The sequence below is a fragment of the Bacillus sp. cl95 genome (assembly GCF_900115925.1).
Classification (GTDB): Bacteria; Bacillota; Bacilli; order Bacillales; family Cytobacillaceae; genus Neobacillus_A.
Genome location: NZ_FOYF01000006.1, coordinates 1 through 57,671, shown reverse-complemented (window position 1 = coordinate 57,671; position 57,671 = coordinate 1). Strand labels below are relative to the sequence as shown.

At 38.2% G+C, this 57,671-nt stretch carries 54 protein-coding genes, 1 tRNA gene, 5 pseudogenes and 1 riboswitch (1 of these 61 running past the window's edge); of the genes and pseudogenes, 35 read left to right on the top strand and 25 right to left on the bottom strand.

Annotated features, from left to right (window positions below; all coding sequences use genetic code 11):
• Window positions 1–1,128 carry the 3' portion of a methyl-accepting chemotaxis protein gene (locus BMZ31_RS15975; RefSeq protein WP_175478146.1) on the top strand. Its footprint begins 570 nt before the window's first position, so 1,128 of the gene's 1,698 nt are visible here — the last part of the coding sequence; the start codon falls outside the window, past its left edge; the stop codon is at window positions 1,126–1,128.
• Between the two features lie 346 nt (window positions 1,129–1,474).
• Here BMZ31_RS15975 and BMZ31_RS15970 read toward each other — a convergent pair whose 3' ends face one another.
• Window positions 1,475–2,848 (bottom strand): amino acid permease, encoded by a 1,374-nt coding sequence (locus BMZ31_RS15970; RefSeq protein WP_090832931.1) that lies wholly within the window; start codon window positions 2,846–2,848, stop codon window positions 1,475–1,477.
• Between the two features lie 864 nt (window positions 2,849–3,712).
• On the opposite strand from BMZ31_RS15970, the gene zupT reads away from it, so the two are divergent.
• From zupT to BMZ31_RS15930, 8 genes are all read left to right on the top strand, one after another.
• The gene (gene zupT / locus BMZ31_RS15965; RefSeq protein ID WP_090832930.1) at window positions 3,713–4,522 is read left to right on the top strand and encodes a zinc transporter ZupT; all 810 of its coding nucleotides are present in this window, start codon (window positions 3,713–3,715) and stop codon (window positions 4,520–4,522) included.
• 159 nt (window positions 4,523–4,681) lie between these two features.
• A complete protein-coding gene (gene kynU, locus BMZ31_RS15960; RefSeq protein WP_090832929.1) occupies window positions 4,682–5,968 on the top strand; it encodes a kynureninase in 1,287 nt (428 codons plus the stop codon).
• Window positions 5,969–5,985: 17 nt separating this feature from the next.
• Entirely contained in the window at window positions 5,986–6,822 is an 837-nt protein-coding gene (gene kynA, locus BMZ31_RS15955; protein WP_090832928.1) for a tryptophan 2,3-dioxygenase, read from the top strand.
• A 34-nt stretch (window positions 6,823–6,856) separates the two neighbouring features.
• Window positions 6,857–7,483, top strand: coding sequence for an arylformamidase (gene kynB / locus BMZ31_RS15950; protein WP_090832927.1), 627 nt, complete (start codon window positions 6,857–6,859; stop codon window positions 7,481–7,483).
• Window positions 7,484–7,819: 336 nt separating this feature from the next.
• Window positions 7,820–9,103, top strand: a complete 1,284-nt coding sequence (locus BMZ31_RS15945; RefSeq protein WP_090832926.1) for an alkaline phosphatase — start codon at window positions 7,820–7,822, stop codon at window positions 9,101–9,103.
• 248 nt (window positions 9,104–9,351) lie between these two features.
• Window positions 9,352–9,960: a cell wall hydrolase gene (locus BMZ31_RS15940; RefSeq protein WP_090832925.1), complete on the top strand. Its 609-nt coding sequence runs from the start codon at window positions 9,352–9,354 to the stop codon at window positions 9,958–9,960.
• Window positions 9,961–10,120: 160 nt separating this feature from the next.
• Complete coding sequence (locus BMZ31_RS15935; protein ID WP_090832924.1) at window positions 10,121–11,503, top strand: alkaline phosphatase; 1,383 nt, start codon at window positions 10,121–10,123, stop codon at window positions 11,501–11,503.
• Between the two features lie 87 nt (window positions 11,504–11,590).
• Window positions 11,591–12,244, top strand: coding sequence for a DUF4352 domain-containing protein (locus BMZ31_RS15930; protein ID WP_090832923.1), 654 nt, complete (start codon window positions 11,591–11,593; stop codon window positions 12,242–12,244).
• A 74-nt stretch (window positions 12,245–12,318) separates the two neighbouring features.
• Here the strand turns inward: BMZ31_RS15930 and BMZ31_RS15925 are convergent, their stop codons facing one another.
• Complete coding sequence (locus BMZ31_RS15925) at window positions 12,319–13,443, bottom strand: CAP domain-containing protein (protein WP_254778880.1); 1,125 nt, start codon at window positions 13,441–13,443, stop codon at window positions 12,319–12,321.
• A 204-nt stretch (window positions 13,444–13,647) separates the two neighbouring features.
• Between BMZ31_RS15925 and BMZ31_RS20430 the strand changes: the two are divergent.
• From BMZ31_RS20430 to BMZ31_RS15915, 3 genes and pseudogenes are all read left to right on the top strand, one after another.
• A pseudogene (locus tag BMZ31_RS20430) lies at window positions 13,648–14,604 on the top strand (glycosyltransferase); the annotation flags it as partial.
• 54 nt (window positions 14,605–14,658) lie between these two features.
• Complete coding sequence (gene selD, locus BMZ31_RS20425) at window positions 14,659–15,708, top strand: selenide, water dikinase SelD (protein ID WP_254778894.1); 1,050 nt, start codon at window positions 14,659–14,661, stop codon at window positions 15,706–15,708.
• 294 nt (window positions 15,709–16,002) lie between these two features.
• Window positions 16,003–16,572 (top strand): polysaccharide deacetylase family protein, encoded by a 570-nt coding sequence (locus BMZ31_RS15915; RefSeq protein WP_090833158.1) that lies wholly within the window; start codon window positions 16,003–16,005, stop codon window positions 16,570–16,572.
• A gap of 53 nt (window positions 16,573–16,625) precedes the next feature.
• On the opposite strand, the gene BMZ31_RS15910 is transcribed toward BMZ31_RS15915, so the two are convergent.
• On the bottom strand, window positions 16,626–16,949 hold the full coding sequence (locus BMZ31_RS15910; RefSeq protein WP_090832921.1) for a hypothetical protein: 324 nt from the start codon (window positions 16,947–16,949) through the stop codon (window positions 16,626–16,628).
• Between the two features lie 83 nt (window positions 16,950–17,032).
• Here BMZ31_RS15910 and BMZ31_RS15905 point away from each other — a divergent pair, with 83 nt between their 5' ends.
• On the top strand, window positions 17,033–17,506 hold the full coding sequence (locus BMZ31_RS15905; RefSeq protein ID WP_090832920.1) for a hypothetical protein: 474 nt from the start codon (window positions 17,033–17,035) through the stop codon (window positions 17,504–17,506).
• Between the two features lie 3 nt (window positions 17,507–17,509).
• On the opposite strand, the gene bacA is transcribed toward BMZ31_RS15905, so the two are convergent.
• From bacA to BMZ31_RS15860, 9 genes and pseudogenes are all read right to left on the bottom strand, one after another.
• Window positions 17,510–18,313, bottom strand: a complete 804-nt coding sequence (gene bacA, locus BMZ31_RS15900) for an undecaprenyl-diphosphate phosphatase (protein WP_090832919.1) — start codon at window positions 18,311–18,313, stop codon at window positions 17,510–17,512.
• 13 nt (window positions 18,314–18,326) lie between these two features.
• Window positions 18,327–19,064, bottom strand: a complete 738-nt coding sequence (locus BMZ31_RS15895; RefSeq protein ID WP_090832918.1) for an ABC transporter permease — start codon at window positions 19,062–19,064, stop codon at window positions 18,327–18,329.
• Window positions 19,057–19,977 carry an ABC transporter ATP-binding protein gene (locus tag BMZ31_RS15890; RefSeq protein ID WP_090832917.1) on the bottom strand — a complete coding sequence of 307 codons (921 nt, stop codon included), beginning with the start codon at window positions 19,975–19,977 and terminating at the stop codon, window positions 19,057–19,059. The genes BMZ31_RS15895 and BMZ31_RS15890 overlap by 8 nt, the downstream gene beginning before the upstream one ends.
• A gap of 86 nt (window positions 19,978–20,063) precedes the next feature.
• Complete coding sequence (locus tag BMZ31_RS15885; RefSeq protein ID WP_090832916.1) at window positions 20,064–21,080, bottom strand: sensor histidine kinase; 1,017 nt, start codon at window positions 21,078–21,080, stop codon at window positions 20,064–20,066.
• On the bottom strand, window positions 21,070–21,783 hold the full coding sequence (locus tag BMZ31_RS15880; RefSeq protein ID WP_090833157.1) for a response regulator transcription factor: 714 nt from the start codon (window positions 21,781–21,783) through the stop codon (window positions 21,070–21,072). Before BMZ31_RS15880 ends, BMZ31_RS15885 begins: the two co-directional genes overlap by 11 nt.
• A gap of 194 nt (window positions 21,784–21,977) precedes the next feature.
• Window positions 21,978–22,547, bottom strand: a complete 570-nt coding sequence (locus BMZ31_RS15875) for a cysteine hydrolase family protein (protein WP_090832915.1) — start codon at window positions 22,545–22,547, stop codon at window positions 21,978–21,980.
• 224 nt (window positions 22,548–22,771) lie between these two features.
• Window positions 22,772–23,370, bottom strand: a pseudogene (locus tag BMZ31_RS15870) (short chain dehydrogenase).
• Between the two features lie 165 nt (window positions 23,371–23,535).
• Window positions 23,536–24,498, bottom strand: coding sequence for a cation diffusion facilitator family transporter (locus tag BMZ31_RS15865; protein ID WP_090832914.1), 963 nt, complete (start codon window positions 24,496–24,498; stop codon window positions 23,536–23,538).
• Window positions 24,499–24,679: 181 nt separating this feature from the next.
• Entirely contained in the window at window positions 24,680–24,943 is a 264-nt protein-coding gene (locus BMZ31_RS15860) for a hypothetical protein (protein ID WP_090832913.1), read from the bottom strand.
• 258 nt (window positions 24,944–25,201) lie between these two features.
• Window positions 25,202–25,399, top strand: a riboswitch (cobalamin riboswitch).
• A 159-nt stretch (window positions 25,400–25,558) separates the two neighbouring features.
• Between BMZ31_RS15860 and BMZ31_RS15855 the strand changes: the two genes are divergently transcribed.
• The 13 genes from BMZ31_RS15855 (at window position 25,559) to BMZ31_RS15795 (ending at window position 41,817) form a co-directional block, all read left to right on the top strand.
• Entirely contained in the window at window positions 25,559–27,847 is a 2,289-nt protein-coding gene (locus BMZ31_RS15855; RefSeq protein WP_090832912.1) for a ribonucleoside-diphosphate reductase subunit alpha, read from the top strand.
• A 19-nt stretch (window positions 27,848–27,866) separates the two neighbouring features.
• Entirely contained in the window at window positions 27,867–28,913 is a 1,047-nt protein-coding gene (locus tag BMZ31_RS15850) for a ribonucleotide-diphosphate reductase subunit beta (RefSeq protein WP_090832911.1), read from the top strand.
• Window positions 28,903–29,349, top strand: coding sequence for a flavodoxin domain-containing protein (locus BMZ31_RS15845; protein ID WP_368086654.1), 447 nt, complete (start codon window positions 28,903–28,905; stop codon window positions 29,347–29,349). The genes BMZ31_RS15850 and BMZ31_RS15845 overlap by 11 nt, the downstream gene beginning before the upstream one ends.
• Before the next feature lie 267 nt (window positions 29,350–29,616).
• Window positions 29,617–30,843: a GGDEF domain-containing protein gene (locus tag BMZ31_RS15840; protein ID WP_090832909.1), complete on the top strand. Its 1,227-nt coding sequence runs from the start codon at window positions 29,617–29,619 to the stop codon at window positions 30,841–30,843.
• Between the two features lie 303 nt (window positions 30,844–31,146).
• Window positions 31,147–32,247 carry a sugar ABC transporter substrate-binding protein gene (locus tag BMZ31_RS15835; protein WP_090832908.1) on the top strand — a complete coding sequence of 367 codons (1,101 nt, stop codon included), beginning with the start codon at window positions 31,147–31,149 and terminating at the stop codon, window positions 32,245–32,247.
• Window positions 32,248–32,339: 92 nt separating this feature from the next.
• Entirely contained in the window at window positions 32,340–33,860 is a 1,521-nt protein-coding gene (locus BMZ31_RS15830) for a sugar ABC transporter ATP-binding protein (RefSeq protein WP_090832907.1), read from the top strand.
• Between the two features lie 12 nt (window positions 33,861–33,872).
• Window positions 33,873–35,048, top strand: a complete 1,176-nt coding sequence (locus BMZ31_RS15825) for a sugar ABC transporter permease (protein ID WP_090832906.1) — start codon at window positions 33,873–33,875, stop codon at window positions 35,046–35,048.
• A 207-nt stretch (window positions 35,049–35,255) separates the two neighbouring features.
• The gene (locus BMZ31_RS15820) at window positions 35,256–36,236 is read left to right on the top strand and encodes a sugar ABC transporter substrate-binding protein (RefSeq protein WP_090832905.1); all 981 of its coding nucleotides are present in this window, start codon (window positions 35,256–35,258) and stop codon (window positions 36,234–36,236) included.
• Window positions 36,233–37,696, top strand: coding sequence for a sensor histidine kinase (locus BMZ31_RS15815; RefSeq protein ID WP_090832904.1), 1,464 nt, complete (start codon window positions 36,233–36,235; stop codon window positions 37,694–37,696). The genes BMZ31_RS15820 and BMZ31_RS15815 overlap by 4 nt, the downstream gene beginning before the upstream one ends.
• Window positions 37,674–39,215, top strand: a complete 1,542-nt coding sequence (locus BMZ31_RS15810) for a response regulator (protein ID WP_090832903.1) — start codon at window positions 37,674–37,676, stop codon at window positions 39,213–39,215. The genes BMZ31_RS15815 and BMZ31_RS15810 overlap by 23 nt, the downstream gene beginning before the upstream one ends.
• A 33-nt stretch (window positions 39,216–39,248) precedes the next feature.
• Complete coding sequence (xylF, locus tag BMZ31_RS15805) at window positions 39,249–40,352, top strand: D-xylose ABC transporter substrate-binding protein (protein WP_090832902.1); 1,104 nt, start codon at window positions 39,249–39,251, stop codon at window positions 40,350–40,352.
• Window positions 40,353–40,814: 462 nt separating this feature from the next.
• A complete protein-coding gene (locus BMZ31_RS15800; RefSeq protein ID WP_090832901.1) occupies window positions 40,815–41,315 on the top strand; it encodes a hypothetical protein in 501 nt (166 codons plus the stop codon).
• Window positions 41,296–41,817 carry a hypothetical protein gene (locus tag BMZ31_RS15795; protein ID WP_090832900.1) on the top strand — a complete coding sequence of 174 codons (522 nt, stop codon included), beginning with the start codon at window positions 41,296–41,298 and terminating at the stop codon, window positions 41,815–41,817. Before BMZ31_RS15800 ends, BMZ31_RS15795 begins: the two co-directional genes overlap by 20 nt.
• Before the next feature lie 434 nt (window positions 41,818–42,251).
• Here BMZ31_RS15795 and BMZ31_RS15785 read toward each other — a convergent pair whose 3' ends face one another.
• The 5 genes from BMZ31_RS15785 to hxlA form a co-directional block, all read right to left on the bottom strand.
• On the bottom strand, window positions 42,252–42,698 hold the full coding sequence (locus BMZ31_RS15785; RefSeq protein WP_090832898.1) for a hypothetical protein: 447 nt from the start codon (window positions 42,696–42,698) through the stop codon (window positions 42,252–42,254).
• 110 nt (window positions 42,699–42,808) lie between these two features.
• On the bottom strand, window positions 42,809–43,786 hold the full coding sequence (locus tag BMZ31_RS15780) for a spermine/spermidine synthase domain-containing protein (protein ID WP_090832897.1): 978 nt from the start codon (window positions 43,784–43,786) through the stop codon (window positions 42,809–42,811).
• Window positions 43,783–44,187, bottom strand: coding sequence for an adenosylmethionine decarboxylase (gene speD / locus BMZ31_RS15775; protein ID WP_254778878.1), 405 nt, complete (start codon window positions 44,185–44,187; stop codon window positions 43,783–43,785). The genes BMZ31_RS15780 and speD overlap by 4 nt, the downstream gene beginning before the upstream one ends.
• A gap of 295 nt (window positions 44,188–44,482) precedes the next feature.
• Entirely contained in the window at window positions 44,483–45,040 is a 558-nt protein-coding gene (gene hxlB / locus BMZ31_RS15770; protein ID WP_090832895.1) for a 6-phospho-3-hexuloisomerase, read from the bottom strand.
• Between the two features lie 8 nt (window positions 45,041–45,048).
• A complete protein-coding gene (gene hxlA / locus BMZ31_RS15765) occupies window positions 45,049–45,681 on the bottom strand; it encodes a 3-hexulose-6-phosphate synthase (protein ID WP_090832894.1) in 633 nt (210 codons plus the stop codon).
• A 252-nt stretch (window positions 45,682–45,933) separates the two neighbouring features.
• On the opposite strand from hxlA, the pseudogene BMZ31_RS15760 reads away from it, so the two are divergent.
• A pseudogene (locus BMZ31_RS15760) lies at window positions 45,934–46,292 on the top strand (winged helix-turn-helix transcriptional regulator).
• Window positions 46,293–46,461: 169 nt separating this feature from the next.
• Here the strand turns inward: BMZ31_RS15760 and BMZ31_RS15755 are convergent.
• Window positions 46,462–46,896, bottom strand: a complete 435-nt coding sequence (locus BMZ31_RS15755) for an Rrf2 family transcriptional regulator (protein ID WP_090832893.1) — start codon at window positions 46,894–46,896, stop codon at window positions 46,462–46,464.
• Window positions 46,897–47,118: 222 nt separating this feature from the next.
• Here BMZ31_RS15755 and BMZ31_RS15750 point away from each other — a divergent pair, with 222 nt between their 5' ends.
• From BMZ31_RS15750 to BMZ31_RS15745, 3 genes are all read left to right on the top strand, one after another.
• Entirely contained in the window at window positions 47,119–47,982 is an 864-nt protein-coding gene (locus BMZ31_RS15750) for an SDR family oxidoreductase (RefSeq protein WP_090832892.1), read from the top strand.
• A gap of 237 nt (window positions 47,983–48,219) precedes the next feature.
• Window positions 48,220–48,366 carry a hypothetical protein gene (locus tag BMZ31_RS20420; protein WP_175478145.1) on the top strand — a complete coding sequence of 49 codons (147 nt, stop codon included), beginning with the start codon at window positions 48,220–48,222 and terminating at the stop codon, window positions 48,364–48,366.
• A gap of 121 nt (window positions 48,367–48,487) precedes the next feature.
• A complete protein-coding gene (locus BMZ31_RS15745; protein ID WP_090832891.1) occupies window positions 48,488–49,582 on the top strand; it encodes an L-dopachrome tautomerase-related protein in 1,095 nt (364 codons plus the stop codon).
• Window positions 49,583–50,080: 498 nt separating this feature from the next.
• Here BMZ31_RS15745 and BMZ31_RS20795 read toward each other — a convergent pair.
• The 4 genes and pseudogenes from BMZ31_RS20795 to BMZ31_RS15730 all read right to left on the bottom strand — a co-directional run.
• Window positions 50,081–50,231 (bottom strand): annotated as a pseudogene (locus BMZ31_RS20795) (IS110 family transposase); the annotation flags it as partial.
• The gene (locus BMZ31_RS20565) at window positions 50,195–50,455 is read right to left on the bottom strand and encodes a hypothetical protein (RefSeq protein ID WP_139206624.1); all 261 of its coding nucleotides are present in this window, start codon (window positions 50,453–50,455) and stop codon (window positions 50,195–50,197) included. The gene BMZ31_RS20565 and the pseudogene BMZ31_RS20795, both read right to left, overlap by 37 nt.
• Window positions 50,456–50,914: 459 nt before the next feature.
• Window positions 50,915–51,214: a spore coat protein gene (locus tag BMZ31_RS15735; protein ID WP_090832889.1), complete on the bottom strand. Its 300-nt coding sequence runs from the start codon at window positions 51,212–51,214 to the stop codon at window positions 50,915–50,917.
• A complete protein-coding gene (locus BMZ31_RS15730; protein ID WP_090832888.1) occupies window positions 51,207–51,419 on the bottom strand; it encodes a hypothetical protein in 213 nt (70 codons plus the stop codon). The genes BMZ31_RS15735 and BMZ31_RS15730 overlap by 8 nt, the downstream gene beginning before the upstream one ends.
• 144 nt (window positions 51,420–51,563) lie before the next feature.
• Here BMZ31_RS15730 and BMZ31_RS15725 point away from each other — a divergent pair, with 144 nt between their 5' ends.
• The 4 genes and pseudogenes from BMZ31_RS15725 to BMZ31_RS20790 all read left to right on the top strand — a co-directional run.
• Window positions 51,564–51,779, top strand: coding sequence for a spore coat protein (locus BMZ31_RS15725; RefSeq protein WP_090832887.1), 216 nt, complete (start codon window positions 51,564–51,566; stop codon window positions 51,777–51,779).
• Between the two features lie 10 nt (window positions 51,780–51,789).
• Entirely contained in the window at window positions 51,790–52,152 is a 363-nt protein-coding gene (locus BMZ31_RS15720) for a spore coat protein (protein WP_090832886.1), read from the top strand.
• Window positions 52,153–52,168: 16 nt separating this feature from the next.
• A complete protein-coding gene (locus BMZ31_RS15715) occupies window positions 52,169–53,305 on the top strand; it encodes a zinc-dependent alcohol dehydrogenase (protein WP_090832885.1) in 1,137 nt (378 codons plus the stop codon).
• A gap of 469 nt (window positions 53,306–53,774) precedes the next feature.
• Window positions 53,775–53,855 (top strand): annotated as a pseudogene (locus tag BMZ31_RS20790) (site-specific integrase); the annotation flags it as partial.
• 140 nt (window positions 53,856–53,995) lie between these two features.
• On the opposite strand, the gene BMZ31_RS15710 reads toward BMZ31_RS20790, so the two are convergent.
• Window positions 53,996–54,068 (bottom strand) — tRNA-Ala (locus BMZ31_RS15710).
• A gap of 86 nt (window positions 54,069–54,154) precedes the next feature.
• Complete coding sequence (locus tag BMZ31_RS15705; RefSeq protein ID WP_090832884.1) at window positions 54,155–54,847, bottom strand: MgtC/SapB family protein; 693 nt, start codon at window positions 54,845–54,847, stop codon at window positions 54,155–54,157.
• A gap of 100 nt (window positions 54,848–54,947) precedes the next feature.
• Between BMZ31_RS15705 and BMZ31_RS15700 the strand changes: the two genes are divergently transcribed.
• The gene (locus BMZ31_RS15700; RefSeq protein WP_090832883.1) at window positions 54,948–55,847 is read left to right on the top strand and encodes a DMT family transporter; all 900 of its coding nucleotides are present in this window, start codon (window positions 54,948–54,950) and stop codon (window positions 55,845–55,847) included.
• 46 nt (window positions 55,848–55,893) lie between these two features.
• On the opposite strand, the gene BMZ31_RS15695 is transcribed toward BMZ31_RS15700, so the two are convergent.
• Window positions 55,894–57,243, bottom strand: coding sequence for a S8 family peptidase (locus tag BMZ31_RS15695; protein WP_090832882.1), 1,350 nt, complete (start codon window positions 57,241–57,243; stop codon window positions 55,894–55,896).
• Between the last annotated feature and the right edge of the window lie 428 nt (window positions 57,244–57,671).

The following is a 57,671-nucleotide window of genomic DNA, read 5'->3' as shown; positions in this document are numbered from 1 at the left end:
ATAACAGGATTAATTTTGCTTGTCAGCATTTTGATTGTATTCTCTTTCTCTGTTTACTTAATTAGACCATTGAAGCGATTGGCTACAGGGGTAAAGCTTGTAGGAGAAGGGAATTTATCAACGAATTTTCAATTAAACCGACATGATGAAATAGGTGCATTATCAGTTGAATTTCAGAAAATGACGGAAAATATTAAAACAATGATTCATGGAATTCAAGTCCATTCGAGTCAGTTGAATGACACAGCAGGGAATCTTACAGACAGAACAAATGAAACGATTTTTGCTAGCAAGCAAATTGCGTCGTCTATTCAGGAGATAGCTAGTGGTTCTGAATTGCAAAGCAAATCGAGTGAAGAAAGTGCAAACGCAATGGAGAGTATGGCTGATGGGATTCAGTCAATTGCAACGGCATCTTCAAATGTATCGGATTTGTCTGCTCTTACATTGCAAGAGACTGAATTAGGAAATGCAAAAGTAATAAGTGTTGTAAGACAAATGAATGAAATTGATAAATCTGTTGAAGAGACAGCTGAAACGATTGCTGAATTGCAAAGAAGATCAGATGAAATTGCCGAAATTACGACCGTCATTCAGGCAATCAGTGCACAAACTAATTTGCTAGCTTTAAATGCAGCCATTGAGGCGGCTCATGCTGGTGAAAATGGAAAAGGATTTGCGGTGGTAGCTGATGAAGTAAAGAAACTTGCTGAACAATCAGCGATATCTGCAAATCATATATCTGATATTATCAAGGGCATTCATACGGACACAAACCGTTCCGTTAGAGCTATGAGTAATGTAACTAGTGATGTAAAAGATGGAATTGTAGCAGCGGAAGAAGCCGGTGAAACATTTGGTAAAATCTTAAATTCTATTCAGAAAGTAGTTCAACAAATTCATGAAGTTTCTTCTATATCAGAAGAAATGTCAGCTGTAACAGAGCAAGTAAGTGCTTCTGTCTTGGAAAATGCTAAGATAGCAGATTATACCGCAAACAACACAAAAGAAGTGGCAACTGCTACACAAGAACAAGAATCTCATATGTCTTCCATGGCTAGTTCTATTAAAGAGTTGTCTGAAATGGCGAATGGCTTAGAAGGCCTTATTAAAAAATTTAAACTTTGAAATGAGAAAGAGCTTGCGTTCACTTTTGCGCAGGCTCTTGTTTATTTATTTGACTCTGTTAAACTTGGTTGTTGATTTTCGCTCCAGGGCACTCGCTTTCCGCTGACGAATTATGAAAAAGCCCTAATGCCGGCTTTTTCAAGGGCAAATTCTTCTTGGGCGGTTCGGGAGCCTCCTCGTCGCTTCACTCCTGCGGGGTCTCCCCTGAACCGCTTTTCCCGCAGGAGTCTCGCACCCTTACGCTACAATCAACAAAGCTAATAAATCAACATTGGTCTTTAACAGAGCCATTTATTTAAAGACTAACAAAGTTTAGCATGAGTAATGACGAGAATCTTCAATAGTTTTATGCTGTATTTTTAGCTTCTTTATTCCACTTTAGTTTCTTCATTAATAATGCGGCAACAGCAATGATCGCAACGAAAGCTATACTGATAAAAAATCCGAAGCGGATGCTCTTATCCATGAACGTCCCACTTACAGCTGCTGCGATAAGAATGATTCCTGCAATGGCCAAGACTTTATCCCATATCTTAAATTCTAAAATGCGTAGCGAAGAAACGATGATAAACGTCCAATTTAACAAGAGTAGAATACCAGCTGCCGTCGTTACGTATTCGTAGATTTTTCCAGGAAGCAAAAGGGCCGTTACGATTGATAAAATGAGTCCGACGGCTCCAAGTCCAAGTGATGGGAGAGGCAAATCCTTAAACTTCTTTATTTTTTTTGCAAAAAGGGAAGGCGCGTCTCCATCTTCTGCTAGTGTAACGAGCAGGGTAGTAACCCCGAAAAGTGCGGCAGTCATTGCAGAAAAGCCGGCAACGATAATCGCAGCATTGAATACATGCGGGAAAAAGGCTAGTTTGTAGTCTGCTAAGGCTGTTACAAATGGACTTTCATCAGCTTTAAAACCGTCAAGTGGCACCATTGTTACTGCGAAGCCGAGTGAAACGACATAGATAATCGTTAAGACCAGGAGCATGATTTTCCCTGCTTTGGGAGCATCCTCTTTGTCTTGAAGTTGCATGGCCATTAGTCCGATTACTTCGATGCCACCATATGCATAAAAAGCATAGATAAGAGAGGACCAAAATCCTTTTAATCCTTCCGGGAAGAGTTCATTTATTGATAATGGCAAATTTGCTGGTCCGTCCCCACCTTTAATCCAACCTAGTAAAGCGGCTGAAGCTAGGATGATAAACATGATGATTGCAGCAGTCTTAATGACAGCAAGAAAATCCTCTACTTTGTCGAAACCCTTGGTCCCCAAGAGTACGACCACGAGTGAAATGGCTGCATAACCTGAAGCAAAAATCCATAAAGGAACTTTTGGGAACCAAAATTGCGAAAGGATAGAAAGTGCCGTCAATTGGCTCCCCATGATTAAAACGTTTGAACACCAGTATGCCCAACCGCAACTGAATCCGGCCCAACGTCCGTATGCCTTATTGGCGTAGTAACAAAATGAACCTTTCTGAGGATCTTCAGCTGTCATTTTTGCCAACAAATTAAAAACAATATATGTACCTACTGCACCAAGAAGAAAGGATATCACAATGGAAGGACCTGTAACTTTAATGCCAATCGTAGAACCAAGAAAATATCCCGTTCCGATTGTACAGCCGACCCCCATCAAAGAAAGTTGCCACCATTTCATCTCCCCTTTTGACTCACCTTTGCTTGGGCCTTCAATTCCTGCACCACAGCGGTGTTTGGTCATTTTTGAACTCCCCCTTTTTCACGATTTATTATTCGATAAATAGGGAAGAAATATGTTTATGAATACTATTAGTGAGCTAAAAAACTTGTCCATATCACTCATTAATCCTTGTTGGACAAATATAATATATTTACAAATGTAGTTCTTGCGGACTATTTTCCTATAGTTTAAAATCTTTTCCAAAGGAAACATTTAAGAGAATAAAAGATATGTTTTTAAAAATAGAATATTTTAATCATGCCTGTTGATTTCCGCTCCAGTGGCTTGCTTTCCGAGGAATCAAGCGACTTTCGCTTAAATAAACAATTTACTTTAATTTACCCTTATTTTTCAGGAATACTGGCAGAAGGCACGAAAAGTCTACTTGTACAAAAATATGCATGATTAAATATGGAGATTTTGGCGTAATTATCTCTCTTAAAGTGGATAGGAAAATATTACATTATACCCTTGTGGGGTTTACGACCTTTTTTATACTCCTGTTTTTTGATCGTAATCGCCATTTTCAAATATGTTATCGCCTGTTTTTTCATGGTAATCTACGATTTCAAAAATTTATTCGCTAAGTTCATATACGACTTTTAGAAAAATCATGTAATCGGAGAAATCCCCGTCGATTTTCCATAAAAATAGTCTATGTTAATCTTGCCAGTTGATTTCCATTCCAGTCGCTTGCTTTCCGAGGAATTAAGCGCCTTCCGATCCAATCAACAAAGTGCAGAAAATCAACATTGTACTTTAACAGAGCCTTAAAATAAGAAGTTTCCTGCCGGAAACAAATATAAATTCGTGCATAACATAACAGAAGTTCACCTAGGCGGAGAAGAAAATAAAAGGATATTTAGGTTAAAGGAGAGTATGAGAATGGCAGAGAATCTAATGTATGCGTTCGGTTTAACTCTATTGGCAGGACTTGCAACTGGGATTGGGAGTATCCTGGCTTTTTTTACATCAAGAACGAACACAAAATTTTTATCTGTTGCTCTTGGATTTTCCGCGGGAGTCATGATTTATGTTTCCATGATCGAGATTTTTGTAAAAGCTAAAGATGCTTTAGTGAAAGCAATGGGCGTTCAGTTGGGGAACTGGACGACTGTTGGCGGATTTTTTGCAGGTATGCTGCTTATCGCCATGATAGATAAATTAATCCCTAAGTCTGGAAATCCACACGAACTTAAAACGGTTGAAGACATGAGTACTGGAAACAAAGGTGTTCATGATCCAGCATTGTTGAAAATGGGAACATTTACTGCACTTGCCATTGGGATTCACAATTTTCCAGAAGGTATCGCAACATTTACAGCTGCTTTACAAGATCCAGCATTAGGATTTGCCATTGCTGTTGCAATTGCCATTCATAATATTCCAGAAGGGATAGCTGTATCTGTACCAGTATATTTTGCAACTGGTGATAAAAAGAAGGCATTTAAGTTATCCTTCTTATCGGGCTTATCGGAACCAATCGGGGCGCTCGCAGCCTACTTTATCCTAATGCCATTCTTAAACGACATTATGTTTGGAGTCATTTTCGCTGCGGTAGCAGGAATAATGGTCTTTATCTCACTCGATGAACTGCTGCCTGCTGCGAAAAGATATGATGAAGCCCATCTTTCTATCTATGGATTGATTGGTGGAATGGCAGTCATGGCATTAAGCTTGTTATTATTCATTTAATAGTCCTATGTGGCTTTTTTAAAAAAATTTAACTGAAAGCTGAGTACACGAAGTACTTAGCTTTTTTGCGTTCTATTTTTTAGAAAATTTCGATTAGTAATTGCTCGTTCCCCTTCAGTTTGGTACGCTTTGAGAAGAGAAGCAAGAAGGGGGATTACAATGAGTACCTATTCCTTTGAATCATCACTTGAGTATGCAGGGAAGCTTGATCAACAAGATGGGCTAGCAGCGTTTAGAAACGAATTTTACTTAAAAGAAAATCATATATACCTTGATGGAAATTCATTGGGGCTTTTATCAAAACGAGCTGAAAAAGCTTTATTGAGTTGTTTGAATGATTGGAAAGAACTTGGTATTGATGGCTGGATGAAGGGAGATCACCCTTGGTTTTACTTATCGGAAAAATTAGGGAAACTAAGTGCTCCACTCGTAGGTGCTAATTCTGATGAAGTAATCGTCAGCGGATCGACCACAGTCAATTTGCATCAGCTTGTAGCCACATTTTACAAGCCAAAGGGAAAAAGAACAAAAATTCTTGCGGATGAATTGACATTTCCATCAGATATTTATGCATTGCAAAGTCAGTTGCGTTTACACGGTTTGGATCCCGAAGAACACCTTGTACGTGTAAAAAGCAGGGATGGAAGAATGATTGAGGAAGAAGACATTATTGCAGCCATGAAGGATGATATTGCTTTGATCGTCCTGCCTACTGTTCTATATCGCAGTGGTCAAATCCTAAATATGAAATGGTTGACGGAAGAGGCTCATCAACGTGGAATTCTAATTGGGTTTGATGGATGTCATTCGGTTGGAGCCATTCCTCACAGTTTCAGTGAGTGGGGTGTTGATTTCGCCTACTGGTGTAATTACAAACACTTGAATGGAGGTCCTGGGGCAGTGGGTGCCTTATATGTAAACAGAAGGCATTTCGGGACTGTTCCTGGACTGGCTGGCTGGTTTGGGTCAAAAAAAGAAAAGCAATTTGATATGGAACATACATTGACACATGCCGAGCATGCTGGCGCATATCAAATCGGAACGCCTCATGTATTAAGCCTTGCTCCATTAATTGGTTCACTAGAAATTTTCGCTGAAGCAGGGATTGAAAAGGTTCGTGCTAAATCCCTTCAAATCAATCAGTATCTAATGGATTTAATTGAAACCAAACTTTCTGGAATGGGTTTTGAGATTGGCAACCCAAGAGAAGATGATCGCCGTGGCGGACATGTATGTCTAGAACATCAAGAAGCGGCAAGAATTTGTAAAGCACTCAAAGAGAACGGGGTAGTACCAGACTTTCGTGCCCCAAATATCATTAGACTCGCCCCTGTTGCGTTATACACATCTTATAGAGAGGTGTGGGATGCGGTACAAATATTGAAAAATATCATGGATGAAAAACAATACGAGAAATTTAAAAATGAGCGAGAAGTAGTTGCTTAATCATCGGGGAGGATACTATGGAAAACGAACACAATCGCGTAGAAAAACACATCCATACTGATTTTAAAGAAGAAATGTCTTATGGCAGTTATCTTCAGTTAGATAAGATTTTATCGAGTCAGCATCGTGTATCCGATCATCATGATGAGATGCTTTTCATCATCATTCATCAGACAAGTGAATTGTGGATGAAACTCATTTTACACGAGGTGAATGCGGCTACAGAATGCATTCGGAAAAATGACTTGGAACCATCGTTTAAAATGTTATCAAGGGTATCGCGCATTCAGCAGCAGCTCATTCAGTCATGGAGTGTCCTATCGACATTGACTCCTGCGGAATATATGGAATTCAGGGATAAACTCGGCCATTCATCAGGATTTCAATCATATCAAAATCGCTTGATCGAATTTGCCCTTGGACAAAAAAATGCCCATACATTAAAGGTTTATCAGCATGATACAGAATTGTACAATCGTCTTAATCATGCTTTGAACCAACCTGGTATATACGATGCTGCGATCTTAGCACTTTCTATGCGTGGTCTGAAAATTGATGAACAGGCTTTGAATAGGGATTGGTCAAAACCATATGAACCGAATGCAAGTGTGGAAGAAGCTTGGCTTACTGTGTACCGAAACGTCGATCAATATTGGGATTTATATGAGCTTGCTGAAAAGCTTGTCGATATCGGAAGTCAGCAGCAGTTATGGCGTTTTAACCATATGAGCACGGTAGAAAGAATTATTGGTCATAAGCAGGGAACAGGGGGCTCTTCAGGAGTTTCGTACTTAAAGAGAGCTCTTGATCATCAGTTCTTTCCGGAAATCTGGAGCTTGAGAACGAAATTATAAAACTAATTTTTCAGAGAAGGCGAGGTTTGAGTGTATGACTAGTAAATGGATCGATATTTCTCAACCACTCGATCATAAAGTGGCTACTTGGCCGGGCGACACTCCTTTTCACTATAAAGTAAGTTGGAGCATGGAGGAGAGCGGATCAGTCAATGTTGGGCAAGTAACGATGAGTACACATACAGGCACGCATATTGACGCACCTTTTCATTTTGACAATGAAGGAAAACGCGTAATCGATTTGGATGTAAATCTGTATATCGGACCCGCAAAAGTTATTCACTTAAACGATGTTACAAGTATTCGCGTCGCCGATTTGGAGAAGTTAGATTTGCAGAATGTCACTCGCTTGTTAATACGAACTGGGGCGTGGCAAAACCGTTCAATTTTTCCTGCAGAAATTCCACCTGTTGAATCAGGTGTGGCTGAATTTTTAGGGAAAATGGGGATAAGGCTGCTAGGTCTTGATTTACCATCAGTAGATGAACTCGACAGTAAAGAATTACCTGCACACCATGAGTTGGCTAGCAACGGTTTACATATTTTAGAAGGCCTTGTCTTGGACGAGATTGAAGTAGGCGACTACGAACTAGTAGCATTGCCGCTTCCGCTCGTTGAAGGTGATGGAAGTCCTGTTCGAGCAGTATTAAGGAAAATATAGAACTGGCTAAGAACTCTTAGCCGGTTTTTTGAAGTATTAATAGAAATACAGTCCTGGGTATTTCAGGATGTCGAGATTTGTCGTCATATCGATATCCGGTCATTTGATATCGATATATTAGATTTCCGTATAGATATCTTGCAAAATCATATCGATATATTGCATTTCCGTATAGATAACTTCAGCTTAATCCATTAAAAAACTACCGATACCCCCAAGTACCAATCTCCATCTATAAAAATAGAGACAATTTCCCATTAATATGACTAGGAATTCCCAATCCAACTCACTATAAGAGTAATGCAATCTGAAAAAGAGTTAATGGAGGTTAAATTCATGCTGAAACTACCTAAAATCATCATTTTTGGGTTCTTGGTGGTGATGTTAACAGTGACTTCATTCCAGCAGCCTTCAGCGGCCAAGCTAAAGAATCGTGGTACGGTGAAAAATGTCATCTTCATGGTTCCAGATGGGTACTCGGCAGCCTATGGAGTAAATTATCGTTGGTATAAAGGGAAAGAAACATTACTAGATGGTATGTTAGTCGGTATGCATCGCTCCTATTCGGCAAATGCAAAAGTAACCGATTCTGCAGCAGCTGCTACGGCAATGTCTACCGGAGTCAAGACCAATAACGGCATGATTGGCATGTCACCACAAGGGAAAAGATTAAAAACAATTCTGGAAGTCTCGGAGCAGGCTGGTAAATCAACAGGTCTTGTAGCCACTTCTACGATCACTCATGCAACGCCGGCTGCATTTGCCTCCCATGTTGCATCACGTGCAAACGAAATAGACATAGCCCCACAGTATCTAGAAAATCAAGTGGATGTGATTATGGGTGGAGGGAGAAAATATTTTCCTGTTCCACTCTTACATCAAGCGAGAAAAGCGGGTTATAAGATTATTTTTGACCGAAAGGAATTAAGCACTCAAGTTCAAACGAATCAACTGATCGGTTTGTTTGCAAATGATGCCCTTTCTCCGGAATTAGATCGGGAAACGACCAAACAGCCAAGTCTTGCAGAAATGACCACCACTGCTCTTAACATCCTGCAAAAGAATAAGAAGGGGTTCTTCTTATTAATAGAAGGAAGTCAAATCGATTGGGGTGGACATAAGCACGACGCTGCATGGGCAATGAAAGACGCTGAAGCATTTGAAGGAGCTCTCGCCAAAGTCCTTCAATTTGCAAAACAAGATCGAAACACATTAGTGGTTGTTGCGGCTGATCATGACAACGGCGGTATGTCTGTTGGAGCACATGGTCAATATGATGCAAAAATAGAAATACTTCGTAATGTGACGGCAACCGGTGATTTTATGGTGAGTAAACTAAATGCAAACCGAAGTAATGTTAGAGCGGTAATTAAACAGTATACGAACCTCGATCTCACTGAACCTGAAGTTCAAAGAATCATAACAGCGGCCAAACCAGATATCGCGATCAATGAGATCGTTTCTGAAAGAGCACTTGTTGGATGGACAACGAACCAGCATACCGGGGTAGATATTCCTCTATATGCCTTTGGACCAAATTCAGAATGGTTTAGGGGCTTGCATCAGAATACCGATATTCCTAAAATCATGGCAGAAGCGATGAACGTACCATTTCAATAAAAAATAGTAACTGAAAGGAGCTTGCATAAGGACAGGCTTCTTTTTTTTTTGCATGATTCCTCAGCTGCGACTAAAATTATTAGATATTTGCATAAATTGTAACTGGTTTCACTTTCCAACCTTCTGCTAACCCCACTCATACCAGTGGTTCTAGTAATCTATTTTTCTACTACCACTTTTTGGACGATGAATTACTAGTTTAGAACTGTTAGCCTAGTAAGTGAGCAAACTACTAGGAGGTTTTACTTTTGAAAAAAATTAAGAAACTAGTAATCGCATCAGCAATGGTTCTATCTTTGTCTCCGATTTTTGGCGGAAATGCATCTGAAGCAGCTGCGGCGGGAACTCATCAAGTACAAAAAGGTGACACTTACTATAAAATTGCAACACAATATGGCGTGTCTGTACTAGATTTAATGAGAGTAAACAGCGGCAATAAAGCTAGTGTCATTTATCCAGGACAAAAGATGACATTACCGAATTCTTTTATTACAGAAACAGAAAAGGATTTAATTGCACGTCTTGTTCAGGCTGAAGCGGAAGCTGAGCCATATGCAGGAAAAGTGGCTGTTGCATCAGTTGTACTGAACAGAATGGCAAGCCCTGACTTCCCTAATACGGTAAAAGAGGTTATTTATCAAAAATCGAATGGCTATTTCGCTTTCACACCTGTTCAAAATGGAGCCATTAATAAGCCTGCATCTGCATTGGCAAAGAAAGCAGTAAATGAAGCATTGGCGTTTAGAGGACAAGGTAAAGGATCATTATTCTTCTATAATCCAAAAACAGCAAAAAGCCCATGGATCCTCACTCGTGAGACAACCATTACAATCGGAAATCATAAATTTGCAAAGTAAATAATAGTAGAGTCGGGAGCTTCCCGGCTCTTTTTCTATGTTTGGAACTTCAAATTCAAATTTACATGATGTTAAGAGAATCTTAATAGTCTAGTAAAAAAACATTAACAATTCTTTTCTATACTTGGAACTGTAGTAAACAAACTTAGGAGGTTTTCAAATGCTCAAAAACAAATTTTCGAAAAAAATCCTTCCGATTGCGGTTTTATCAACAGTGGCTTTCGGTGGCTTAATAGGAACATTTGCACAACCAGAAACGAAAGTTGAAGCAGCAAACCCTCCAGCAGAAATTAAAAATGTCATTTTCCTCATCGGTGACGGTATGGGTGTTTCATATACATCTGCACATCGTTATTTAAAAGATGACCCTGCAACAAAAGGTATTGTAGAAAGAACAGAATTTGATCAATCCCTGGTCGGACAGCAAATGACTTATCCTGAAGATCCTACTCAAAATGTAACGGATTCCGCATCTGCTGCAACAGCGATGTCTTCAGGAATTAAAACGTATAACGCCGCAATCGCGGTTGATAATGACAAATCAGAAGTAAAAACAGTTCTTGAAGCAGCAAAAGAGGTTGGAAAATCAACAGGACTTGTCGCAACATCCGAAATTACCCATGCTACACCTGCTTCATTTGGTGCGCATGATGATCATCGTAAGAATATGAATGCCATTGCTGACGATTATTACAATGAATTGGTAAATGGAGAACACAAAATTGATGTCCTTCTAGGCGGCGGTGTTTCAAACTTTGTACGCCCTGACCGAAATTTAACAGAAGAGTTTAAAAAAGATGGTTATAGCTACGTAACGAATAAAGAGCAACTTTTAAACGACAAAAACGAACAAGTTCTTGGTCTATTTGCTCCTGGTGGACTTCCAAAAATGATTGATCGTACAGAAGAAATTCCTTCATTGCAAGAGATGACAACATCGGCAATCGAGCGTTTGAACAAAGATAAAGATGGTTTCTTCCTCATGATCGAAGGAAGCCAAGTCGACTGGGCAGGCCACGACAATGATATCGTCGGTGCGATGAGTGAAATGGAAGACTTTGAGCGTGCATATAAAGCAGCAATCGAATTTGCCAAAAAAGATAAACATACGCTTGTAGTTGCTACTGCAGACCATTCAACAGGCGGATATTCTATCGGTGCAAATGGAGTCTACAACTGGTTTGGAGAGCCGATCAAAGCCGCTAAACGTACACCTGACTTCATGGCAGCCGAGATTGCCAAAGGTGAAGATGTTGAAACTACGCTTAAGACTTATATTGACCAGAACTTATTAGCCTTAACCACAGCAGAAATTCAATCTGTCAAAGATGCGGCTGTTTCAAAGAAAACGGCTGACATTGATAATGCGATTGAAACGATCTTTAATAACCGTTCACATACAGGATGGACAACGGGTGGACACACTGGTGAAGATGTGCCTGTATACGCATTCGGACCATATAAAGAACGTTTTGCAGGCCACAAGGATAATACCGACCATGCAAAAATTATTTTTGAAATCCTTGGTAATGGTAAAAAATAATCATAATAGCCCGTTGCTTTCAACAAGCAGCGGGTGCTTTCTTAAATAACCAAAACTATCTAAGTAAATCATTTTAGGAGGATTCCATTGAGGATACTAATCAGCATCATCCTTTTATTATTTGCTTTAACAGGCTGTTCATTTAGTGAAGGTTCTGAGGAAAAAGCCTCTGCAAAAAAGTCAGAGCAAAAAGAAGCAACTTCTGGTTCGGTTAAAAAAGATGTTTATGTACCAAACCCGCAAGTCTCTGATGACATCAATCTTGTGAAAGTAGGAGAAACAGTCAGTGATGATAAGGGTGAGATTACTTTAAAAGAGTACAAGCAAGTGAACAAAAAAATTAAGGTTGGATCGGTCGAAATGCTGGTCAAAGACGTTAAGGTCATCCACTTCGTGCCAGATTACAGCATGATTGACTTTTTTCATGGATATACCCATGACGAAGAATTTGATTTTATTAAAGTAGCGGTTGAAACGAAGAATACGTCAAAGGAACCGGTGAAGTTTACTCCTGTTGCTTACTTAAAAATGAATAGTGGAGAGCACAAAACGTGGGAGGATGACATTTATCTTGAATCCTTAACGGGAGAGCTTGGAGCAAATAGTACGAAAAGAGGTAACATGGGTTTCATCCTTGACCAAACAGAAGATTATCAGTCTGTCGAATTGTTAACAAGCGATGCGGTTAATAAACAAGGAAAAAGTATTACTACTGCTGAAAAGATAGTAGTGGAGTTCTAAGCATCAAAAAAGTGCCAGGCAAGAGGACCTGGCACTTCTTCATGTGTAATTCTTAAACATAAACTGAGTCTTTGCTATTTTGAATAAAAATTTTCTGTAAAGTAAGGCTGCATTTCCGTGTTGAATGCCACGCCGACACCGAGTAATTCAAACTCTTCTTTTAGGATATTTTTACGGTGACCTAGGGAGTTCATAAGACCTTCATGGGCATAAATTGCACTAAATTGTCCGTAGGCCAAATTTTCTCCAGCGTATGAAAAAGCAATCTCATCTTCTGACATACGGTCGAAAGGTGATTGACCTTCTAGATTTACATGGTTGAAATAGTTGTTGGCAGCCATGTCAGCACTGTGTTCCCTAGCCGTTTCTTTTATCCGGTCATCCCATTGCAGGACAGATAACCCGTGAATCACTCTTGAGGCATTTGTTAAGTCAAATAGTTGACCTTCAAATCCTTCTTTTAATTGTGGGGTTGATTTCCCATACATTCCGGATTTTCTATTTTCTAAATCAAGACTAATTATTTGGATGGCGGATACGATATCATTCTCATGTTTATCGTAATAAACGGTGATATAACTATTGTCCATTTTGAACAAATCAAAGTCTCTGTCTTCTTGAAGTTGATAAAAGACAAGCCCTTTTTGAATCTTGTTTAATGGTTCGCCAAGCCGTTCTCGTAAGGCTTGTTTACTGCTCCCTCGTTTAATGCCAATAGTAGAAGAAATCAGGTCCTGATTCGTGTATAGACCGGCCACCTTTTGTTGCTGATCATATGCAACCATGAAAAAGTTCTGATAGTTTTCATGATAGGTATTCCACAATACTCCATATTCGTTCATGGTTGCTCTTTTAGGCTTCCCCAATTTTTGTTCTACTTCCGTTTGTGTGTCGCCTATCTCGATATTATGAACTGAAAAGATATGAGCTTCTGGAGCTGTTAAAGAAGGTTTTTCAGCTTTTGGGACGCGATTAGCATCTTGTTGTGGAAGTTTTTCAACAGCAAGTTGAATATCTGCCGCCAATTCATTGATCTTACCGTAAAATTGTTTCACTTCCTCAAAGTCTACATCTTGTAAATCTGATCGAATGTTTGCAATCATATGATCTATGTCCAAGCTTTTGATTGAATCCTTAATGCTTGGAGAAAAAGCATAAACGAAAAATAAACTTGCTAATAATATTAATATTCCTCTCACGAGAGATCCCCGCTTTCTTCACTCTTATCTTAGAAAAGTTGGACTTCTTTATCATTCTAGCCAATTCGAATGAATAAGAAGCATACATAAGCAACAAGAATGACAATTGAGTCATTTTTGACGATAATAGATTAAGGTTATTTAGCTACCCTTTTTAAGCTTATATGAAACAGGGCATAAATAGAATTTAAAGGATGCGACGATATGAAGATAGTACTCGTAACGCCTAATTTTCATCAACCGCGGGGTAATACCGTCACAGTACAAAGAATTGCAGACGGTCTTAAAACGTTCGGAATAACAACTGAGATTGTGTCGGTAACAGAGGAAGGTGCTGCTAACGTTCTACCTGCAGCAGATTTGATACATGGATTTCATGCTTATCGCTTTTACAAATTTTTGGAGAAACTAGAGCATAAGGTTGAATCCTACATCGTCACTATTACAGGAACCGATTTGTATCAAGACCTGTTTAATGATGAAAAGCGCTTGGACGTTGTCCGTTCGTTGGCAGGGGCAGCAGCCATCCATGTTTTTGATAAGAGGGCTAAACAGTTATTGGAAAAAGAAATACCGTCAGTAGCCAATAGAGTTCATATCATTCCGCAGGCCAACAGCTTTTTTCCAAAGACTAAAATCAACTTTGAGAAGGAAACCGGTACGTTCCTATTTGTACTACCCGCGGGAATTAGGAAAGTCAAGAACATCCCCTTTGCCATCAATTCTTTGAAAAAGCTGTATACTCAAAACGATCGTGTAAGGTTATGGATTGTTGGGCCAGTGATTGAAGAGGATGAAGGTCTTGCCGTTAAGGAATTATTAGAAGAAAATAAGAATTGGGCAAAGTACATGGGGGCAGTGCCACATTCGATGATGGGAGCAGTCCTCCTAGAAGCGGATGTTGTCTTAAATACTTCTCATTCAGAAGGTCAATCGACTGCTATCCTTGAAGCAATGGGGTTCGGAATACCTGTCTTGGTATCTTCCAATGATGGAAACCGAAGTATTGTTTCACATGAACGAACAGGTTTTGTATATAATGAAGAAAGTGATTTCCTTGTGTACGCTGAAAAGCTGATCAATAACAGTGATGGAAGGAAAGAAATAGGACAAGCCGCAATACGATACGTAAATGAAAATCATAATCGTCATTCAGAGGCCGTTGCCCTAAAGCGTATTTACGAAAATGTATTATCAGAAAAAGGAGGGCATAACATGTCTGAAAGAGAAATCATCAAGTTAACTTCTCTATCTTCTAAAGGTGGTTGAGGCTGCAAAATTGGTCCAGAGGACCTGGCGCAGGTTCTGCGTCACTTACCTAAAAACGTTCCCGATCCAAATTTATTAGTAGGTTTGGACACATCCGATGATGCGGGTGTATACAAGATTAATGATGAAACAGCATTAGTACAAACACTAGATTATTTTACGCCAATCGTTGATGACCCATATATGTTTGGTCAGATTGCGGCTGCAAACGCCCTTAGCGATGTGTATGCGATGGGTGGAAAACCGATTACCGTCATGAATATTGTCGGGTTCCCTATTACTAAATTAGATAAAAGCATCTTAGCAGACATTCTTGCCGGTGCTTCACATAAAGTCAGTGAATCTGGCGCAGTCTTGGTTGGAGGACATTCCATCGATGATCAGGAGCCAAAGTTTGGTTTATCGGTCACTGGAACGGTTCATCCTGAGAGAATCCGTACAAATGCCGGAGCAAAACCTGGTGACAAGCTGATTTTAACAAAGCCGATTGGTGTCGGTATTTTAACGACAGCGATCAAAAATGACTTACTTTCAAAAGAAGATACGGATGAAGTGGTCGGATGGATGGCAACCTTGAATAAAACCGCAGCTGAGGTCATGGAAGATTATACGGTTCATGCCTGTACAGATGTAACTGGATTTGGACTTCTCGGACATACCCTTGAAATAGCCAAAGGAAGCGAAGTAGGAATCAAAATCAACAGCAAGAACGTTCCTATTTTGGCAAGAACGAGAGAGTTAGCAGAGAAAAACGTCATTCCTGGCGGTTCTCGAAAAAATCATAAATGGTTATCTGGGAATATCGATTACAGCAATGAAATCGATGAAATTGACCAATTGATCTTATGTGACGCTGTTACTTCAGGCGGTTTGGTCATTTCAGTTCGTGGCGAAGAAGCTGAAGACCTTGTCGCAGCTTTACATGCCAAAGGTGTACCTGGGGCTATTATTGGTGAAGTGACAGAAGAAGGTAGAGGGCGCATTCGTGTTGTATAAAATGAAAACCACAGTCTGAAATGAGACTGTGGTTTTTTGTAAATGATGTGGATGTGTACTTTTTGTGACACTTGACGAATCAGTATCCAAATTAGAAAGATTAATGGACAAATTAGAAAGATTAATGGACAAATTAGAAAGATTTAACGCCAATCAGGACAAATGAATGCCAAATCTAGAAAAATTGTAATGAGTTGAATTCATATAAAAACAGAAAGGACGATACCGATGCGAAAATCACCTTGAATTGTGGATTGTACTAGAGTCGTGTACGACTCTGATGTTCCTAGTATCATGACAAAAGCAGAAACCAATGGGGAAAAGCAGGTGATTTTGACATTTGATGATGGTCCAAGCAGAGTTTTGCCTCAAATTTTAGATATATTGAAGGCTGAAAAAGTACCTGCCATCTTCTTTTGGCAATCTCGTCTACTTTACCCACAAAGAGAATGGAAGCGTGTTTTCGACGAAGGTCATCAAATAGGTACTCATTCAACCAAACATGTTAATTTAACGCAGCTATCTTATGAAAAACAATATTATGATATTAAAAACAGCGTAGATAAAATGGAGAGAACCATAGGAAAGAAAGTAACGCTTTTTCGACCGCCATTCGGACAATTTAACGATGATACTTTAGCGGTTGCAAAAGAACTTCAATTACAAGTTGTCATGTGGAGACTCTCCTCTTTTGATTGGGAACTTGCTAACAATCCACAGCAGATTATCGAATACATTGTTGATCATTTAGAGGACGGAGCGATTATTCTTTTACATGAGCTAAGACAGACGGTTTCTGTCTTGCCTCAACTTATCCAAGCGATTAGAGAAAAAGGATACGGTTTTGGAACTTTAGAAAAATAAACACAACATAGGCCAACTCTTCTACGAGTTGGCCTATGTTGATCGTCTAATACTTATCTGTGACTACTAATCGGTACACCATTTGATTTACCTTTTGTCATGGATTGGAATTGACCAAGAACTTTATCACGTGCTTTTTTATTGGTCATAATATAAGTAGCCGCTCCAATTGCTAAGGAACCAAGCATCTTATTTTTTGAAATGGCGGAATTCGTTGAGGTGATTTTTCTATCAGAAAGAGAAGATTCTGCAGATCCATTTTTCTTTGACTTTTTCATAGATTGAAACTGGTCCATCAATTTTTGACGTGCTTGTTTATTTTGCATGAGATAACTTGCGGCACTTATAGCAAGTGAACTGATTAATTTAGGATTCATAAATAAAACCTCCATTTGCTTTTCCTGTTATATTCCCGTTGTACGAGCATTAAAACAAATGGAAAGGTTAGAGGTGAGAATGGTTGATCTTATTGAACGGAGTAACAGGCTTTTTTGACGAAAAAAATAAACCACCGAATCTTCAAGATAGCAAGTTATTTAAACAAGTTTGCTATCATGTCGTGAACAAACTCGACGGAAAGTTGGTCGGTTTTAAATTGCCACATACCACCGCAAATTTTCATCATGCTACCATACGGATATCAGAAAAAGTAACACATTTATTATTGAATCCTTATTATAACTTCCTAGCGTTAGCATCATCTGTTAGTTTTGAACAAATCGTCTTTATAGATGATTCATTGCTAAACAAGGAGTTCATGGATTACTTTAGAGTCTTATCTTCTGCAGAGCTAAATATGTCATTAAGTGTCATGCAACGAGCGGGAAAATTTGTCCTAGATCATTTAAACGAACTGAATACCTTCGAATTGCAACAAATCGCTTATTGGAAACCCGAAACGGTTGGAGAAGTCATCTTCAATCAATGGGATTGATCTTTATAAAATAAAGATCCAAAAAAGAATAGCTAAAACAAATCGGTACAGGGCAAAAGGGATCAGCTTTATTTTATTAATCAAATGAAGAAAGAATTTAATTGCAATGATGGCGACCACAAAGGCTGTTAGGAAACCTGTCATAAAGAGTGGCAAATCATTTGCATTCAAAAAGCTCCAACTTTCGAATAAATCCTTTCCTGATGCTGCAAACATAATCGGAATGGCCATGATAAAAGTAAATTCAGCGGCCGTCTTGTGGGTCATGCCTACAAATAGACCACCTGATAACGTAGCGCCTGATCTCGAAAAACCTGGAACGAGTGCCAAGCATTGAAACAATCCTACCGCCAAAGCTTGTTTAAACGTAATTTGATCAAGATTCTGTGTGGAGGTGACAGGCTTGAATTTCTCTGCAGCTATCATGAAAAGTCCTCCTGCAACAAGGGAAATGACCACGGTTTGCGGTTGAAATAAAACGTTCTTAATGTAGTTGTAAAAAAGAAGTCCACCTAAACAGAAGGGGAGTATTCCAATCGCAATGTGAAAAATGCTCAAGTGACCTTCGGAAGAAGTTTTGTCACTCCGCTGTAACCCTAATATTGTGAGTATTTTTTTCCAGAAGAGAACCACTACGGCTAGAATAGATCCAAACTGAATGACGACCTCAAATGTTTTGGCTCTGACAGTTCCTTCAAATCCTAATAAATGACCAGTCAAAATTAAATGTCCCGTTGACGATACTGGGGCGAACTCTGTGAGTCCTTCCACAATTCCCATAATAATACCGATAATTATATCCATCATAATCTCCTTTAAATCAATGAATATCTACTCTATTAAAGTAGAAAATGGTAGCGATGAATCCTATTATGGAAGCAATCGCAATAACAGCGTACGAGTACTCAGGGGGATATGTGGTCAACATGGTGTTATTGGCGATATCTCCTGCAGCTGCCCATGGAAATAAGCCGCGATGTTCAGAATTTCCACCCATCACATTGATTAAGGTGATGACGATCGTACAAATAATCGTCGGCACGTAATTTTTCATATATAGTGCAAGAAACATAATCGGACTAGAAAGAATGAATAGCAAGATGCCTCCGAGCAAGAACTGTTTTAGACTTCTCAGAATGAGTGATTTCGTCAACCCGTCAAACTGCGCTAAATATCCTAGCCCTAATGTGAGAATCCAGGCTACAGTAGTCAATAGCAGGATCCACGCTAACAGAATAAAGGCTTTGCTCGCAAGTAAACTAAAACGAGAAACAGGAATTGTCAGCAAATTCTTGATGGTATCTTCAAGAAATTCTCGAATAAACAAATACCCGGTTACGACTCCATATAGAGGAACCCCAATGATCAAGATTGTATACAAATTCACTTGGAAGAAAAGTTCGGCAAATAGGATGGGATCAGTTGGCTGCTTTGTTTTCATGTGTAAATAGGATGCAACGACAATCAAAATCGGTGCAACAGCTGCTCCGAGGAGACTAATCAAAAGCATTTTGCTTCGTTTAAGTTTTAGGAACTCGGTATAAAGAAGATTAACCAATTGTGCCACCTCCAACGAGGGAAGTAAAATAGTCTTCAAGGCGATCTTCACTAAGATGAATCCTTTGCACTTCGATGCCATGTTGTACAAAGTGACGGTTTATTTCACCTTGTATTCCAATGTGTGAGTATACGCGAATTAACCCTTCTTCTAGAATTTCGAAATCGGATATTCCAAAAGTTTGCTCAAGTAACATGGCAGATTTATTGTCATTGCTCACTTGAAACTCCATAAATTTACGGTTCCTTTTTTGTAGATTCTCAATTGAGATTTCCTCAAGTAATCTACCTTCGTGAATGATACCAATTCGATCCACGATTTGCTCAATTTCTGACAAAATATGACTAGAAATCAAAATCGTCATATTTCGTTCCACGGAGAGCCTTTTAATCAATCTTCGCATCTCTTTTATACCAATGGGATCCAAGCCGTTTGTGGGTTCATCCAGTATGAGCAATTCTGGGTAATGAAGAAGGGCTCTTGCAATCCCAAGCCTTTGTTTCATCCCTAAGGAATATTTTCCGACTAACTTTTTATGTTCATTTTGAAGCCCAACGATTTCGAGAACTTCTTCAATTGCATTTTTCTTTTTTAACCCCAAGATTCTTGCGTTGATCAGGAGATTTTCCTTGGCGGTAAGGTTTTCGTAAAAACCTGGAACTTCTACAATGGATCCGATTCGCTTTAGAATTTCATGATGATTTTCTTTTAATTCTTCACCGAAAATATGAATGTGACCTTGCGATGGTTTTATCAAGCCTAATAACATTCTAATTGTGGTCGTTTTACCTGCACCATTGCGGCCAAGAAATCCATAAATTTCACCTTGCTGAACAGTGAGATTAAGATGGTCAACAGACTTTTGTTCACCATATATTTTTGTTAGATTTGTCGTTTGGATGATGATACTCATTTTTAGAACACCTTCTTTCCTTTCGCTTATGATTCTATGATAAGCAAAAGGTTTTAAATGCTTCTGAACTAATTCTTAACTGTTTCTTAATTGTGTATTTGTTTCGGCAGTGTAAGATAAAAGGCAGTCTTTTTCCAAGGAGTGCTTTCAACCCAAATCTGACCTTCGTTTTTCACGGTAAGTGCTTTAGTGATGGCAAGCCCTAGACCGCTGCCACCGTTACTGGCATTTCTCGATGCATCGCTCCGGAACATCCTTTCAAACACGCTATTAATGTGCTCCTTTCGTATGCCGGGACCCTTGTCCCAAACTTCGAGCTGATAATGGTGAGCGCTTTCAGTCAAGCTAACTCCAACTACTTGTCCTGCTAAGCCATGTTGGAGAGCATTGCTCATGAGATTTGTTAGAATTCTGATCACACTCAAACGGTCTGCCCAAATGTCACAATTCTTGTCCGGAAGGTTGACAGTCAATTCACAATCATATTTCTTGATCTCAGGTAAAAATTCTATTAAGACTTCGCGGGTGAGTTCAGCTAAATTCACTGATTCAAAATTCATTTGAATTTCATCAGAATCAAGCTTCGCCATCATGAAAATTTCATCTATCAATTGTTTGAGATGATTAGATTTGTTAACGATGATATCAAGATATTTATCTCTTTCATATTCTGAAGCCGCAATATCATCTTTCAATGCCTCCACATAGCCGGTAATGGATGTGAGTGGTGTACGTATATCGTGTGAAATGCTTGAAAGTAGACTTTTTCTAGCTTCTTGAGATTGAATGGACTCAATTCGGATACTTTCCAATTGACCAATTAATTCATTTATCTTAAAAATCACTTCATTCACTGCGTGATCTTGATTGGCGAATAGCCTTGTTTTAAGGTTTCCTTTCAATACACGAGATAGTTCGATTCTCATTCTTTTTAAGAAATTTAGAAATCGCAGTCGTTCTGAGATCATTATCAGTGAAATTAACGTGTAGATTGAAAGAATGATAATGACATAGGGACGAAAGGATTCTATGGCAAAAATAAGAAGGCTTACCATCATGAAAAATTGCAAGACAATGAGTATAATGATTTTGTCAGTCCTCATATTTTTCACCACTAAACTTATAACCAATCCCCCAAACGGTTTGGATGATTGTTGGATTCGATGGGTCTTGCTCAATTTTTTTTCGAAGCTTACGGATATGTACCATCACCGTGTTATCATCTTCAATATAATTACTGTCCCAAATTTGTCTGAAAAGCTGTGATTTCGTAAAAACCTGTTCTGGATTGCTCGCAAAAAACTTAAGTAACTCAAGCTCCTTACCGGTTAAATTGATTTCTTTTCCGTTGACAGTAACCGTATATTTCTTCAAATCTAAAGTAAGATTCTTGTACTTAAGTATGGAATCTACTTGCGATAGACCTTCACTTCCCAGTACCATATATCTGCGCATAAGCGCCTTCACTCTTGCAACAACTTCGTTCATACTGAACGGTTTAGTAATATAATCGTCTGCTCCAATGCTTAAGCCTAATACTTTATCAAGCTCTTGATCTTTAGCTGTAAGCATTAATATCGGAATGTTCGTTTGATTGCGAAGCCGTCTACAAACCTCGATACCATCCATTTTTGGCATCATTAAATCAAGGATAACGAGCTGGTATGATTTCTGTTTGAACATGCTAAGAACTTCTTCACCGTTCGAAGCTTCGTCTACGGAATACCATTCTCTCTCGAGATACTTTCGCACCAAACCTCTAATCTCTTTATCATCGTCGGCAATTAAGACACGTATGTCAGTCATTACTTCACCTATTTCTAAAAAATTTCTTAAACTAAATTTTACCATAAATTTCCCTTTGGATAGTTTATTAGAAAGGGGGAAGGTATTGATTTGAAAAATTGAAGAAAATAAAAAGCACTTGCTTCTTATTTGACACGAAGCAAATGCTTGAATTGGTTGTAGATTAGGTTAGCTATTGAAGAATAGAGATGTTGCTAGATGTGAATTTGGCTTTGGATATGGTCCGTGCACATATTAATGACTTGCTCTGTCGTTACAATGGTAGCGAATTCTTCATTCAGATTTACCAATGTCATATTATGAATGGTTTCGGCTGTATAGAGTTTGCCATCAGGTCCTAAACGATCAAAAGTTGCGGTTGCATCGCTTACTAGAAATGTATTAAATCCAAGATTTCCAGCCATTCTTGTAGTCGTTTCAACACAGTGATTTGTCGTAAGACCCACAATCACTACTGTATCAATTTCACGGGACCTTAAACTGCTTTCCAAATTCGTACCGATAAAGGAACTGTTAACGCTTTTCCGGATGATTGTTTCTTCTGGTAATGGCTTTATAAAATCCTTAAACTCATAGGCTGGATGGAAAGAGCCTTCCACGTGTTGGATATGGATAATGGGTCTTTTTGTTTCTCTCCATTTTTCGATGAGAGAAGCAATGTTTTCCTCAGCTTGAGGGTTATTTCTGTTTCCCCATCTCGGATTTTCAAACATCTTTTGCACATCAACTATAATCAAAGCGCTATTGGCTGGTAATAAATTCATCACATTCATCCTCCTTTATTAATTAAAATTGTATATCCTTTCGGGATGGAAATTAATGCAAAAAATAAAGTGTTGAGGCTTCAAAACTTAGAAATATCAATTAAATGAATGGTATTTCTTAGCATTCTTAAGGTGGTTATTTTTTGAGAAGTTGAGAAGGGGAGATCATTCAAATTTAATGCCCACTGAAAAAATTCAGTAGGCTAAAATGGGAAGATTAGAGTTTAATAAATCGTATAGGTTTGCCCTGTTTGAGCACCCTCAACACTTTTTCGAAAAGCTAATGCAACTCTTTGGGATGGGACAGGCTCGAATCCAGGGAAAAATGGGCCATATTTTTCGCTCGATTCTCTTAAGATATTGGGACTGATATTATTGATGCGAATTCCACGAGGCATTTCAACTGCAGCCGACTGAACAAAAGCTCTGATAGCTCCGCATGCCATTGCTGCAGATGATCCACCCGCGATTGGATCATCCATGGTGATTCCTGTTGTCAAAGTGAAGCTTCCCTTATCGTTCACATGATTGAGCCCGAGTAAAACAAGATTAACCTGCCCTTTTAATTTACTTTCAATTGAAATTTCATTGTTTTCCGGGGTCATTTCAACCAGTGAACCAAAGTGTGTATTTCCTGCTGCACTAATTACCGCATCACTTTGCCGACTTGCTCGTACATGGCCGCTATGCTAGAAGGTGAAGTGATATCTACCGTAATGTCTGCTTCTTTCCTGCCAGCAGAAATTATTTCATGAGTTGCTGCTAGTTCTTTGCTAACAGCCTTGCCAACTGTACCATTTGCCCCAATAACAAGAATCCTCATTGTATTTCCTCCTTTAAGACGGTTGATTTTAAGAATGGTAATATTTTGAAAATGACATCAATTTATCATACCCCTATACGGTATGTAAAGCGGTTTGTTTTCGTGAAAATATTGAAAATATAAAGTTCATGAAAAAAAGGAACCGATTTCGGTTCCTCAAAAAAATTATTCCTGTTCTGGATTCCAGTCTTGTACGTGATTCGTTTCTAAAATACCTAATGTAACATCGCCAATGTCAGAGTCAGTTAACAACTTGTCGCGGACACGGAATTTGATATCGTCTGCCACGGCAAGAGTCAATCCCTCTCTTAACTCAATATAGCTATCAACATGATACTTACGTCCTTCTTGGAGGATTCTTATCGTTCTTATGTCAACAACATCCGGATCGCTTAAAATCATTTCTCCGACTCTAATCTCCACTTCTTTCGGGGCGGCTACTCCAATTAATCCAATCGTGTTTTCATAGCCTATCTTTACGGCAATTCCTGATAATAATAAACCAATTAAAATGGTTCCAACCCCATCTAAGGCATAAAGGCCTGTAAAATGTGCAACGACAATAGATACTAATGCTAGTAGAGCTCCAAAAGTTGCGATGATATCTTCATAAAAAACAAGTCTGGTTGGAGGGGAAGCAAGGTTCACATTCTTAAACGCTTTCCTGATGATTTGAATTCCAGTAGCTTGTACTCTCGTTTCATGGATGATTTCCTTCATTGCCTTAAATAATATGAATCCGTCTACTGCGACTGCCAGCAACATAATAAGAACATTTAGTCCAAGACTTCCTGAAGACTTTGGATGCTGGATAAGCTCCCAGCCCTTAATAATAGTCTCATAAGCCATAATAGAAATGACAATTACGGCAATCAAGACGAAAAGATTGACCACTCTTCCGAATCCGGTTGGAAATCTTTTGGTGGGAGCCTTTTCCGCGATTGCACTTCCTAAAAAGACAAATCCTTGATTAAGAGCATCTGCTGCTGAATGCATGGCTGTTGCCAACATGGTTCCATTGCCGCTAATCACCGCAGCAATTCCTTTAGCGATAGTTAGAACGGTGTTACCTAAAGCAGCTATTCCAGATGACTTATTGCCTTTCTTTAAGAATTCGATTATCGACATCTTATCACCTCATATGTAATCTCCTACCATTGTTCTCTAGATTCCCTATTTTTATCAAATGAATGCATCGTCGAAAATATGAATTTATATGTATGCGAGGATAATGATGTCATAATTAATCCAAATGAAAAAGAAACCCTCGTTTTCCAAGAGTTTCCTCTGATAATTGGTTGTTATGAGGTCATGCAGAAGTTAATACTAGCCTTTCAAGATGCTGACCGGCAACATAATCATAAAGCATGATAGGCTCAATTAAAGATTGGGCCTTTTTTTCTTTTAAGATTTCTGCCAATAACGCTAAATCATCAAGTATGTATACCTCATTTGCTGCTAATTCACAACAACACTCAAGATAGCGCCAAAAGAAAAATTCTTGATCCTGTGTCGTTCCTTCCTTGTGTTCAATCAAAACATCTACAATATTCTCTACTATTTCTCTATTCATCGAATCATCCCCCAAAAGATTCTCTAAGATTGCATTGAAACTACCGAATATTCAAACTAGTTATATTATCTTATATTAATATAAGGTTGGCAACTATGTTTCCGAATAGAAGAGAAAATCTCAAAATTTCTTTGTTTGGAGTGTTAAGACGTTAAAGGAAAGAGGATAAAAAATAAGGGTTGCTAATAAGATTAAATTCGGATAGTATGAATTTATCGAACTATATATTGATTAAATTATTACTATAAAACTATATATTGTGTTGCCTTAAGATAAGATGCCGCAAGGCTTAATTGGGAATCTGGTGCAAATCCAGAACTGCCCCCGCAACTGTAAATGCTGACGAAATGAACAAACCACTGTATAACGTGCTTAGAAAATAGGTGCCTATATGGGAAGGGTTCAAAGTAGACGGAAGCATAAGTCAGGAGACCTGTCTTACTTTAAGATGTTTCAACTTCCTCGGGGATTGGGAAGATGAAACGGTGGCGACAAAAGGCAGGATTAAAAGCTTCTGACAGTTGTGGATTTTTGTAGGGCCTCTGCTTTTTGATGTTATCGTTTCATCCGCTCAATTCATTGAGCGGATTTTTTCTATTACAGGAGGGATTATCGATGATGTCACAAGCCCAAAGCGAAATGAAAGAACTTTTACAAGAAATTGAGGAGATGGCGGTTCATTACAAGCTAGATGTTACTGAATTAACAAAGCAAATCATAGAGTTAGAGCTTTCTGAAGAACAGGCAAATCAACACGCCTTGTTTCATGCATTAAACAAGATTGCGATAGACCAGCCTAATTGGACATTCGTTGCTGCTAGACTTTATCTTAACGAATTATACGGTAGTGCCTCGCAAAACCGTAATTATGACCGCACTATGAAATACGGTGATTTCTATCTATTGATTAAGACTTTGACACAAATGGGAATTTATTCTCCTGAACTACTAAATTTGTATACGCAAGAAGAAATTAGAGAACTCTCTAGCATCATCGATCCTTCTCGCGATGAATTATTCAACTACATAGGACTATTTCTTTTTGCAGACAGATATTTAGCACGAGATTATGAGCGAAAAGTGTATGAACTTCCACAAGAAAGATTTATGGTTATTGCAATGACGCTCATGAAGGCTGAAGCTGAACATAAGCGCATGTCCCTAGTAAAAGAAGCTTATTGGGCGTTGAGCAATTTATATATGACAGTAGCAACACCGACTTTGTCAAACGCAGGTAAAAGCTTTGGACAGCTGTCTTCCTGTTTTATTGATACAGTGGATGATTCCTTAGATGGCATTTATATGAACAATTGGGATATTGCTAGATTGAGCAAGGGTGGCGGAGGTATCGGAATTTATTACGGAAAAGTAAGAGCACTTGGTTCTGATATCAAGAAATTCAAAGGAATGTCTTCTGGCGTCGTACCATGGATCCGCCTTATCAATGATACGGCTGTCAGTGTCGACCAACTTGGACAACGCCAGGGTGCAATCGCTATCTATCTGGATCTATTCCATAAAGATATCATGAATGGCTTCCTCGACTTGAAGACGAATAATGGTGATGAGAGACGGAAAGCACATGATATTTTCACTGGAGTTACTGTACCAGATTTGTTTATGGAAAAACTACAGGAAACTGATGCAAATGGTAGAAGCATTGGTCAGTGGCATACATTCTGTCCTCATCAGGTGAAAAAAATGATGGGTTGGAAAGACGAAAATGGAAATCCACTAGGACTTGAGGATTTTTATGACGATATAGAGAAAAGACTTTTTACAGAAAAATATTACGAGGCAGTAAACAATCCGCTTCTGCCACGGAAAACGTACAGGGCAATGGATATCATGGCTCGAATCATGGTAGCCCAACTGGAGACTGGGACACCATACATGTTTTATAGAGATGAAGTAAACCGACAAAATCCAAATAAGCATTTATTGGGAGAAGGCAGGACGTCGATCTATTGCAGCAATCTATGTACTGAAATAGCGCAAAACATGTCAGCTACCACCATTGTAAAAGAGTATCAGGATGATGAGGGCAATCAAATCATCGTGCGCAAACCAGGCGATTTTGTCGTTTGTAATCTCTCTTCCATTAATCTGGCAAAAGCGGTACCTGCAGATGTGCTAGAAAGGTTAATCAGAATTCAAGTTAGAATGCTTGATAACGTCATTGATTTGAATACGATATCCGTTGGACAGGCTCAACTAACCAACAAGAAATTCAGGGCTGTTGGTCTTGGTACATTTGGCTGGCATCACCTGCTCGCACTGAAGGGGATTCATTGGGAGTCTGAGGAAGCCGTCCGTTATGCTGATAAACTGTTTGAGGACATCGCCTTCTTTACCATTCGATCATCAATGGAGATTTCGAATGAAAAAGGGGCATACAGCAAATTTGAAGGATCAGAGTGGGAGAGTGGTAAATACTTCGAACGAAGAGGTTATCATTCCAACCGATGGCTTCAACTTAAAGAGGAAGTAGCCAGAAATGGATTGAGAAATGGGTGGCTGATGGCGGTTGCTCCCAATTCTTCCACTGCAAAAATTGGAGGCTCCACTGATGGAATCGATCCTTTGTACGCCGTTGAATATGCCGAAGAAAAAAAGAATTTCAAGTTTAAAGTAACGGCTCCGGACTTGGATCATTTTACTTATAACTTCTATCGTCGTGCTCGCCACGAACTAGATCAATTATGGAGTATCCGTCAGAACGCAGCTCGTCAGCGCCATATTGATCAGGGTATAAGTTTCAATCTATATGTCAGGAATGATATCAAGGCAAAAGAATTATTGAATCTCCATCTTGAAGCATGGAAACAGGGACTAAAAACAACTTATTATGTCAGAAGCACCTCGCAGTCCGAGATTGATGAGTGTGAAGCATGCCACAGTTAACTGATGGAGGTAAATGAAGATGAATATTGACGCACCTTTAAGAAAAATTAAGTTGCTAAATCCAAATGATCCAAATCGATCGACGGCCATTATTAATGGTCAATCTTCAGGGTTATTAAATTGGAATGATATTGCCTATCCACAAATGTATGACTTTTATCAAACTTTATTAGCTAACTTTTGGAAAGCCCAAGAGATTAACATGCAAGATGATATCAAGCAATGGGATGCCCTTACTCCGGTGGAGCAGGATACATTTCTAAAGGTGAGTACTCAGTTAGCGAGTCTTGATAGTCTGCAAACTCCGATGATGAGTCAGGTACTTGATTATGTGACAGATTCGAGCTTCAAAGCAATATTTGCCGTCATCTCTCAACAAGAGGCAGTTCATAACGAGTCCTATTCCTATATCTTAAGTTCACTTGTTCCTTTAGGTGAGCAGAATGATCGATTTAATCAGGCAAAGGACGACCCAATCGTTCGAAAACGTAACAAACTCATTTTGGATTCGTATGAAAAATTTAGAGGCAACCCTTCACCACAAAATTTATTTGAGTTAGCAATTAACTCTATCAACTTAGAAGGAATCTATTTTTATGCAGGATTTGCATTCTTTTACAATTTAGCCCGCCAACAGAAAATGTTAAAGACGAGCACGATGATCAGCTACATCCAACGAGACGAATTGCAGCACGCTTATTTTATCTCCCAGTTTGTCCGAATCCTCTTAACCGAGAATCCTGAACTGAATTCGGAAAGGAATATCCAATATATTTATGACACCATTGGAGAGGCAGTAGGCCTTGAGAAGGAATGGGCTTTCTTCATATTAAAAGATATGAACGGAATCGATTTGGATGAGTTTGCGAGATATGTAGAGTATTTGGCCAATAAAAGGCTAAGGCAGCTTGGCTTGGAAAACCTTTATGAGGATCGTGATAACCCGATGCCGTGGATTCACGTTTTCAGCGATGAAATGATTAACGAAACAAAGTCCGATTTCTTTGAACAAAAATCACGTACATACACCAAAGTATCACAATCGAATGGTTTTGATGAATTGTAGAAAGAAAGTGGCTATTATTTACGCGTCTATTACGGGGAATACAAAGGAACTCATAGAAATCCTCTGTGACTTTTTCCAAGAATATCCGATTAAGGTTTATAAGTTTCAAGTGGGCGATTTCCAATTACCAAATTTGAGTCAATTCGATGCTGTGATAATCGGAACCTATACATGGGGGAGTGGGGAAATTCCTGAAGAAATGATCCCTATCTATCAATCTTTTGAAATGAAGGATGTTAACAAACTTGTGACTGGAGTGGCTGGAACGGGTGACAAATTCTACCCTAACTATTGTGGAGCAGTGGATAAATTTAGGGATATGCTTTTCGTCCACACGGAACTTGCCGCAACGTTAAAAATAGAGCTAAATCCTCAAACAAAAGATCTAACTAAATGTAAGCAGTTTGTTGATAGTCTTGTAAGGCGTATGGCTTAGTTTAGTAAGCGTAGTAGACTTATCAAAGAATGAATTCTGTCATTCATATGAGAGAAAAGCTGGCAACTGAAAAAGATTATAGGGAATTATGAATTTTGGATAGTTAATCAGAAATTGATAAGGATAATAATGATTCATGAAGTCAACAGATTTAAACCTGTTGACTTTTTTTGGATGAAAAAGGGATTTTTAAATAAAAAACCTTTTCATTATATATATGTTTTAGTATAAAATGGAAAAGTAGTTTTAGGGGGGAAGATTGATCATATGCTAGGTTCAAGGGTATTCATTTTTATGTTGTTTTTTGCTTCTGTGGCTATTAGTTTTGCTTCTGATCGAGTGATCGTTCAAAAAGATGTATACCTAACAGCTCTTATCATCTATTTGTCTTTTTCGATATTAACTTTTCATCTTAGGACAATAAGCAAAAAAGGAAATTATTCTATTGACCAAGGAATCAATTACAGTTTGTCATTTGCCATTGTTACTGGTCCATTTGGATTATTCATTTTTGAATCAGTTTTCAGGATTGCTGTTTATTTTTATAAAAAGATAACGAACACAGATGATCCAGAAGAATTTATACATATTTTTTATAATATAGGTTCTTTCGTTCTTCAATACTCAATTGCATATATAATATTCAAAAACTTAAGTGACAGCTTCCTAAATATCCACTTTGGATATTGGATTTTAATGTTTTTATTAGTGACAGCAAGTGCAATTCTTTCGGATATGTTTTTAATCATAATGTTCGCAATATTAAGAGAAATCAGGACGAGACAAGAAATAATCCATTTCATTAAGAGCCGAAGTGTTATCGATATGGGGAAAAGTGCCCTTACTAACGGTTTGTTAATCGTTTTCCTTCAAGAAGGTAAATGGGAGATGCTACTCGGTCTGTTCATTCTAAATTATCTTGTGAGCCATTCCTTTATTTCAAAGTCCATATTTCTTGAAAATAAAATTGAGAGAGATAAATTTGAGCAAATGGCATATACCGACTTTCTAACAGGTGTAAACAATCGTGCATTTATGGATAAAAAAATGGCGGAGTTGAACCAGAGTAAAGAATGGATAGGGATTGTAGTTGCCGACATTGATAAATTTAAAAGGATTAACGATAACTATAATCACGCGGTAGGAGATCAAGTAATTCAGCATTTTGCTGCTACTTTAAAGAGCTATCTAAAAAAAGAGGATTTACTATTCAGAAGTGGCGGCGAAGAATTCACCATATTTCTCTTAAATAGAAAGTATGAACAAACGGAGACCTTGTTAAATCTAATCCGGCAAGGTGTTGAAAATAGTACGGTATCTGTCGACTATAATGGTGTTAATGTATCTATTTCCTATACCTCCTCATTTGGTTTATATTACTTCCATCTAAATGACAGTCAATCGATGGAGAAAGGGTACGTCCAAGCAGATCAATTAATGTACGAATCAAAACAAAAGGGGAAAAATCAACTATCTGCAAAAGGAATAATCTGATTTTACTGACATTTTAAAGGTTTAACAGTTCCAATGCTAAAAAGATACTTAGCTATCCAGCTATGTATCTTTTTTTTTACCATTTTTAACGATTTGCATATTCGAGTTCATAGAAGTAGTAGTCTATTGAGGAAATGTAATGAGACCAAAAGCGGTATTGAAGTTTAAGGTGGTGCTGACCTCATCCAATGTTAAAAAAGTATAGGAGATAATAAAAGAGTACTAGTGATAGCGCTTTCTGTAACCGGTTTCACACGTATAATTAAGTTGTAAGTAAATGAGACAAATTTAAGGGGGATAAAAATGAAGAAGAGTTGGAAAGCCATATCTTTAATGCTTGTTGTCATGTTATTCGCTATGATTCTTTCGGCTTGCAACAACAGTGGTAGCAAAGTAAGTGTAGGAATCGTATTACCAACGAAGGATGAGCCAAGATGGGTACAAGATGAGCAAAGATTCAAAGATGCCCTTAAAGGAACAGATTATACAACTGAAATCTTGTTTAGCCAAGGTTCTTCTGCTAAAGAAAAAGAGAATGTTGAAACGTTAATAAATAAAGGAATCAAAGTTTTAATCATTTGTCCTCAAGATGGCGATGCAGCTGCATCTGCTGTTGAAGCGGCTAAAAAAGAAGGAATCACAGTTATTTCCTATGACCGCCTCATCACAAATACAGATGCGGTAGATTACTACGTTACATTTGACAGTCTTGCAGTTGGTGCTGCTCAAGCACAATACCTAGTTGACAATGCGAAAGGTTCTGACGTTCCGTTATACCTATACGCGGGTGCTGCATCTGACAACAATGCGTTCTTATTCTTTGAAGGCGCATGGAAGGTTCTTCAACCTAAAATCGCAGATGGTACATTCAAAATTGCAAACTCTAGCGAAGCAGTTGCTCTGAAAGATACAGCGGATCTTTCCCGTGACCAATTAAGTAAGATTATCGGACAAGTTACAACGAACTGGGATGCAAACGAAGCGAAAAACAAAGCTCAAACGCATCTTACAGCGGTATCAGGCGACTTGAAAGGTGATGTTGCTGTACTTGCACCGAACGATGGAACTGCACGTTCAATCGCTGATGTATTCTCATCTGACAGCGCTGTTTCAAGCTTTGTTGTAACAGGTCAAGATGCTGAGAAAGCTTCTATTCAATACATCCTCGACAGCAAACAATCTATGACTGTATTCAAAGACGTTCGTACTCTTGTAAAAGATGCTATGGGTATGGCTGTTACAATCCTAGATGGTAAGAAACCTGAAACGACTGGTTCTTACGACAATGGCAAGGTCGATGTAAAAGCAAAACAAACAGACGTAATCGTTGTTGATAAAGAAAACGTGAAGAAGGAACTTGTTGAATCTGATTATTACAAAGCGAGCGACTTCACTGGACTGTAAAAGAAATTAAACATGTTTGGTGCGAAATAGTGATAGAGGCTTCTATCACTATTTCGCAATTGTAACTGTTGTTTAGTTAAGGGGGCGAAACGATGAGCGAATATATTTTGGAGATGAATCAAATTTCCAAGGAGTTTACAGGAGTCAAAGCGCTCACCAATGTCAATTTCAAAGTAAGAAAAGGCGAGATACATTGTTTAATAGGAGAAAACGGAGCGGGGAAGTCTACGCTAATGAAAGTACTTAGCGGCGTCTATCCTTACGGTACATATCAAGGTGACATCGTGTACGAGGGTCGTGTACAGCAGTTCAACAAAATCAATGATAGCGTCAAGACCGGCATCGCGATTATCTACCAAGAGCTTGCTTTGTTCCCGGATCTAACGGTCTATGAAAATATCTTTGCAGGTAACGAAGTGAAGCGCGGTGCATTCGTCGACTGGAATCAGACGATTGTACAGGCTAAGGAAATGCTGAGAAAAGTGAAGTTGAATGTGAATCCAGAAACGCTGGTTAAAGATCTGGGCGTTGGTAAACAACAACTCGTTGAAATTGCGAAAGCTTTAAGCAAGGATGTTAAGTTGCTCATATTGGATGAACCAACAGCTGCTCTCAATGAGGATGATAGTGAAAATTTATTAGAGCTTTTGGTGGAGCTTAAAAATCAAGGCATCACATGCATAATGATTTCACACAAACTAAAAGAAGTCATCTCGATTGCTGATAAGGCAACAATACTGCGCGATGGTCGAACCATTTGTACACTAGATGCATCCAAAGGTGAAATTTCTGAAAGTACGATCATCAAAAATATGGTTGGTCGCGAGATTGACGATATATATCCAAAAAGAACAAATCAAAAGATTGGCGATAAAATTCTTGAATTAAAATATTGGTCCGCATATGATGCTCAACTAGGCAGACAAGTCGTAAAGGATGTTCATCTCCATGTGAAAAAAGGTGAAATCGTAGGAATTGCCGGTTTGATGGGGTCTGGGCGAACTGAACTCGCACTAAGCGTTTTTGGTAACCCGAAGGCTTATAAACTCCAAGGGAATTTAGAATTGGATGGTCAACCAAAGGCATTCAAACATACGAGTGATGCTATAAAAGCAGGTATCGCCTATGTAACGGAAGATCGTAAGGGCGATGGATTGTTTTTGATTCAAGATATCAAGAGTAATGTTACTGCAGCGAATCTGCATAGTATCTCCTCAAATGGCGTTATTAACGAAAACGAAGAGGTGAAAATTGCAAATGAATATAAGAATTCATTGTATATTAAGGCACCTTCTTTGGAACAAATCGTTGGCAAATTGAGTGGAGGTAATCAACAAAAAGTATCTTTGGGTAAATGGCTTTTCGTCGGACCAAAGTTGCTGATTTTAGATGAACCGACACGCGGAATCGACGTCGGCGCAAAATTCGAAATCTATACCATTATGAACAAACTGATTAGCGAAGGTATGAGCATCATCATGATTTCATCAGAACTTGGAGAAGTACTGGGAATGAGTGATCGTGTGTATGTTATGGCCGAAGGTGAAATCAAAGGCGAGTTGTCGATAGACGATGCCGATCAAGAAAAAATTATGCAACTTGCTACGCAATAGGAGGTAAAACCTATGAACTTTTTTAATGAAGTGAAGTCATTAGTCAAAGTAAATATTCGTGACTATGGTATGTATATTGCCCTCATCGTAATTATGCTCACCTTTTCAATCATGACGGACGGACTGTTCATGTCATCGCGAAATATTAGTAATCTACTAGATTCTACTGGGTATATTGCTGTATTGGCTGTTGGAATGACGCTTGTTATCGTCATTCGGCACATCGATTTATCCGTCGGATTTGCAGCTGGATTTCTTGGTGCAATTGCGGCGATTCTCCTCACGCAAATGGGTGTGCCTATTTATTTAACTATCCCAATAATTCTTGTACTTGGAATTGTAATTGGTCTATTCAATGGCGTGCTAATAGCCAAAATCGGAATTCCTTCCTTTGTTGCAACACTTGCTGGAATGCTTATCTTCAGAGGGGCACTGCTACAGGTTACTGAAAAAACTGGAACAATCATCATTAAGGACGATCACTTCAATGCAATCGGTAACGGATTTATCCCTTCTATTGTTCAAGTAAATGGTTTGCATTTGCTCTCATTGATTGTGGGACTACTAGGGATTCTCATGTACATTTACAGCGAATTTTCCACACGTAGAAATAAACTTAAGTATCAGTTTGAAGTGGTTTCGAAAGGAATATTTACGCTTAAATTAGTGTGTGTTTCAGCAATCATCGCTTATGTTACTTGGATTTTAGCGGGTTACAATGGATTTTCTTGGACGGTTGTCATCATGCTTCTAGTTGTTGTCATCTATCACTTCCTCACAACGAAGACAGTGCTTGGCAGACATATTTATGCAGTGGGGAGTAACCCGGAAGCGGCTCATCTGAGCGGTATTAATGTTAAAAAAATAACTTATATCGTATTTGGATCAATGGGGATGTTATCTGCTCTTTCAGGCATTCTATTCACTTCTCGTTTGCAATCTGCTACAACTACGGCCGGAACATTGTTTGAACTTGATGCCATTGCAGCGGCTTATGTTGGCGGAGTTTCATCTGCGGGGGGAGTCGGAAAAGTAACGGGAGCCATTATCGGGGCCATCGTTATGGCATCTCTATCTAGCGGAATGAACCTGCTTGGAGTCGGGATTTCCTATCAATATATGATTAGAGGCGGAGTTTTGGCTGGAGCAGTTATCTTTGATGTTATGACTCGAAAAAAAGGAAGTTAGTTTTCTTGTTCTCATAATCTTTTTAGAAAAACAGTATTTCGTTTTAGCCGATTTCCAGTTTACTATTTTTTATGAGAACAGTCACACGGGGTACCTCAAAATGAGGGTGCCCCAAAAGTATTTTCGGCTACCCATGAGGTATTGAACATTTGTCCCCAGATGATATGATGAAACTATCATACTATAGGAAAAAAGGAGAAACCTCTCTTGAAAAAAACAGGCATGATCGTACTCTGCTTCATATTAGTCATCCTCTGTTATTTTACTATTGTATCAGCAGAAAAAGTATTTCGCTCAGAGTGGCAATTACCTCAGGCATCAGATAAAAAGAAGCAGGAGCAATATCGCCTTGTTTTGATTACCCAAGAACTAGAGACGCCATTCTGGAATAAGGTCAGGGTTGGTGCTTTGGGTCAAGCCAAGAAAGAGAATGTCAGTCTAGAGGTGTGGGGCAGTTATGGCAACAATCAAGAGGATTTTTTGAAAAAACTTGAAATTGCCATTCATTCGAAAGTAGATGGCATTATTGTCCAGGGATTAGATACGGATGAATTCAAAAATCTAACAAAAGTGAAAGCTGCATTTTATGGAATTCCAATCATTACGGTAGCGAATGACGTTCCGATGGAGGAGAGTCTACGAAGAACCTATGTAGGATCGGACCAGTATTTAGCAGGACAGATGATTGCCAAACAGCTCTTATTGGATATGGGCCCCCAAGGTCATGTTATCCTTATGCATGATAGTCATCAGGCATACTTTTTAGAGCAGCGCCTTAAAGGAATGCAAGATGTCTTGGATGATTATCCTAGTGTTCAAACAACTTATGCAGAAACTCCTGATACACGAGAACAGGTAATCGCTACTACACAGGACTTGTTGAACCGGATTCCAAATGTAGATGCGTTCATCGCCGTAAATGCGAATATCTCAGGTGCTATGATACAAGAAATAGAAAGACGTTCCCAAATCAAGCCTTACTATATCTATTCATTTGACGATGGGTCTGAATCTTTGTCTTTACTTATGAAAGGTAAGCTGGACGGGATGATTGAGCAATCTCCAGAGAAGATGGGGAAAATCAGTGTCAGTCTCATCATGAATTGGCTAAAAGGTGATACCGTTCCACTTGATATTAATGGCTATCTCACCGATATTCGAATATTGAAGGCGAAGGATACACAATGAATAGAATTCAAAAGAAAATATGGATGCTTGCCACTGTCGTGCTTTCTATCATGGCGATTATTTGGATAGCGCTTACATACTATAATCAGAAAACTCAAGATCAATATAATGATATTTTACAGCGGTATTTACGCTTAAACGAAGTGACCATCTCAAGTCAGCAGTTAATCATGGATTTAAATAACTACTTGATAAAACCGTCTCCGGCTAATTTAGAACAACTGGCCATGAGCAAAGAAAAGATCCGAAGAGCCAAATACGAAGTCTTTGGTTTGAGGAACTCCGAGAATGATTTTGCCTTGACGAACTACACAAACTTGATTGATAGTCTCATTGAAACAACGGATCGGTCACTTATGTTCCAGTCGGTGCAAGAAACAGAGGCTTCAGCAAAAGAGTTCTCCGAAGCGACTCGCATCTCTGCGTACATATCCGACATGTCGCTTACTTTACTAGACACAGAACTGAAGACGTATGATCGCATCTACCGAGGTATCATTGAACAATCAGTTGAATTAAAAAAGCTGGGTATCTGGGTGATGTTATTAATAACGGTTCTATTGTTAATCATTACTTATTGGTTCTCACGAAGTATAACGAAACCAGTATGGAAACTGACCCAGGCAGCAAATGAGTTAGCCAGCGGTAGATTCGATTTACAAATCGAAGTAAAGTCTGATGATGAAATCTCATTCCTTGCAAAAACATTTGATCATATGAGAATCAACATCAACAACTTAATATCTGAAATTCAAGAGAAGGCGCAGCTTGAGCACGAACTTCAACAGAATAAGCTTTTGTTAAAAGAAAGCCAATTACGTACTCTTCAGAGCCAAATTAATCCACATTTTTTATTTAACACACTAAACACACTTTCTAAAAAAGCTTATTTGGAAGGATCTGAAGAAACTAGTGATTTACTTGTAAGTGTGGCGGGCTTATTAAGATATAACCTTAAGCACTTAGAAAAATCCGTTACTCTCTATGAGGAAGTCATCGTCTTAAAGCAGTACATGGATATCCAAAAAGCGAGGTTTACCGACCGCGTTCAATTCCATATGGACATCGAAGACACTTGCTTGAATGTATCGATTCCAGGCCTGACACTACAGCCAATCGTAGAGAATGCTGTCGTTCACGGGATTGAGCCAAAAGAAGATGGCGGAGTCATTTGGTTCCGTATCAAAGATGATCAAGAACGGGTGCGGATAGAGATTGAAGATGATGGGTTAGGGATGCCAGAACACAAAATTAAACAAATTCTTGAGGAACAACTCGTTGAAACCGATGGACAATCGACAGGGATTGGATTCAGCAACGTCGTTAAGCGCCTACGTCTTTTCTATAGCGATGAAGACGTGATCGATATCGAAAGTGGTAAGGGGACGGGTACGAAGGTTGTGTTGAAAATACCTAAAACAAGGAGAATAGAGAAACATGAAAAAGCTCCTGATTGTTGATGACGAACAGATTGAACGTGAAGGTATACAAGTAATACTGCAGAGAGCATTTCCAGAACTAATCATCGAACAAGCTAAAAATGGGAAAATCGCCGTTGAAATGGCAACCGAGTTCAGACCAGATTTAATCTTGATGGATATCAAAATGCCAGGAATGAACGGACTTGAAGCAATAGAAAGAATCAGTGCAGAACTTCCTAATATCAAATTTGTCATGGTGACGGCATACGATACATTCGATTACGCACGCTTGGCGCTAAAACTTGGCGTAAAGGATTATTTGCTTAAACCAAGCACTGCAAACGAAATAGTAGCAACTGTCGGAAGAGTGTTGAAGCAAACGGAAGAAGAACAGAAGTCGCTTGCGATGAACGAACATCAAAAAGAAGCGTTGCAAAAAGCATTGACGCTTGTGGAAACAGACGTCGTAACACAATTGTTGTTCGATCATGTACATGAAGTTCATTTAGACATGCTAGTAGAGATGTTGGACATTCGTTCAACGAATGAGAAGTTTGTGATGATTGTTTTACTGCCGGCAGGATCTGAAAACTATTATTCTACCATTAAAGAAAAAGTTAGAAGGACGAAAAGCGGATGGGTTGGCGCAATGTATGGGCGTCAACTTCCCATCATCGTTTTCCGTGAACCGGATATTACGTTTCGCTCCCAAGCAAAAAAACTAGCTAATGAGATTCTTTCAGCAGCTAACTCAGATCTCAGAGAAGGATGGTTTGTCGGAATTGGAAACGTATGTGATTCTTTAGAACAAATACGGCAATCTTACCAAGAATCGTTAATTGCTACTATGGATACGTCACTTCAAGACAAATACCGTTTTTATGAAGATGTACCTGTTTTGGGAACGTTAGGCGAAGGGCAACTCGATAAACAGCGTGAAAAACAATACTTAGATAAAGTACGACTTGGCCAATGGGAACAAGCTCGCATGTATGTCATGAATGTCATTCAACGTTATGAAAACGAAGGCGCCAATCTCCTACAAACACAGCAAAGGGTTTTAGAATTGCTCTGGATTGCAACTCGAGTGATGAATGAAATGGGAGTTGAAACGAATACGCCTCTTTATTCCTTCCAGGCTCAAGATTTTCGACAGTTGCGCGCTGAAACAGGTCATTTACTTGATAGAATGAAGCATTCTTACGTGGAACATTATGATCGTTTAGAGGCTGATACGATTCACCAGATCAAACATTATATTATCGAACACTCTCACGAAGATATATCCTTGGACGCATTAAGTAGGAAAGTAGGCTTAAGCCCGATATATATCAGTAAAATATTCAAAGAAAAGCTTGGTATCAATTACATTGATTTTCTAACGGAATGCCGCATTAAAAAAGCAAAGCAATTGATGGGAGATCCAGAGAAAAGTATAAAGGAAATTACATTCGAGGTCGGCTATCACGAACCAAATTATTTTAGCAAGGTGTTTAAAAAAATGTGTGGCACTTCGCCAAAGGAGTTTCGAAAGACACTCTTAGGAACAAAAAGCTGACTAGATGTGACCTAACCTAAAGGGGAGAAACGAATGGGAAGGATTTTGATTCAGATGAGGCTGATCCTGCTCATCCTGACTCTGATGTGCGGTGTCTCAGCATGCGAAGAAGTTGGTGAGCCTAATGGCACGAAAGTGGAACCTGTCTCATTAGATTTGTCACAAAGTGAAGAGACTGGAGAAAAAGAGTCAGATAAGAAGATAAAAATAGGCTTTTCAATGGATACGTTACTTGAAGAGCGGTGGCAAAAGGACAGGGACTTGTTCAAAGAAGCTGTAGAAGCTTTGGGAGCAGAGGTGGAGATTAGGGCAGCGAACGGCGACGATGCAGTACAGATTTCTCAAGCTGAGACATTAATTAGTGAAGGAGTCGATCTCCTAGTTGTCGTTCCCCACAATGCAGAGGCAGCGGCGACGATTGTCAAAAAGGCTCATTTGGCTGGTATTAAAGTGCTCGCATACGACCGCCTCGTTAAAAACGCGAATATTGATTTGTACGTTTCCTTCGATAATGAAAAGGTTGGGGAACTACAAGCCGAAGCGATTACAAAGCTGGTTCCTAAAGGAAAATATGTTTACATAGGTGGAGCCATTACAGACTATAATGCCCACCTCTTCAAAAAGGGAGTTTTCAACGTACTTCAGCCCTTGATAGACAAAGGTGACATTACAGTCGTATTCGATCAATGGACGAAGGATTGGACCCCCGTAAATGCGTTGGCAAACATGGAAGCCGCTCTTAAAGCCAATAACAATCAGATTGATGCAGTGATTGCGGCTAATGATGCAACCGCTGGCGGCGTCATCCAGGCACTCGCTGCCCGAGGACTAGCAGGCAAAATCCCAGTTGCTGGTCAAGATGCGGAGCTCGCGGCTGCGCAAAGAATCGTGGTAGGAACTCAGACGATGACCGTTTACAAGCCAATTAAAGCACTTACCGAGGAAGCGGCCAGACTTGCAGTCAAGCTTGCAAAAGGAGAAAACATTGGTGCAGACAGAAAAGTGAATAATGGAAAAATCGAAGTACCATCCGTTCTACTCTCGCCAATCGCTGTCGATAAGACTAATATCGACAAAACTGTCATTGCAGACGGTTTTCATTCTTGGGAAGAAGTTTATAAGCCTTTAGGAGAGTAAAGGCTAATCTAAGACTGATTGCTTGTGGCAGTTATTTATGGAAGTAAAGATTATTGCCTTGCTCACTTATGATGCGGTGAACCGTACCATAAGTAGGTGAGGTTTTTAAATTCTTGGAAAAATAAAAGCCAAAAATAAATAAGTTATGAATAAAAACTTGCATTTTTTGGCTATTAAAATTTGTGAGTATGGAACTATCGCTCCCATTCGTTCAAAAAGAAACTTAACATCTACTTTTATTTGCCTATTCTTTTTCTTCAACAAGTCCAAATAAATAATTCTGTAAAACACATTAAATTTTAAATTACGTCCAACAAAAACTTGCTGATATTGGACTTTCCCCCATTTTCCTTACCCATCTTGGTGTCTTTCATGAGCCTCAAGTGAATAACTGTAAATCTACTAATAAAAAATAACTTTATGTATAAAATACTTTACATATAAATAAAGATGGTGACTAAAATGGAAACATTGTGGCTATTTCTAGTATTGGCGATTTTTTCTATAATTTCCTTGTATATTTTGATGAAGAAAATGGACGTTACTAACGTCTTGGGCTGTTATTTTTTATCCAATATTCTTATTACAAATACAGGTGTAATCATTAACTTAAATTTAAAATTAACAAAGCAAGATCCATCAAGTCAACTGATTTTTTGGACACAAAAAATTCCTGAGTTGACACTTAAGCCAGCCTTACTTTTATGGTTAATTTATATTTTGTTCTCTAATCGTTCAATTTATAGTAAACTTATTCATCTTTTCGTATTCTTAACAGCACTTATTTCTATTGAAATCTATTTCGTTCAAATTGGATATTTGGAATGGGTAAATTGGAATGTGTTTTATGGATATTTGAGATACAGCTTAATTATTTTATTAATGGTTATTTACTCCTTTTATTTAGAAAAACTTATTAAAAGAGCCAAAGAGGTGAAGACTGATGATTTTCCCCCTTCCTAAGCAATTTGATGCAAATGAAATATTTATTATTATTTCCACAGTTTTATCTTGGGCACTCATGTTTAAATTACCTAGACGCTTATCTGCCGTTACCATCAATATTATTTGGACATTTAATGTCTTTCTTGCTTTGTTGGCCGATATTACCATTAGTGTAAAACCAAATGACTTTTACTTTACGATAGATCATTACACACATGAATTATTTGATATATTATTGCACTTTGCTACTTACCCTACTCTTTCTTACTTTGTAGTAAACGTCTATCAACATAATAAACCAAAAGGTTTAAAGCTTCTTTTTTATATTATTTTTTGGGCAGGGGTAGCTATTGCTCTAGAATGGATTTCAGTGAAATTTCATGTTTTTACATATATGGGTTGGAAATTGTATTTATCCTTTCTCGTTTATTTGGTTGTATTATCGGCTAACATTTGGCTTTCGAACTTTATTGAAAAGAAACACCCTTATAAACCCACTTCAACTAGTGGATTCAATTAAGTCACCATTATGATTGTCAAAGTGAAGTAGAGGAGATTGGACTTATTATCAATTGGAAAGAAGATAAACCAAGAAGAATATACAGTGTCTGTGGAGAAAGTGAGCTCTGTTACGAGCAATTTGTATCCAAACAAAATCAATAACCAATTAAAACAAAATTTTAATTCCTCATTTAGACGCATCACGGTGAACGTATCATAAGTAAATGTGGTTATTTAAGAAAAATACAATAGGTAGATGATTGAAAGAATTAATAATTCTCATAAAGTATTTCCATGCCAGTTGTGGCATAAGAAAAAAGCCGATTATTCCAAAGAATTGGATAATCGGCTTTTCTTATCCTTATTAGAATTAAGGAAGATGGCAGTAAAGAATTTAAAACAACAAGTGGAAAACTTTCGGTCTTTAGACGATAATTCCGGACTTATTTTCAGTTAGTAGTCGAGTAAAAGTACAGTTAGTGCCGATCTGTTATATCTTGGTGGTCTTCCTCCAGGAGAAAAAGTCTGAGCAATAAAAATTCCAATTTCATCTCCAACGTTCAAAAATGCTTGAATTGTTTTTCCTGTAACTGTACTTATGTTGACTGCATCGAAAAATGAACCAATAAGTGGGTCTGATCCATTAGCACAGAGGTTAATGTTGAATAATACGGATTGTTCTTCTTCTAAAATTACTGATACATCTGAGGTAATTTGATAAACACCTGATTTGAGGATTCTAATTCGATTCGTTGCAACATCAGGTCTAGTATTTTGGTATGGTCCTGCTATATCAAAATCCACAAGGTTTCCGGATGAAACAGGAAGAATGACACCATCCGGAAAATACTGTTTGTATAAGGAGCCATAAGCATATGGTTTTATGTTTTTGGTTCTCATTTTTCATCCACCTTGATATTTATTGAACCGTGAAAAATTTCGAATGATATCTTTGGTTGAATGGTAATTTGGATAGGCAATGATTATTCGGTTAAATTTCCGAAACCGCTTCATTCCAAATATAGAATTTCCTTTTTAAAAATATCATGCAATATTGAGTTCTTTTTTGTATTAACGACCGCCTCACTTTTCCCTATTAACATTTTGCGAGGGAAATAAGCCATATCTTTTAGTTTGGAAGGTAAAGTCTGGTGCTGTACTTTCACTCGTTTTTTTGACCACGATAAGGACTTTGGAGATCCAATATGAAAACCCCAATCTCCAAAAGACGGAACGATCGTATGATAACTAAGCGTATTAAATCCTGCACGTTCGATTGTTTTTCCTATACTCCAAAAAACAATGGGGGTGTCTTCGGGGGAGTTTGATTGACAAACAAACAATCCATCATCAGCCAGAGAACGTTTTAAAAGGGAATAAAATTCGATAGTATAAAGATCGCTGATTATACGGTCTGTTGGATCAGGAAAGTCTACAATAATAATATGATAAGGAGAGTGGTTAAAAGCAAGAAATTTAACCGCATCTAAAGGATGGAGTTTTACACGTGAATCGTGAAGAGAATAATCGTTAAGAGAGGCTAAACTTGGAGTATTTTTGGCAGCATTAAGTACTTCAGGATCTAAATCAACAAGATCAACATGTTTAACATCTTTATATTTTAGTACCTCCCGAATGGCAAGACCATCGCCGCCGCCTACTATAAGTACTCGTTTCCGAGAACGCGCAAGACTGAATGCAGGGTGGACCAATGCTTCATGGTAAATTCGTTCATCCAAGGAGCTAAACTGCAACTGTTCATTTAAATACATTCTAATATCACTGGCTTCGACAATATGAATGTTTTGGAAGTCACTTTTCACATTTAATAAATTGTTATGTTTGCCATTTAAGATTGATTGTAGTCCGATGCGGTCCCACTTATCTGCAAAGTAATCATGAGTGTCTTTATGTTGTATAGAGGTATTGGTGATGTGGTTATATCTAGAAGATAAACGGGCGTTTTTCCTTCGCTGTCTTCTGTTCAAGTGGGGTTCCCTCCAATTGAAGCATCAATGGTTGTGATTTCTTCACATTTAATAAGTTGAGGATGGGATACACCACGATCGATGGAATAGATCATTGCATTTTTAATAGACAATTCTTTTAAAAGAAAATTTACTGGGGCGATAAGGTCAGGATTCCCACACGTATAAAAATCCAATGACGCATATCTTTCTTCAGGCCAAGTATGAATGGATAAATGTGAAGTTGATAAAACAAGTACTCCTGTTACTCCTTGTGGCTCAAATTTATGGAAATAAGAGGATATTATCTCCATGCCGGCATCTAAAGCCGCTTTTTTACATGCTTTTTCTAAATATGCAATATTGTTTAAATGTGAAGAATCACACTCAAATCCATCGATAATAATATGCTTTCCTTGCATGGTCAAAGACTCATCATTCCCCTACTTGTTCATTTGAGATTATTTTATGGGATTTTTTTGAAATATCTTGGGTGCTTGTCTTTGTTTTTTGAAAATGGACGAATGAATATCAAACTAACCTACATAAGTACATATTTCTGGAGTGAAGGTGGTTATTCTTCAGTAATCTACTTGGCTCATTAGTGAATATTGATTGCGGAAAATCTAAAAGGACTATAGGGGAGAAGGTAAAATTAAATAGAAAGACCGCAATCTTGCATAGATAGTTTGCGGTCTCTCATAGACAATCAACGTTTTATTCTAAATTGGCGTGTCTGCCATACATCTTATTCGTATCCAAGCCCTTTTTCTCCATGAACCTCAGAATGACAGCATCGCAGAATAGGAAAAGAGTTTGCTCGAATAATGAGCCCATAGGCTGAATGGTTTTATAATCACCTTCCGATTGATCCTTGGGTGAACCAGGTAACTTAATCTTTATATCCGCTATTTTTCCGATTGTAGATTCGGGGAAAATCGTTACGGAGGCAATCGTTCCACCTATACTTTTTGCTTTCTCTGCCATGGAAACAAGGCTTTTCGTTTCTCCTGAACCTGAAGCGATGATCAAGATGTCATCTTTTTCAAAGTTAGGGGTCACCGTTTCGCCTGGTACATAAGCATCTATGCCCATATGCACCATTCGCATCGCAAATGACTTGGCCATAAATCCAGATCTACCTGCGCCAGCTACAAACACTTTTTTTGCTTCAAGAATCCCATTAACCAATTTCTCAGCTTCTTCATCCGAAATGTGGTCAGTTGTTCTGATTAACTCTTTTAAGATCTTAGCTAAATATTGTGACGTATGCATGCTCGACCTTACCCTTTTTTGATCATTTCTTGCATTGTTGCTGCTGTAGCTTTTTTATCAGCTTGACCAGTAATACCGCCGCCAACAATGACAAGGTCTGGATTTACTTTAATAACTTCTGGAAGTGTTTCTAATTTAATGCCGCCTGCGATTGCAGTTTTTGCATTTTTTACAACACTTTTAATGGTTTGCAGATCTTCAAAAGAGTTTTTACCTACTGCTTGAAGATCGTAGCCGGTGTGGACACAAATATAGTCTACACCCATTGCATCGACTTCTTTAGCGCGAGCAGCCAGATCTTTAACAGCGATCATATCAACAAGGATTTTTTTGCCTTGTTTTTTCGCTTCTTCTACAGCACCTTGAATAGACATATCTTCGGCTGTGCCTAGAATCGTAATAATATCAGCACCTGCTTCAGAGGCTTTCATCACTTCATAACCAGCAGCGTCCATGATTTTCAGGTCTGCTAAAACCTTTAAATTAGGGAATGCTTCTTTTACTGCCTTTACTGCATGGAGACCCTCGTTAATTACGACTGGGGTACCGATTTCAACGATATCGATATGTTCCCCCACTTCTTTAACAAGCTCAATTGCTTCTGGAATATTGACTAAATCTAAAGCTAATTGTAATTCCATCTATATTCACTCCTATTAATTTTTTTTCGGATTTTTCGTACAGTTGTACTGTCTCCAAAATTAAATAGATCCTTTTCAGTAATATTATCCTTTTGGAGTATTATCTGTACCAGCAGTCGGATCGATGATGTTCCCAATCGCTGAACAATTGCAAGTATACAACCTATAATCTTTTAATAGAAGTACGCACTTTTATTTTACATAGTCCTAAAAAGTATACTATGGGGTATAATTACGATAGAGGTGAGTGAAATGTCACGAATGCAGGATAAGATTTTTAACTGTGAAAAGGAATTGACGCTATCAGTTATCGGTGGTAAGTGGAAATGCTTATATTATGGCATCTAGGGAAAGAAGGAACCAAGCGATTTGGTGAATTGAAGGCTCTCATGCCAGGGATCACGCAAAGGATGCTTGTGAACCAATTGCGTGAACTGGAAGAAGACTTGATAGTAGAGCGGAAAGTTTACCCGGTTGTTCCTCCAAAAGTGGAATACTCCCTCACTGAACAGGGGAGAAGCTTGATGCCGATTCTCGATGCTATGTATAAATGGGGTAAAAACTATATGGAGACTGTAGGGGTAAATCCTAAGAAAGAGTCAATTAATTAAAACTTGACTATATAAACCGGAACAAATAGCATGACAATATTAGAAAGGGGCAATGTAATATAGCATTGCCCTTTTTTCTTTGTTGGCCTTGTAAAAGGCAAACAAAGTCTATCTATTAAATTGTAATTGCAAAGGTAATGACATACCTTTATTACCCTTTGACTAGTTGTTAATTTATTTTTTCTTTTTCAAGCATATCCTTAACTACGTACTCAATGGTTACATCTCCCAAGACCTTTTCCATCGCTAATTGTGCGGCAGACAATATAGGAATTATCGTATTTTGAATGTTTCTTCCTACAGGACATTTAGGATTTGGACTTTCATGAACATTAAACAACTCATTATCCTGTACGACATTAACTGCCTTATATACATCTAACAGAGTAATGTCAGATAAATTCCTTGCAAGCTTAGTTCCCGGAATACCAGGATGTACCTCTACTAACCCTGCTTTCTTTAGCATTCCAATAATTTTCCTGATAAGTGCTGGATTTGTGTTTACACTTTCTGCTAAATATTCAGATGAACTTACACCGTCTTTATTAAATTCTATAAGAGATAATATATGAACGCCTACAGCAAATCGGCTACTAATGGACATTTATTCATCACCTTTCTTGCATTTTCATAAGGATAAATCTTTTCTTGTAATAAAAGTGGTTACACCGTTTATATTATACCTTAAAAAATTATCATTTATAGTGATTGACAAAATCTTAAGTTGTAATTATTATGGTTACATGTAATTGAAATGGTTACAGTTAATTGAATTGCATGTAACTGAAGGATGGTAAGATAAACATTTAATTAGGAGGAATGGAAGATGAAATTGTTAGTAACTGGAGCTACAGGGAAATTGGGCACCAAAATTGTTGATGCATTGTTGAAAACTGTTCCAGCAAATCAACTTGCTGTTAGTGTTCGTAATCCGGAGAAGGCAGAAGGAATAAAAACTCGAGGAGTAGAAGTTCGCCAGGGAGATTTTGACCGTCCAGAAACTTTAGATACAGCTTTTAAAGGAATCGATCGCTTATTGATTATTTCTGCGGATGGAGACAATGAAACAAGAATTCGTCAGCACACAAATGCGGTTGCTGCAGCAGAGCGAGCCGGTGTTAAATTTATTGTATATACTAGCATTGTAAACGCCCAGGAAAGTAAAAACATGCTTGCTCCAACACATAAGGCAACAGAAGAAGCTATTTTGAAAACAGGAATTCCTTATTCTTTCTTGCGTAACAATTGGTACTTGGAAAATGAAAGTTCAAGCATTCAAGGTGTACTGGCAGGAGCCCCATGGGTGACTTCTGCAGGAACTGGAAAAGTTGGCTGGGCACTGCAACAGGAATATGCAGAGGCTGCCGCGGCAGTATTAGCTGGTAACGGGCATGAAAATACTATTTATGAGCTCTCGGGCAAGTTATTGACACAGGAAGAGTTTGCATCTGCACTTGGCGCTGTATTGGGTAAGGAAGTACCAGTACAACAGGTTGATGATGCTTCTTATGCTGAGATAATGAAGGGTGCTGGCGTTCCAGATTTTCTCATTCCTTTTCTAGTTGGTATCCAGAAAGATATTCGAGAGGCCACACTTGAAATCGAGAGCAGCGATTTTGAAAAACTACTTGGACGTCCGGCTACACCACTTAGCGAAGGGTTATCCCAAATCGTTCAAAGTATCCAATAAAGTGTATTTTGGATTTAATTTTAAACCCGCAAATAAAAATCGCCTTTTAATAAACAAATAAACAACATATTGCAGAAAATAAGTAATAGGTTCGGTTCTTGAGTATAAAAATTAAATTAGCACACAAAGAAGCAGTCCAATTCGCAACTGAATTTGTCTGCTTCTTTGTGTTAATGAGAAATTTTGAAAAGGAATGGTATATTAGGCGACCAACCTATTAATGTTTAAAAGGAGGTAATGATAAATCGTGAAACTGACTATACAAAAATTGGCTTTCTATATGGCCATGGTACAATTTTAAGGCATTTATTGCTTTTTTTGAATCAGCATTATCTTACATATTTCATAAAGAATATCAGCCTGGAAGAATCGGGAGTGGTTTAAATTTCCAAACAATCAACACCATCATCTTTTCGTATAGGTAAACTTGTTAAAAAACAGGCACTAGAAAAAATATAAATCATATATAGGTGATATCCCGTTTTAAATAGTTGAGGAGGATATCATGATACCTATGCTACCTATTGAAAAATATTTCGGTAAGTTAGAACTAGTTTATACATTTTATGGGGCTATGCCTACAGGTGTTAGTGTTTCGGAAACTGGTCGTATTTTCATTTGTTTTCCGAAATGGGGAGACGATGTTGAATTTACGGTTGCGGAAATTGTTGAGGATAAATTGCAGCCTTATCCTAATTTACAAACCAATTTGGTTAACCCTGGGAATATCACAATGACTTTCATCAGTGTCCAAAGTGTAGTTGCTGATGGAAGGGGAACGCTTTGGATATTAGATACAGCAGCACCCAATTTTTCTGAACCTATTAAAGGTGGGGCGAAATTAGTCGCTGTTGATTTAAAAACCAATACAATTAGAAGAGTATATACCTTTACAGAAGATGTTGTCCTGCCAACAACTTACCTAAATGATGTCCGATTTGATTTCCGTGTTGGAAACGCAGGTTATGCCTATATAACGGATTCTTCTTCCAAAGGACCAGGTGCAATTATCGTCGTAGATTTAGAAAATGGAAACGCGTTTAGACGGTTAAGTGGAGCAAATTCAACTTCACCCGATCCCTATTTTATACCGAAAGTAGAAGGAAAAGTGTTGATGAATCGAAATAAAGATGGTGGGACTTCTCCATTTAGATTGGCGTCTGACGGTATTGCGATTTCTCCTGATGGAAAGGTATTATTTTTTTGTCCACTAACAAGTCGTCATCTGTTCTCAATCCCAACAGAAGCCCTGAGAGACAGAAATATACCGGACATGGATTTACCTTATCATGTGGAATATTGGGGAGAAAAAGGTGCATCTGATGGAATGATTACAGATGCAAAAGGGGCCGTTTATGCTGGAGATTATGAGAATAATAGTATTCGAAAGATATTGTCGAATGGCACAATGGAAACCCTCGCACATGATCCGAGAATTTTATGGCCGGATACTTTTTCGATTGGTCCGGATGAATACTTATATGTCATTGTGAACCAATTACATCGGCAGGCAAGATTTCATTATGGAAAAGACCTGCGACAAAAACCTTATAGTTTACTTCGTATGAAAATTGATGAATTTCCTGCTCCTGCCATTTGATAATTAATAAAAGTTGGTTCAATTTTTTGTGAAATTTGAATGGGTAAGCTTAATATAGCTCTATTCATAAAAGAAAAGACATCAAATTTGTAATGTAAAAGAAAATGGGTGGTCGCAAAAGGAGGGAAATCGTATATTTAAATTATTTAAATATAAATGGTTTATTAGGAACAGTTTAGGGTGGTAATGCTAAACTGCTCCTATTTTATTTTTATAGATTGGTAAATTACTTATAATAGTTGGAATATTCGCAAACTGAAGGAAAATCATTAATTTACGATGGCTGAGGATGACCACTGCGACGGTCTTTTCTTGTTAGCTAAACCAGCTAATAGTATTTCACTTTTCACTAAAAAACTTAAATTACCCAGTTATACTAAAAATGCGCATACTGATAACCTTCCGTAAACGGTTATTAGAAGGTTTTTCTGTATTTTGTAAGATATTGTTTTAATCATAATTCTTGAAAGGGGTACTTGTTTTTAATATGGCATTAATCTAATGTAAGAGCTTATTTACATAAGCAATAACGGCTACTTGGTACAACTCACCTTCACTGCTTTTCTAATCGTAAAATGCTCATTAATCTCTTATTTCTAGGGGATTATCTCATCAATCGTTTTCTTTTTCTTGAGTCACGAATTCCAGAAATTCTAACAATGTCCCTAGTCTATCAAGATCGCTTGATACAAAAGCTTTTACTGTATGGTTTTCTTTTATCCAGAAATGCTTGAACCTCACTTTTCCAGACCAACTACTGGATTCATTATTAAATCTCCTACTCCAATAAACAAATTCACCGGTAACCCTCATCCTTCTTGTAGTATCGTAGCTCTTGTTATACGAGATTAAGTCCCAACCGGACTCAAACATGGTTCAAAAGTAGGCGGAAGCGGTTTAACTGACGAGGTAAACGTGTTCCCCTTAATGGAAAGAGGGGTATCTTTTAATGACCGATATTGACTTTAATCCATTAATAGATACCCAGTATTTGAAACTGGTTCCTTTGAGATGGCTTTGCTAATAGTTAAAGCATGGAACCTACAACCAGGATATGGAGCCCTTATTAAGAAAAATACAGTTTTGAAATACTCTCCTGTCAATGCTTGTTTTTGTGTTAGCTGTTGTAATGTATTATTGCTAAAAGTAAGAAACCCAGAAAAGTAATTTGAATCTTATACAATGATTACGGTGTGAAAGGGTAACAGTGACAGGCGGCTTTTCTTCTTCAACTGACGGGCAGATTGAAGATCTACCTGTTTAATATATTGAAGGGAAAAATCAGCTGTTTAATAGCAGCTGATTTTTTTGCATAAAACATACGATACTGCCCTATTGATCTTTAAGGTTTAAAGCGGTATGTACATCCTGCAGTCTCACATTTATTTGGTCACCTAAATGATTAGGGTGATAATATCCATTGGCAGTCATAAAATCTGTTATCTTGGCATGTGTATCCACTGCATTTCTTAATTGCTCGCGAAGAACGAATTTCAGTTCAGGTGTAGCTGTTTCCGTAATAGCAAATGCGAGATTTCTGATGGCAGATTTAGATGAAATCAGAAAATCCGAGGCGATTGTCCGTTCTGTTAATCCTCCCATTCCAGCCATATTTTGCAGGAGATTAGTCATTGTGAGTCACCTCCCGGTTTGTTATAAAGGTCTGAAGTTGCTTTAGACCTTGACTTCCTGATTCTAAATCACCAGAAAGAATCGTTTTAAGATCTCCATCAGGAAGCAATTTGCTCATAGTTGCAGCTTTTGTTAAACATACTGTTTTAAAGGCAATTAACTCGAGTGTCTCCAGTGTTTCATGAAGTCCTAAATATTTTGTCAAGAGTATCTCTCCAATCTTTAAAAACTTCTCTTATCTTGCTTCAGACAGGAGATTCACATTCCACCAAAAATATTCCATAACCAGTAATATTCAATTGAATAATATTCACATATTAAAGGGATTTTAATTTCAGGAGGTGAAGTCATGGAGAAGAAAAGCTTGGCTTATCATGAAACAATGGAAACACATGAGTTATTAAACCTGAATACTGTAAGCTTATTGAAATCAAAGCTTATGCAGGGCCTTTGTTTCGATAATGATTTAAAAGCACTGATGGAAAAAAATGTTCAACAGTCTATTAAGGCGATAAATGAACTTAAAGAATTTTATAAAGGGGCAAGAACCAATTATATTGAATGAGGTGAAAAAAATGGAAATGGATTATTTGGATCCCCAAGGGGCCGAACATATGCCAGAAATGGCAGATTCGGGCATTGCATTGGAGTTTCTTCTTTCAGTTAAAACGGGTATTCATACATATGCCATTGCGTTAACTGAAACATCGAGCCTGGAGTTAAGAGAGGCATTATATAGGCAAATGGAATTATCTATTGATTTACACACCGAGATATCTGAATTGATGATAAGCAAGGGCTGGTTATATCCGAACGATATTGGCAAGCAAGTTGAGTTGGATCTTAAATCTGCCGACAATGCTTTAATGATTGCCGGGATGAACTTATTCCCGAATGATACGGATAGACTTGGAATGTTCGCAACGCCTAATAAATAAGGGAGGTTAGAGAAAAATGAAAGCTGTCACGTACCAGGGGAATAAAAATGTCCAGGTTAAAGAAGTAAAAGACCCAAAAATTAAAAATGGCGATGATATCATTGTAAAAATAACAACTTCTGCTATATGCGGATCCGATTTGCATTTGATTCATCAAATGATTCCCAATATGCCAACTGATTACGTAATAGGCCATGAACCGATGGGGGTAGTCGAAGAAGTAGGACCCGAAGTAACAAAATTGAAAAAAGGGGATCGGGTAATTATTCCCTTTAATGTAAGCTGCGGGCACTGCTGGTACTGTAACCATGACTTAACCAGCCAATGTGATAATTCAAACCCTCATGGTGAAATGGGCGGTTTCTTTGGATATTCAGAAACAACCGGTGGATTTGCTGGCGGACAAGCTGAATATATGCGGGTTCCTTATGGAAACTTTACTCCATTCAAATTACCGGAGAACTGCGAAGTAGAAGATGAAAAGTTAGTGTTACTTGCAGATGCAGCCTCAACAGCTTATTGGAGTGTGGATCACTCCGGTGTCAAAGCTGGTGATACTGTCATCGTTTTAGGATGTGGTCCAGTAGGTCTCCTTGCTCAAAAATTTGCTTGGTTTAAAGGTGCTGAGCGTGTTATTGCGGTCGATTACCTCAAATACCGACTTGAGCATGCGAAACGGACCAATAAAGTAGAGACTGTAAATTTTGAAGAACATGAAAATGTTGGCGAATATTTAAGAGAGATAACACAAGGTGGAGCAGATATCGTTATAGATTGTTCAGGTATGAGTGGCAAGATGACGCCTCTTGAATATCTTGCATCCGGAATGAAGCTTCATGGCGGAGCAATGGGTGGGCTAGTTATTGCGTCACAGGCTGTACGCAAAGCTGGGACCATTCAAATTACCGGTGTTTATGGGGGACGTTATAATGGTTTTCCGTTAGGAGATATTTTCCAAAGAAATGTTGACATTAAAATGGGTCAGGCCCCAGTTATTCCGTATATGCCTTTTCTTTATAATCTTATATCTGAAGGAAAGGTTGATATTGGTGATGTAATTACACATGTACTTCCATTAGACCAGGCGAAGCATGGATACGAAGTTTTTGACACAAGGACCGATAATTGTATAAAAGTCATTCTAAAACCTTAAATTGAATAAATCCAGGATGAATTCCTATATATTCTTTTACACATGGAGGTTGTTATTTTGAATAACAAGAACTCAATATTTGGGATAGCAGTGTTCGGCATACTATTAACAACTATCTACACCGCAATACTTGCATCACAACTAATGACCACAAAACATAAAGTTGATTACCTTTATTTCAAAAATAAATTTACAGAAAGATAAAACAATCCTTTAAGGCGGTGATCACATCGTCTTTTTTTGTTGAATCAATAATTTCTTAATTACCGATAATCACTATGGTTAAAGGTATTGTTGAATATCCTTGATTTCTTGAAGGACTGCAGAGCAAATATGTAAAGTCACCATTAGTAAATTTTGTGAAATATTGGACTTAAACTATAATGTGGGCGAGAGTATAACAAGGAGTTATGGCTACAATCGCACTTGTTTTTTTAAAAGCAATCATGTTTAACAATTAATTACGCTTCATGATTTACGCCATCTTCATGCTACTCTGCTGCTGATATATGGAGAAAACCCCAAAGTCGTAGCAGAACGATTAGGTCATTTGAAAAAGGCTCCTTCAAACAGGCGTAAAACGCTTTAGTATACTAAAGGTGCACTTTATGTTTACTTTTGATAAAATCATGAGGTAAGAGGAGGTTCGGAAAATGCGAAAAACCCTTGCAGGACAAGGGTTTCCAATGATGGAGAATAGGGGGCTCGAACCCCTGACCTCTACGCTGCCAGCGTAGCGCTCTCCCAGCTGAGCTAATTCCCCGAATGAATGATCGGTACATGGAAAATTATAGCCGTTTTTTTGTTTCTGTGCAAGAAAAAAATGATAAAAGCCGCATCCAGCGGCTTTTACAATCCTTCAATCTCAACGCTATGGATATTTTCAAATTTTGAAATCGTGTAATATACATCCGTTATGTGTCTCTTTATATCAACCGTAACCTTTAATTGAACGAGATGATCGCCGCCCTTGAGGTCTTTTATTCGAATGTTCTTAATTGAAATCTTATTTTCTCTAATGTAAGAAATCATATGTGCAATACTTTCCTTATCTGTTATTTGAACTTGTAGCATGATTACTTTTTCTCTCAACTGTTTAGGACCAATCAACCCCATAGCAAAAGGAATGAACTCGACGCTAATGATTAACAATGTAACGCCTGCAATGGCTTCTAAGTAGAATCCTGCTCCTACTGCAATACCAATTCCGGCAGCTCCCCAAATCATGGCAGCGGTGGTTAATCCAGAAATACTGTCATTTCCTCTTCGTAAAATAACCCCTGCTCCAAGAAAACCAATTCCCGAAACAATTTGAGCGGCTAAACGTAATGGATCCATCGTAATATTTATATCGTAATCATGTGGGAAAGTATAGGCAGATTGAATAGAGACAATGGTTAATAAGCAACTGACTATCGAAATAACTAAACTCGTTTTCAGTCCCACAGGTTTTCTTTTCAACTCACGTTCTAATCCGATTACCAAACCTAGAATCGCTGAAATTCCTAATTTTAATAAAATATCGGTATCAATACTCATCATTTTTTTATCCGCCTATGGTAAGATTTTTGTTACATTAGAAATATTGTATGATAATGAAGATAAATTTGCACTTATTCTAATAACTGATAGGAGTTTAAAAATGGAACAGCCTAGAATCAATCCTTATGTTGCACTGGCGATTGGTGTTCTTGCCGTATCTGCATCCGCTATTTTTGTTAAACTTACTACTGCGCCTTCAGGGGTCATCGCTTTTTATCGAATGTTCTTTACAGTACTACTCATGACACCGTTGTTTCTATTAAAGTATTCCTCAGAACTGCGACTTATCACAAAACGTGACTGGTTGTATTCTGCGATCGCAGGAATTTTTCTCGCATTTCATTTTATCCTCTGGTTTGAGTCATTAAACTATACATCCGTTGCAAGTTCGACCGTTTTGGTCACACTCCAGCCATTATTTGCTTTCGTAGGAACTTATTACTTCTTTAAGGAGAAAATATCTTCGAAAGCCATTGTCAGTGGTGTCATTGCCATTGTGGGAAGTATCATTATAAGTTGGGGCGACTTTCAGATTAGCGGATCAGCCTTATTTGGGGATATCTTATCTTTAATTGCTTGTGCACTGGTCACAGCGTACTTATTGGTTGGTCAAACTCTTAGAAAAAGAATTTCGCTTATTACATACACTTTTATCATCTATTCGATGAGTGCCATCACATTATTTATCTATTTACTTATTGTAGATGCACCGCTATTTTCCTATCCGGCTTCAGATTGGATGTACTTTCTATTATTGGCACTCATTCCAAACTTACTGGGACATACATTGTTTAATTGGTCTTTAAAATGGTTAAGTACATCAACGATTTCAATGGCTATATTATTTGAACCTGTTGGTGCAACAATCTTAGCTTTCTATATATTAGATGAATATGTTATTTGGTCGCAGATTCTGGGTGGATTTGTGGTAATGGTGGGTATATCATTATTTCTTTTAGATGAGCGGAAAATAAAACAGCTTAAACAAAGGGGAGTATAATAGTAGAAGAGGGTGTCCCAAAATTGTGGGACACCCTCTTTCTATATTATTGATTTAAAGCATTTAGTGCATTGATTGCTCCATGACCTGACTCACCGTCATAGCCTGGTTTAAACCAATCATCAGCAGAAGATTGTATAATATGCTTTACTTGAGATGGTGAAAGAACATCTTTCCCGTACTTCGCAATAATTACTCCAGCTAAACCGGCTGTTTTAGGTGCGGCCATAGATGTGCCAATATACCAAGCATATCCGCCTGGAATCGTAGATAAGCAGCGTTTATTCCCTTCGCGTAGTGTAAGATCTAAATTAGCTCGCCATGCAGTTCCGTAGTCTCCTCCTGGAGCAATAACATCAATTTTACCTACACCGTAGTTAGAGTACCATGCTAAATTTTGTTCTTGACCACTAGAAGCAACACGAATCATTCCTTGGTTGCTAGGACTTCTGTGTGTAGCACCTTTATCGTCCCCAGAAAGTTTACCAGGGCTAGAAATATCTGCAGCAGCATTACCAGCAGAACCGACCACTGTCACACCTTTATTAATCGCGTATTGTATGGCTCTGTTAAAAAGACGAACGTCGGCAACCACATCTTTTGTTGCGTATTCAGGATTTTGGAACCAATCATATCCACCAAGAGACATGTTAACGACATCTACATTATCGTCTGCAGCAGTCATCAACGCGTTAGCGATGTCTGATGTTGCAGCACTTTCATCAGGACCGAATACACGATAAGCAGCTACTTTCAGTTCAGGGCCAATTCCTAACACACGTCCATTTCCTGCAATTGAACCGGCAACATGAGTACCGTGTCCGTCTTCATCCATCGGGCTCTCAATGCCCGGAACAAAAGATTTCCCGTATGCATAGTTGTTCTTAATATCTGGATGAGTATAATCAATACCTGTATCAACTACGGCGACAATAATGTCTTTTCCATTAGTAGATTTACCAGAACCTCCAGCCAAGTCCCAAGAGTCTCCATCGTGAGTAACCTGTTTAATATCCCATTGATACTTCTTATATAAATCATTTGATTCCCCAGAAGAAAAACTATCTGTGAGGAATTCTTTTTCCAAAGCTGTTTCACGCTTAACGGTATTTTCTAATCCAGCATCCAGCACAGAAGAACTTTCTTTAATCTCAGCTAAGAAATTAGGGTTTGATGAGGTTACCTCTACAGCACCTAATTTAGAAAGAGATTTTTTTACTTTCCCTCCTGCTTGATTGATCAAGTTTAAATAATTTACAGGGAGATTAGCTTCGCTTTTAAAAACTACCAAATAGTTTTTATCGACCTGTTGAGCATGTCCTACTCCGAAGCTTCCCAAGAATACAGCAGCACTCAAAGATGCAGATAACGCACCCGCAATGAACTTCTTTTTCATTAGACAACCTCCTATGTATTTCAGAATTTTCTATCAATTAAAAGTATAGAAGATAAACTCAAATTCAAACAATGAGTAATTAGGATTGATTTAATGGAGTTTCGACTGGAAAAGGATGGGTAGAAAGTTGGTTTAAGAAGTTTAGATAAATCATGATAATGATTAAGTGATTCATACAATTAAATAGTAGGAGAAAATATATAAAACTTTTTTTGAAAATTATATTGCAAACATAATTTTATCGTGATATATTATTTCTTGTCATCACAAGGGAGTTAGCAACTAAGCAACATCGCAAAAAACAGTTTTAAAAAAACTGTTGACAGCAAGTTAGCTAACATGTTATATTGATAAAGTCGCTTCTGAGAGAAACGACAAAATGAAATAAATTGTTCCTTGAAAACTAAACAAACAAAAATGTCAACAAA

Coding starts and splice junctions, on each gene's coding strand:
- BMZ31_RS15705 (WP_090832884.1), bottom strand. CDS start 54,847: ATGATGAGTATTGATACCGATATTTTATTAAAATTAGGAATTTCAGCG.
- BMZ31_RS15700 (WP_090832883.1), top strand. CDS start 54,948: ATGGAACAGCCTAGAATCAATCCTTATGTTGCACTGGCGATTGGTGTT.
- BMZ31_RS15880 (WP_090833157.1), bottom strand. CDS start 21,783: ATGACTGACATACGTGTCTTAATTGCCGACGATGATAAAGAGATTAGA.
- BMZ31_RS15795 (WP_090832900.1), top strand. CDS start 41,296: ATGATTTTCCCCCTTCCTAAGCAATTTGATGCAAATGAAATATTTATT.
- BMZ31_RS15865 (WP_090832914.1), bottom strand. CDS start 24,498: ATGTCGATAATCGAATTCTTAAAGAAAGGCAATAAGTCATCTGGAATA.
- speD (WP_254778878.1), bottom strand. CDS start 44,187: ATGCAAGGAAAGCATATTATTATCGATGGATTTGAGTGTGATTCTTCA.
- BMZ31_RS15910 (WP_090832921.1), bottom strand. CDS start 16,949: ATGAATCCTAAATTAATCAGTTCACTTGCTATAAGTGCCGCAAGTTAT.
- BMZ31_RS15885 (WP_090832916.1), bottom strand. CDS start 21,080: ATGAGGACTGACAAAATCATTATACTCATTGTCTTGCAATTTTTCATG.
- BMZ31_RS15840 (WP_090832909.1), top strand. CDS start 29,617: ATGCTAGGTTCAAGGGTATTCATTTTTATGTTGTTTTTTGCTTCTGTG.
- BMZ31_RS20420 (WP_175478145.1), top strand. CDS start 48,220: ATGATAAATCGTGAAACTGACTATACAAAAATTGGCTTTCTATATGGC.
- hxlB (WP_090832895.1), bottom strand. CDS start 45,040: ATGCATACGTCACAATATTTAGCTAAGATCTTAAAAGAGTTAATCAGA.
- BMZ31_RS15695 (WP_090832882.1), bottom strand. CDS start 57,243: ATGAAAAAGAAGTTCATTGCGGGTGCGTTATCTGCATCTTTGAGTGCT.
- BMZ31_RS20565 (WP_139206624.1), bottom strand. CDS start 50,455: ATGTTTGAGTCCGGTTGGGACTTAATCTCGTATAACAAGAGCTACGAT.
- kynU (WP_090832929.1), top strand. CDS start 4,682: ATGAGTACCTATTCCTTTGAATCATCACTTGAGTATGCAGGGAAGCTT.
- BMZ31_RS15720 (WP_090832886.1), top strand. CDS start 51,790: ATGGAAATGGATTATTTGGATCCCCAAGGGGCCGAACATATGCCAGAA.
- BMZ31_RS15755 (WP_090832893.1), bottom strand. CDS start 46,896: ATGTCCATTAGTAGCCGATTTGCTGTAGGCGTTCATATATTATCTCTT.
- BMZ31_RS15725 (WP_090832887.1), top strand. CDS start 51,564: ATGGAGAAGAAAAGCTTGGCTTATCATGAAACAATGGAAACACATGAG.
- BMZ31_RS15970 (WP_090832931.1), bottom strand. CDS start 2,848: ATGACCAAACACCGCTGTGGTGCAGGAATTGAAGGCCCAAGCAAAGGT.
- BMZ31_RS15815 (WP_090832904.1), top strand. CDS start 36,233: ATGAATAGAATTCAAAAGAAAATATGGATGCTTGCCACTGTCGTGCTT.
- BMZ31_RS15875 (WP_090832915.1), bottom strand. CDS start 22,547: ATGAATTTATTACCAGCCAATAGCGCTTTGATTATAGTTGATGTGCAA.
- BMZ31_RS15835 (WP_090832908.1), top strand. CDS start 31,147: ATGAAGAAGAGTTGGAAAGCCATATCTTTAATGCTTGTTGTCATGTTA.
- kynB (WP_090832927.1), top strand. CDS start 6,857: ATGACTAGTAAATGGATCGATATTTCTCAACCACTCGATCATAAAGTG.
- BMZ31_RS15750 (WP_090832892.1), top strand. CDS start 47,119: ATGAAATTGTTAGTAACTGGAGCTACAGGGAAATTGGGCACCAAAATT.
- BMZ31_RS15915 (WP_090833158.1), top strand. CDS start 16,003: ATGACAAAAGCAGAAACCAATGGGGAAAAGCAGGTGATTTTGACATTT.
- BMZ31_RS15800 (WP_090832901.1), top strand. CDS start 40,815: ATGGAAACATTGTGGCTATTTCTAGTATTGGCGATTTTTTCTATAATT.
- BMZ31_RS15830 (WP_090832907.1), top strand. CDS start 32,340: ATGAGCGAATATATTTTGGAGATGAATCAAATTTCCAAGGAGTTTACA.
- bacA (WP_090832919.1), bottom strand. CDS start 18,313: ATGATGGATATAATTATCGGTATTATTATGGGAATTGTGGAAGGACTC.
- BMZ31_RS15715 (WP_090832885.1), top strand. CDS start 52,169: ATGAAAGCTGTCACGTACCAGGGGAATAAAAATGTCCAGGTTAAAGAA.
- BMZ31_RS15935 (WP_090832924.1), top strand. CDS start 10,121: ATGCTCAAAAACAAATTTTCGAAAAAAATCCTTCCGATTGCGGTTTTA.
- BMZ31_RS15855 (WP_090832912.1), top strand. CDS start 25,559: ATGATGTCACAAGCCCAAAGCGAAATGAAAGAACTTTTACAAGAAATT.
- BMZ31_RS15860 (WP_090832913.1), bottom strand. CDS start 24,943: ATGAATAGAGAAATAGTAGAGAATATTGTAGATGTTTTGATTGAACAC.
- BMZ31_RS15745 (WP_090832891.1), top strand. CDS start 48,488: ATGATACCTATGCTACCTATTGAAAAATATTTCGGTAAGTTAGAACTA.
- BMZ31_RS15945 (WP_090832926.1), top strand. CDS start 7,820: ATGCTGAAACTACCTAAAATCATCATTTTTGGGTTCTTGGTGGTGATG.
- BMZ31_RS15810 (WP_090832903.1), top strand. CDS start 37,674: ATGAAAAAGCTCCTGATTGTTGATGACGAACAGATTGAACGTGAAGGT.
- xylF (WP_090832902.1), top strand. CDS start 39,249: ATGGGAAGGATTTTGATTCAGATGAGGCTGATCCTGCTCATCCTGACT.
- BMZ31_RS15845 (WP_368086654.1), top strand. CDS start 28,903: ATGAATTGTAGAAAGAAAGTGGCTATTATTTACGCGTCTATTACGGGG.
- BMZ31_RS15890 (WP_090832917.1), bottom strand. CDS start 19,977: ATGAGTATCATCATCCAAACGACAAATCTAACAAAAATATATGGTGAA.
- BMZ31_RS15735 (WP_090832889.1), bottom strand. CDS start 51,214: ATGACTAATCTCCTGCAAAATATGGCTGGAATGGGAGGATTAACAGAA.
- BMZ31_RS15825 (WP_090832906.1), top strand. CDS start 33,873: ATGAACTTTTTTAATGAAGTGAAGTCATTAGTCAAAGTAAATATTCGT.
- BMZ31_RS15850 (WP_090832911.1), top strand. CDS start 27,867: ATGAATATTGACGCACCTTTAAGAAAAATTAAGTTGCTAAATCCAAAT.
- hxlA (WP_090832894.1), bottom strand. CDS start 45,681: ATGGAATTACAATTAGCTTTAGATTTAGTCAATATTCCAGAAGCAATT.
- BMZ31_RS15785 (WP_090832898.1), bottom strand. CDS start 42,698: ATGAGAACCAAAAACATAAAACCATATGCTTATGGCTCCTTATACAAA.
- kynA (WP_090832928.1), top strand. CDS start 5,986: ATGGAAAACGAACACAATCGCGTAGAAAAACACATCCATACTGATTTT.
- zupT (WP_090832930.1), top strand. CDS start 3,713: ATGGCAGAGAATCTAATGTATGCGTTCGGTTTAACTCTATTGGCAGGA.